Below are 57,671 nucleotides of genomic sequence, written 5' to 3' on the forward strand. Positions count from 1 at the left end.
CTTTGATCAAGGCTTACACCTAGTAACAGGTATTAGAAACAATATGAAAAATGTATTAATGACACTAAGAGATAAAATATTGCTTCGCAAAAGATCAGTTATAGAAACTATCAATGATCAACTTAAAAACATCGCTCAAGCTGAACATTCCAGACACAGAAGTTTTGGAAATTTCATCACTAATTTAGTGGCTAGTCTAATAGCATACTCCTTTCAAGAAAAGAAACCAAGTATCAAATTTGAAACACAAAAATCTGAACAATTGACTCTTTTCTGTTAAATCCTTACGTCGAACTCAGGTTAAAAGAAAAGGAACTTCCTTCCTTAGAAATCAATTAATTTACAGTTTTTTAAATTAAGGACTTAAGGTTGTCATTTAGGTTTGGGTGATAATGCGAGATAAATAGTATTAAATTCTCTTTATAGAGGTTTCTTGAATGGGAAAGAGGGTTTGTTATAAAGCTTTTAAATATGTTTTAATACAAGCTTTAAAAGTTGTCTTCTTAATGTATTTATAGGATTTGTTTATTGAAAATAATATAAAATATGTAAAAAAGAAAAACCTGAGATTCTCTTTCGAGTCTCAGGTTTTTTATAAATTACATTTATTTTTTGGTGATTAAATGTGTATTTTAGTCTTCATTAAATTTATTAGCAGTAATGTTGTCTTGATCTCCACCATTAGTGTAACCACCACTGGTAAGGTCTAATGCTAAGTTGTAAGAAGGTACATTAATACCTTTAGACGTTTTAACTGTATTGAAGTTTAGTACAGATTGACTTTCTTCATATAAAGCATTTTTAGTAAAAGTACCATATTTCTTACCATCTACGATAGTTTCTCTCCAGTCTATACCGTAAGCAATTTTAAGAAAATACTCCCCTTCAGGGATGTTTCTGATAAACTGTGTGGTATTAGAGTTGATGTAAGTTACACGTACTAGTTCATCGTCAGCTTTGGTTTTACCCATTTTGTACATCTTAACTACTACTTCTGTGTTTTTTCCAACTTTTATTTTTAAGTAGTTGTCTAACTTGTAGTCAAACTTACCTTTAAAGTTAAATGATGTTGGAGTAGCACCAGATTTATATGTTTTTTTCTCCCAGCTAGAATATTTGTCTTCTCTAGATACTTCAATAGAAGTAGATCTAGGAGAACTAGTATTGGAAGCTGTGCTAGTGTTTTTAGAAGATGATCCGTAAGAAGGAGTTGTAGATTCTATCGGTGTAGATGCTAAATCACCACCTCTGGCAGCTCTTTTGTTAGCTTCTTCGACAGCTCTTCTTGTTTCTTCAGTATCGGCTAAAGCTCTTCTTGCAGCGGCATCTTTAGATTTAGATGCAGCTTCAGCGTCTGCAATTGCTTTTGCTGCTACTGCTTCAGCTTCTCTTTTTAAGCGTTCTGCATTAGCAATTGCTTTTCTTGCCGCTTCTTCTGCAGCTCTTTTTGCCGCTTCAGCTTGGGCGATTGCTTGTGCCGCAGCTTGTTTAGCAGCTTCTCTTTTTGCTGCTGCTTCTTTTTCAGCTCTTTCTGCATCTGCAATTCGGCTGTCTTCGGTTAGGTATTTTGTAATCACAAAACCGTTCATACTTTTGTACTGTATAGCACTCCAGTCTCCATAGTTGGAACTCATTACGTATACCTGAGTTCCTTGAGGAACTTCGGCAATGGTGTTAAATTGTAGGCCGGGACCACTTCTAACTTCTAATTTATTAGAAGACATTAAGTATTGCCCATCTTGAGCATGAGCAGACGAGAAGGTAATCACCAAAAGCACAATAAATGTAAAAATAGACTTCATATCGCTTGTTTTTAAGTAGATTGGGTTATAATTCTTGTTATTTTCTTAGTTTAAATTTATAAAAAAATATAATTTTTATTAAAATTTGGTCTTAAAAAAAGTTTTTTATTCTAATTCTGCTTTTTGAAACATTTAAATAAATGACTTAAAAAGCACTTTTTTTAAGAGTGATTTAATTATTTAATCTCTTTGTTTTCAGTTGTTTGAAGTGCTTTTGCTGTACTAAAGCTTCAGCGTTTTTCATTAAATTACTGAAAAGAAAACCATTAAATCAGACTCAAAAGTAATGTTTTAATATGAAAAACACAACTTGTTTTCATTTTATTTATCTAAAAATATTGATTTATTTTCTTCAATTTGTGTTTTTTAACGATTTTTTTTGCTGTTATAACCGATTTAATTTAAGTTTTTAAAGTACTGAGTCGGTTTTGTAAGTTAAGGGTTACAAGGCTGGGGGATGGTGCGAAGATACGTGTATATTATGTTTAATGTATTTCTTTTATGAGATTAGGAAATTTAGCTTGAAATCTTTTTAATCTTGGTTTAGATATGTTTTGTATGTATGGGTTGTTTGGGTTGCGCTTTTCATAATCTTGATGGTACGCTTCTCCTTTCCAGAATTTTTGAAAAGGTAATATCTCTGCGGCAATTCTTTTATTTAATTTTTTAGATAGAGTTTCTTTCTTTTCTTCTATTATTTTTCTTTGTTTTTCATTTTGATAGAAAATAATAGATCTGTATTGTGATCCGTTATCTGGCCCTTGTCCATCAATTTGTGTAGGATTTTGAGATCCAAAGTATATGTCTACTAAAGTAGAAAAAGATATGATTTTTGGGTCATAGGTAATTTCTACGGCTTCTGCATGACCTGTTCTTCCTGTGTTACTTGTTTGGTATGTGGGGTTTTGGGTGTGTCCGCCAGAATAGCCAGAAACAGATTCTTTAACACCTTTTACGCTTTCGTAAATAGCTTCTACGCACCAAAAACACCCGCTGGCAAAATAGGCTCTTTCTAAGTTATTTATTGATTTTACTTGTACAGGAGTGATGTTTTTAATTTTTGCTTGTTTCTGGTCTTTGTTATTGGATTGACTATTGCTTTGGCAGCTAGAAAACAATAAAATTACGCTCCATAATATATATAATGTATTCTTCATAATGGTTTATGTTTATGTGTTTGGTCTCTTTTTTTATAATAAACTTTCATATTGTGTGTTGAAAATAATTAAAAAAGGTATGGCTGTCCAAACGGACAGCCATACCTTTTTTAATTATTTATCTTGTTTTAAGATCTTATCCATTCATAGAAATAAGAAACTCATCGTTGTTTTTAGTTTGTTTAAAACGATCATTGATGAATTCCATTGCTTCTACTGGGTTCATGTCTGCAAGGTATTTACGCATTACCCACATTCTTTGAATTGTGGTATCGTCAAGTAGTAGGTCATCACGACGTGTGCTTGAGGATGTAAGGTCGATAGCTGGAAAAATACGACGATTTGAAATTTTACGATCTAATTGAAGTTCCATGTTACCAGTACCTTTGAATTCTTCAAAGATTACCTCGTCCATTTTCGATCCCGTTTCCGTTAAAGCTGTTGCTATTATAGTAAGAGAACCTCCGTTTTCAATATTACGGGCTGCTCCAAAAAAACGTTTTGGTTTATGTAAGGCGTTAGCATCTACACCACCACTCAATATTTTTCCAGAGGCAGGTTGCACGGTATTGTATGCTCTTGCTAAACGGGTTATAGAGTCTAATAGGATCACAACATCATGACCACATTCTACTAGTCTTTTTGCTTTTTCAAGAACAATATTAGCAACTTTTACATGTTCGTTAGCTTCTTTGTCAAAAGTTGAGGCAACAACTTCTCCTTTTACATTTCGTTGCATATCGGTAACCTCTTCTGGTCTTTCATCGATTAGAAGGATCATTTGGTATACTTCTGGATGGTTTGCTGCAATTGCATTAGCAACATCCTTAAGTAGCATGGTTTTTCCTGTTTTAGGTTGTGATACAATCATACCACGTTGTCCTTTACCGATAGGAGCGAACAGGTCCATGATTCTTGTGGATATTGTACTTTGTCTTTCGGCAATATTGAATTTTTCCTGAGGAAATAATGGAGTTAGGTGTTCAAAAGAGACTCTGTCTCGAACCACTTGTGGGTCAAGACCATTAATTTTGTTTACTTTAATAAGCGGAAAGTATTTTTCTCCTTCTTTAGGAGGTCTTACTTGTCCTAATACGGTGTCTCCGGTTTTTAACCCGAAAAGACGGATTTGCGATTGTGATACATATATATCATCTGGAGAAGAAAGGTAATTATAGTCACTAGACCTTAAAAAGCCATAACCATCTTGCATGATGTCAAGAACGCCTTCGCTTTCGATTATAGCATCAAATTCGAAATCAGGTTCTTTGTACCTATTTCTATTGTCTCTGTTTCCGTGATCTCTATTCCCGTTATCCCTGTTTCCGTTGTCGCCACGATTTCCGCTATCTTTTTTATTAGGGTTGTTGTTGGTGTTTCTGGATTTATTTTGTTGAGGCTTGTCGTTACCTCTATTTCGGTTATCTTTTTTATCTTCTTTGTTGTGAAGAGGTTTAGTTTTGTCGCTATTTTCATTGCTCTTAGCTACATTTTCCTCCTTTGTTACAACGGGTTCGGGTACCTCTTTTTTGCGTTCTTGAGGTGCTTTTGCTTCCTTTTTTGTAGGGATTGTAGCTCCTTCTGGTTTTGCGGCACGAGGTCTTCTTGGGCGGATATTAGGTTTTGGTTTTTCAGAAGGTGTTTTTTCTGAAGAATCTTCTTTAATCACTTCTTTTACCTTATTAGGATTTGCTGCTTGGTAATCTAATATTTGGTATACTAAGTCTAATTTTTTTAATGTACGATATTTAGGTACATTAAGGTTTTTTGCAATATCTTGCAATTCAGGAAGCTTTTTTGCTTTTAATTCAGAAATCTCTAACATTTAAATTTGTTATATAATTTACGTTTAGGTATAAATTTTCAAAAGAAGAATTCTAGGAAAATTTTATTTTGAAGGTAAGCAACCTTATTTGAGAAGGTTACATGTTTTGTGATGCAATTATACAACTTTATTTTTAATTATTTACACATATTTGTAAAAAGAAACTCTTATTTTTGCTTTTTCACAAGGAAAAAATATAATGTTACAAAGAATTCAAACCGTATATTTAATTTTGACTGCTGTAGTATCGGCAGGAGTGAGTATGTACTTGCCTTATGGGTTAGATAAAAATGCAGTAGCTCTTTATGTAAAAACAGAACCATTTCTTTTAGGAATGTTTTTGGGATCTGCAGTATTATCTTTAATTTCGGTTTTTTTATTTAAAAATAGAAAGCTTCAATTTGTATTGGGGCGTATCAATATCTTATTAAACTTTATTTTACTAGGAGTATTTGTTTATTGGTCACTAACGGTATCTGGAGAGACTTATGTTTCTGAGAAAGGTATTGGGATGATCATTCCTGTTATTTCTATCGTTTTATTAGTAATGGCCAATAAGGCTATTAAAAAGGATGAGAATCTTGTAAAATCAGTAGATCGATTACGATAAACCTAAAATCTTAGTAGTATTAGTGCGTTAAAACCCGGAGTATGCCAACTCCGGGTTTTATTTTTAATTCATATTTTGAGAGTTTGCTTCTTTGAAAGTTGCCTTGAAATGAAAGTCTCACGATAATTGACTTGTAATACGATTTACGGATGAGAATTGCGTATAAATAATTGCAAAGGTTTTTCGCTAGATTGATGAATCAAATTAAAGAATAGTCATAGCTATTGTTTCATTTTATGAAGAAAATATAGTAGAAAAAGAATGCGATTATATGCGAGATTTTTATTCGTAAATCGTATAATTAGTAGATTTTGTTATTTTTTTCCTAACTCAATGACCTCAAGGTTTTCGATTTTTCCAGAATCTAAAGTAAATCGTAACATTGTTCTTACTTTATGAAACCCATGTGTTCCTGCTGCTCCTGGATTCATATGTAATACTCCATTTTTTTTATCCGGAATAACTTTGAGAATATGTGAATGTCCACAAATAAATAATTGTGGAGGGTTGGCTTTAATCTCGTCTCTGGTATTTATATTGTATTTTGGGGGGTATCCTCCAATGTGGGTTATCCAGACGGAAACTCCTTCACATACAAATCTTAGATTTAAAGGATAGGTTACTCTTGCTTTATCATCATCGATATTTCCATACACAGCGCGAATAGGTTTTATTGCTTCGATAGCATCGGTTACTTTAAGGTCTCCAATATCTCCTGCGTGCCATACTTCATCAGCTTCTTTTACATAATGTAAAATACGTTGATCTATGTAGCTGTGGGTGTCACTAAGTAAAAGTATTTTTTTCAAAATTGAAATAATAATAACGAGTTATATAATGAATGATAAAGAAAACTGAATACAAATTATAACTTCGATCTATATTTTATAAAGTATATTTGCGCTTAGTTTTATGCAAAAGTAAAGTATTGTACTGAAAAAGTGATGGAATAAGGGGAGCTTGATGTAATAAAATATTTATAGCAAAACTTCCTTTTTTTTAGTGTATTAGAATATATAATGAGATATTTTTTAGAACTTTCATATAATGGTACGCCATATCATGGTTGGCAGAAACAGCCTAATGCAATTTCGGTTCAAGAGGTTCTTGAAGAATCTTTATCTACGGTATTAAGAAATAGCATAGTTGTAATAGGGGCGGGCAGAACAGATACTGGTGTTCATGCAAAGCAAATTATGGCTCATTTTGATTATGAACTCTCTTTAAATACAGAAGAGCTTCAATATAAGCTTAATGCTATTTTGCCATCTGAAATTGCAATTAAAAAAGTGTATCCTGTGCAAGAAAATGCTCATGCTCGTTTTGATGCAATTAGTAGATCATATGAATATCATATATGTTTTGTTAAAGATCCTTTTAGTATTTGTAAATCATACTATTTTAAGAAGTCATTAGATGTAGAGGCAATGAATGAAGGAGCTAAGATACTGTTAAACTACATTAATTTTAAATGTTTCAGTAAATCTAAAACCGATGTAAAAACGTATAATTGTACTATTACAAACGCCGTTTGGGAAAAGAATGGTGATCAATTAATTTTTAAGATTTCTGCAAATCGTTTTTTAAGAAATATGGTAAGAGCAATTGTAGGAACACTTATTGAAATAGGAGAACATAAGTTAAATAACGAGGGATTAGTGGCGATTCTTAAAAGCGAGGACCGAAGTAAAGCAGGATACTCTGTTCCTGCTCACGGACTTTATTTGACAGCTATAGAATATCCTGAAATAATATATATAAAATAGATGGCAGAAAAGAGCGGTAATGCTTTTGATTTTAAGCTTTTTAGAAGATTGATTGGGTATACTAACCCCTATAAGTTCATTTTTTATTTTGTCTGTTTTTCAGCTATATTATTGTCTGCATTTTCTGTTTTAAGACCTTATTTGTTGCAACAAGCGATAGATAAAACTATTATTCCTAAGGATAATGAACTTTTGGTTTTCTTTATAAGTTCAATGTTGGGTGTTTTGCTTTTGGAAGTTATCTCACAATTTTTATTTATCTATTTTGCCAATTTACTCGGACAAGAAGTTATTCGGGATATTAGAATAAAGCTATTTAAGCACATGCTAGGTTTTAAAAAACAATATTATGATAAATCGGCAGTAGGTAGATTAGTGACTAGAGCAGTCAGTGATATTGAAACGATAGCAAGTATTTTTAGTCAGGGATTATTTATGATTATTAGTGATTTGCTGAAAATGGTAGTCATTTTGGGGTATATGTTATACCAAAGTTGGCAACTTACCTTGTTAGTTCTGATTGTATTGCCATTTGTTTTGTACGCTACAAGAGTTTTTCAGAAAAAAATGAAGATTGCTTTTGAAGAAGTTAGAACCCAAGTGTCTAATTTAAATTCTTTTGTTCAGGAGCGTATTACAGGTATGAAGATTGTTCAATTGTTTACAAGAGAAGAAACAGAATATGCTACTTTTAAAGAAATTAATGAAAAGCATAAAAAAGGTTGGATAAAAACGGTTTGGTATAATTCTATATTTTTTCCAATTGCAGAAATGTCTAGTTCTATAGCTATAGGATTAATAGTTTGGTTTGGGGGACTTAAGGCAGCACAAGGCGATGTGATTACATTGGGGGTAGTTATTGCTTTTATAGAGTTATCACAAATGCTTTTTAGACCTTTACGACAAATAGCGGATAAGTTTAACTCTTTGCAAATGGGTATGGTTGCTGCTAATCGGGTATTTGCTATTTTGGATATAGATTCTAAAATTGAGAATAAAGGAGATATATTATTAGAGAATGTAAAAGGTAAAATAACTTTCGATAATGTGCGATTTAGTTATATTGAAGATGAAGAAATTCTAAAAGGAGTTTCATTTACGGTTAATGCAGGAGAGACAGTAGCGATAGTTGGAGCTACAGGTGCAGGAAAATCTACAATTATTAATTTATTGAATAGGTTTTATGAAATAGATAGCGGAGTGATTTCTGTAGATGATGTTGATATCGAGTCTATTGATCTAAAATCGCTACGAAATCACATAGCTGTTGTGCTTCAGGATGTATTTTTATTTGCAGATACTATTCTTAATAATATAACATTAAATAACCCCGATATTCCTGAAGAAAAAGTACATCAAGTAGCAAAAGAAATAGGGATTCACGATTTTATAAATAGCCTTCCTAATGGATATCATTATAATGTAAAAGAAAGAGGTGCTATGCTTTCCTCTGGGCAGCGACAATTAATCTCTTTTTTAAGAGCTTATGTAACCAATCCAGGAATTTTGGTACTGGATGAAGCAACATCTTCCATAGATTCTTATAGCGAAGAATTAATACAAGATGCAACCAATAAGATTACTAGAGGTAGAACATCTATAGTTATTGCACATAGATTAGCAACTATTAGGAATGCCGATAAGATTATTGTAATGGATCAGGGTAAAATTGTAGAACAAGGTAGTCATAACGAATTACTGGAAATTACAAATGGATATTATAAAAATCTTTACGAAGTACAATTTACTGATGTGATGGAATAAACAGTTTGTTATTCTTATTTGGATGGAATCGAGATTGTACCCGACATGATCATCAGTGCAGTAGCTAGTATGATTGTAATAATGTACAATATGGATACATATATAAGAAATAGAAGTGTTTTGATCATAATTTTCTTTACACTAATCTGATAAAGCTTCTTTAAAACGTATGCCATATAAAAAATATATACAGGAAATTGTATCAACATAATAATTATAAAGTCGTTCACTATAAACATTAGCGGTAATAATACTAATGCCATTGTTCCTACTATATGGGAGTAGGCGTATAAATAGATTACAAAATGCTCTGTTAGATTATATTTTTTATAATTCAAAAAAACCAATCGGGATAATATAGCTAGTAACGGAATCAATAAAAAACTTATGATAGATTGATGCTGAAAAGTAGAATCAAATAGGGAACTCTGCATCTTTGCTTGTTGTTCAGAAAAATTGCCAAACTTTATGATTTCCTTGAGTCTGTCCTTTACTAAAAAAGCATAGAACCCTGTAATAGTTATAGAGATAGCAAAATACCCAAAAGCATTTACATAACGCTTTCTTAGTCCATGTATATATCCATCGATAACTTCGTCAGGTTTGGTAAATAAATGAATAAATGTTTTGATAAAAGAGTTATCCAAATTAAAAAAACGATCCACAAACTCAGAAACAAGATTCTTAAAAGTTATTCGATTGGTGATTTTTTTAACCCCACAACTAGGGCAAAAATTATAAGTTTCTATTTGGTTTCCGCAATTCTTGCAGTTAGTAATAGTGATTAAATCACTCATTAAGCTAAATCCTTTTTAATTTTCTCTATAAGTTCTTCTTCTGTTTTAAAGATAACGAATTCTCCATTTTTGATATAAGATAATCTGCCAGTCTCTTCGCTTACTACTAAAGCTAGTGCATCTGTTTTTTCACTAATCCCTACAGCTGCTCGATGTCGTAAACCAAAACGTAAAGGAATGTTGTTATCATTTGTAACTGGTAAAATAGCTCTGGTGGCTACAATATGGTTATCTTCAATAATCATAGCCCCATCATGAAGCGGACTGTTTTTGTAAAAGATACTCTCAATAATTGGGCTATTTATACGAATGTCCATAGAGTCTCCAGATGTTTTTACAAAATCTAAAGATGTAGTTCTTTTAATTATAATTAGCGCTCCAGTATGAGTTTTCCTCATTTCGATACAGGCATTTATAATTGCCTTTATGTTAGTAATGGTATCTTCAGGATTGTCTCGAATAAATTTTAATTGCCTTAAAAATTGACGCCTCCTCCCAAAATTAGTAGAGCCAATCATTAATAGGAATTTTCGTATTTCTTGTTGAAAAACGACGATTAAAGCAAACATTCCAACTCCAATGAATTCTCCTAAGACACTACTAAGCATCTCCATAGCCAGAAACTGAGTAAGTTTCCAAACTAAATAAATAATAACGATACCTATAAAGATGTTAATTGCAGCAGTCCCTTTAACTAATTTATAGATGGAATACAATAAAAAGGCAACGAGTACAATATCAAGTATGTCTAGTATTCTAAGATTGATTAAGTCCAAATGCCTAATGTTTTTGTAAAAATAGAAAAATTAGTGAAATTTTGATGTTTAATTGATATTAGTTCTCTATCCCTTAAAATATAAACTAAAACAACGATTAATCTACTTGATTATATGTATTAACTAAAGTAATGCATTCCATTGCTTCTTTAACATCATGCACTCTTAGGATAGATGCCCCATTGAGTAAAGCAATAGTATTTAAAGCTGTAGTTCCGTTTAAAGCTTCTTGAGGGGTATTGTTTAGTATTTTGTAGACCATTGATTTTCTAGAAAGTCCTGCTAGAATAGGTAGGTTATGAGATTCCAGAAGAATTAAGTATTTTAAGATTTCAAAATTTTGCAATGTGTTTTTAGCAAATCCAAATCCGGGATCTATAATAATGTCATTTATACCACATTTTTTGGCATCGGCTACTTTCTTTGCAAAAAAGGTGTTAATTTCTATAATTAGTTTATCATATTGATCTAATGTTTTCATAGTTTTTGGAGTCCCTTTCATATGCATCATGATATAAGGTACTTTTAGTTCGCCTATGGTTGGTAACATTTTATCGTCTAGATCTCCTGAAGAAATATCGTTTATTAATGTTGCCCCAGTTTCAATACATAATTTTGCGATTTCACTTCTAAAGGTATCTATAGATACTAAAATTTCAGGAAACTTATCGAGTAATAAAGATACTATAGGTAGGATTCTTTTTTTCTCTTCTTCAATAGAAATATGATCTGCTCCAGGTCTTGAAGAATATGCTCCTATGTCTATAAAAGTAGCGCCATCTTTAAGCATGAGTTCTGTTTGTTTTAAAATCTCATTTTCGTTTTTATATTTACCTCCGTCATAAAAAGAGTCTGGAGTTAGATTTAGTATACCCATTACTTTTGGAGTAGATAAATTAATTAAAGAACCGTTACAATTGATAGTCATTACTTAGAGTATTTTTTAAGTCAAATTTAAGATCCATTATACAGTGTTATTATTTTCTTTTTTTTAATAAATAATAAAGAGTTTTAAAACTCTAATAGAATTAATTTTTGGCTTCCATTTTTTTAATTCCCATATTAAAGCGAAATTTACGCAAAATCCAACAATTTTATGCAAGATACGTCTATACAATATGATGCGGTAATTACTATATGTCGGGACTTATTTATCAACAAAATGAAAGACTATGGTAGTGCATGGCGAATATTAAGATTACCATCATTAACCGATCAGATTTTTATTAAAGCACAACGTATTCGTGGTTTGCAAGAAAATGAGATTCGTAAGGTAGATGAAGGAGAGGTTTCAGAATTTATAGGTATTATTAATTATAGTATTATGGCATTGATACAACTTGAAAAAGGAGTTGCGACACAGCCTGATTTGTCTCCAGAAGAAATTACAGAATTATATAATAAACATATCGATATAACGAAAACGCTAATGATGAATAAAAATCATGATTATGGAGAAGCTTGGCGTGATATGCGTGTAAGTTCGCTTACAGATTTAATTATTCAGAAATTACTTAGAGTAAAACAAATTGAAGATAATAAAGGAGAAACTCTGGTAAGTGAAGGGATAGATGCAAACTATCAGGATATGATTAATTATGCAGTATTTGCTATGATTCATCTTGGAGAAGCAAATAAGTAGAAGCATAAAATACTGTTAAACTAAAAGTAACAATATTTAAACCATGTTATCTTGTGCAAATTAAAATTATAATAAGAGTATTAAATGAGTATTAATAATTGAAAAGGTATTAATCAAAAAGCTAAATGGCGAGTTTAGTACTTCTTATATTGAACCAAGTAGAAGTATAACAATTAAAAACATTAAAATAGAACAGATGAAAATATTAGTTACTTTCTGTAGGATATTTGTTGCTGCACTTTTTTTATTTTCGGGATTTATTAAATTAAATGATCCACTTGGCTTTTCATATAAACTTCAGGAATACTTCGGGGAAGGGGTGCTTAATTTAGAATTTCTTATTCCATATGCATTACTCATAGCTGTTTTTTTAGTGATTTTTGAAATTATACTTGGGATTACATTAATACTAGGGTATCTCCCCAAATTTACAGTTTGGTCTCTTTTGTTAATGATAGTATTTTTTACTTTTCTAACATTTTATTCTGCATATTTTAATAAAGTTACAGATTGTGGGTGTTTTGGTGATGCTTTGCCATTAACACCATGGGAGTCTTTTACCAAAGATTTAATTCTGCTAGCTTTAATTTTAGTATTGTTTTTTGGAAGAAAGTTTATTACACCCGTACACCCAATAGCAGTACATAAATGGGTTGTTTTTGTTTCTTTTACTCTATGTTTAGGTTTTGCATATTATGTTTTAATGTATTTACCCGTGTTTGATTTTAGAGCATATAAAGAAGGAACAGATATGTTAAAAGGTATGGAGGTTCCTGAAGGAGCGCCAAAAGCTGAGTTTGCGTATCATTGGAAGTTTGATATTAATGGAGAAGAAAAAATCATAACAACCAGCGGGGATTATCCTAAGGTAGAAGGAGAATTTATAAACGTAGAAACCGAAGAGTTGAAAGAAGGGTATGAGCCTGCTATTCATGATTTTGCAATCGAAAAAGATGGTAATGATTATACAGTAGAACTTCTTAAAAAGGAAAAACTTCTAATGATAGTTGCGTATAACTTATCTAAAAGTGAGGATGAAGGTTTTACTGCTATTAAAGAAGTAACAGACAAAGCAAAATCTCAAGGATTTACAGTAATAGGACTTACAGCTTCTGGAAGTAAAGATATTTCTGATGTAAGAGCTAAGTATGATTTGGATTTTTATTTTTTCTCAACAGATGAAACAGCATTAAAAACTGTAATACGATCTAATCCAGGAATTTTAAAATTAAAATATGGGGTTATTCAACAAAAATTACACTGGAATGATGCTGATAAATTATCATTTTAATGGGTAAATGTTAATATAATAGTAAAATGAGCAGTTACCTTATTAGTAAAATCGGATATACTTTACTTACTTTATTAGGGGTGGTGACTGTAATTTTTTTATTATTTACATTGTTGCCTGGGGATCCTGCGCAGATGATGCTTGGACAAAATGAAACAGAAGAACAATTAAATAATGTTAGAAAAAAATATGGTTTTGACAAGCCAGTTTCTTCTCAATATCTACATTATTTAAATGACCTTTCTCCACTTTCATTTCATAGTTTGAAACCCGATGATTTTTCATATTATGATTCTAAAAAGTATACAGCGGTTACTTTGTTTAAAACAAGTACTGTTGTATCCGTACTTAAATTTCCATACCTAAGAGAATCCTTTCAGAAAAACGGAAAAAAAGTTAGTGAAGTAATAAAAGAGACTTTGCCAAACACAGCAATTCTTGCGGTCTTTGCAATATGTATTGCAATATTTTTAGGGGTGTTTCTAGGTGTTTTAAGTGCTTTGACAAAAGACAGATGGCCGGATAAACTAATTCAATTGGTAAGTATCTTAGGTATGAGTATACCTTCTTTTTTTAGTGCAATTATTTTTGCATGGTTATTTGGTTATATATTACAAGAGTATACTAATCTAAATATGACAGGTAGTTTATATGAAGTTGATGATTTTGGAGAAGGTAAATATGTGCAATGGAAAAACCTTATTCTTCCAGCAATTGTATTAGGGATACGCCCACTGGCAGTAGTTACTCAATTAATGCGTAATTCATTATTAGAAGTTATGAGCCAGGATTACATTAGAACCGCAAAAGCAAAAGGACTTTCTATGTCTCAGATGATAAGAAAGCATGCGTTAAAAAACTCATTAAACCCTGTGGTTACTGCAATATCAGGGTGGTTTGCCTCTATGTTGGCAGGTGCCGTATTTGTAGAATATATTTTTGGATGGAACGGATTAGGAAAAGAGATTGTAAATGCATTAAATACGTTAGATTTGCCAATAATAATGGGTTCTGTATTAGTAATAGCAACCATGTTTATACTAATTAATATATTTGTTGATATCATCTATGGATGGTTGGATCCTAAAATAAGAAGCTAATTACTTCTAAATCAATGTAACCACACATTTAACCACATATAAAATTTGAATTAATGAGAAAAAAAATTGTAGCCGGAAACTGGAAAATGAATAAAAATCTGGCAGAAACCAAAACCTTACTTTTAGAATTAAAAACCAAACTAACCGCTTCTCAAACAGAAATTATTGTAGCACCTACATATACCAATTTAGGTAGTGCTGTAGAAATTTTAGAAGATTCTTCTATCACTGTTGCTGCGCAAAATATGCACCAAGCAGAAAACGGCGCTTATACAGGCGAAATCTCTGCAGATATGCTTAAAAGTATAGGAGTAGAGACTGTTATCTTAGGACATAGTGAACGTAGAGCATATTTTGGAGAGACAGACGAATTATTGGCAAGTAAAGTAAATACAGCATTACAGCATGATATGACAATTATTTTCTGTTTTGGAGAAGAATTAGAAGACCGTAAAAAAAATAATCATTTTTCGGTCGTAGAAAATCAGTTAAAAAAAGGAGTTTTTCATATAGCACAAGAAAACTGGAAAAATGTAATTTTGGCATATGAGCCAGTTTGGGCTATAGGAACAGGAGAAACCGCATCGCCAGAACAAGCGCAAGAAATGCATGCCTTTATTAGAAAAACTATAGCAAATACTTTTAGCGAAAAAGTAGCAGATAAAGTTTCTATTTTATATGGAGGAAGTGTAAAACCTAATAATGCCGAAGAAATTTTTGCTAATCCAGATGTAGATGGAGGGTTAATAGGAGGTGCAGCATTAGATGCAGAAAACTTTGCAGTAATTGCTAATGCAATCTAACAAAAATAGTGAATGAAAAAAGTAACAAAGCATCTCATCATCATGTTGAGGTGCTTTGTCTTATATATTTAAGAATAAAAATAGTAGTATGTCGAATACAAAATACATTGGATATTATTTTAAAGTCTCGCCAATTCAACCAGCAACCGAAATATTAATAGCAGAACTAGGGTATATTGGATTTGAAAGCTTTGTAGAAACGGAAAATGGAGTAAATGCATTTATTCAAAAAGACGAATGGAATGAAGATATTCTGGAAGAAGTATATGTATTAAGTTCTGGAGAATTTGATATACAGTATACTGTAGAAGAAATAGAGCAAATAAACTGGAATATAGAATGGGAGAAAAATTTTAATCCCATAATAGTAGATGATGTTTGTAGTGTTAGAGCACCGTTTCACGAAAAACCAAATACAGAATATGATATTGTTATAGAGCCTAAAATGTCTTTTGGAACTGGGCATCATGAAACAACGCATATGATGATTCAGCACCTTTTAAAAGAAGATTTAAAAGATAAAACTGTTTTAGATATGGGATGTGGAACGGGTATTTTAGCAATTTTAGCAGAAATGAGAGGCGCTGCATCCATAGACGCAATCGATATAGATAATTGGTGTTACTTAAATACTGTCGAAAATATAGAACGTAATGATTGTACAAAAATTACAGCTTATGAAGGAGATGTGTCTTTGTTAAAAGAAAGAAAATATAATGTAGTTATAGCAAACATTAACCGTAATATACTACTTGATGATATTCAAGCTTATGCAAAATCTTTAAAGCCTAACGGGATTTTATTTGTAAGTGGATTTTATAAAGAAGATCTGAGTATGATTACAGAAGAATGTAAAAAAAATGATTTGAAAATTAGAGAGCATATTAGTAGAAATAATTGGATAGCAGTATCTTATGCTTTATAATTATATGTTAAATAGTTTGTGTAACCCTCTAAGTTATTATATTTGTATTAAAAAAATTACTCCCCATGAATACTCAAGAAAAAGTTTTAGAAGAGGTTCTTGAAAAACCTGTTGAAAAAAATAATAATGAGATTGTTTTATATAATGATGATGTAAACACATTTGATCACGTTATAGAAACCTTGATTTATTCTTGTGACCATACAGCATTACAAGCAGAGCAGTGCGCTATGCTAGTACATTACAAAGGAAAATGTACAGTAAAGACAGGTGTTTATAAAGAACTAGTACCAAGATGTTCTAAATTATTAGAAGCTGGACTTAGTGCAGAAATTGTATAATTTCTAATTTTTTTATAAAAATAACAGCCCTTTTAGGGCTTTTTTTATTAAAAATTAAATTCTTACAAAATATACTAGTAAATAACATGTATTTAATGAAAAAGAAATAAATTTATGATTTGTAAGAAAAAACTTTCTTTTTTATTTCTTTTTATTTCTTTTCACTCATCTTATATTCCTTTTTCTCTTCTTCCGTTAACACTTTTTTTACATCTATAAGATAATTAGATGTTGTGCATTTGATCGGTTTTTTTGTTGCTTAAAAAATAGTGTTTTAGTGTTTTTATTAAATTAATCATACGGTTTAACCGTATTTTTAAAGAATCACATAAAAAAGCGACTTAATATTTAAAAAAAATATCATATCTTCGAACCGATAAATTAAAAAAGTTCAAAGCTTTTTAAATTATTTATAACTGAAATATAAGTTCTTAACACAATTTATAATTTGGTTTAGTAACTACACAAACTCGACTTATTAAAATGAAAAAAATCAAATTTTTAGCACTTTGTGCTATTGCAGCAGGATTCATAACATCTTGCCAAAAAGAAGAAGTTTCTAATGAAACACCACAAGAAGTAGCTGTAACTCCAACAAAAGACCAACTTGCAAAGTTGAATAATATGGGAGTAAACACTAGTGATGTTAAAATAGAAAAGATAACTTTTCCTGATGGAAGTTCAGATAACTTTTTAGTTTCAGGAGATATTACAATTCCAGTTTCTGGTTTAGAAAAATTTAACGATTTAGAAGCTGTTGCAAATGGTAATAAGCAATACAGAACTAATAATCTTGTATCTAGTGGTAATAGAAACATTAGTGTAATAGGTTATACAGGTTCTGGTAATGCATTAACTAGTAAAATGCGTACTGGTTTACAGTGGGCAGTTAACAATTATAATGCGTTAAATTCTTCATTAAATTTTACTCTTACTTTTTCTGCTAGTACAAATGCGGATATGGTAGTTTATAATAATGGTGCCTCTGGTGGAGGAGGGTCTGCAGGTTTTCCTAGTGGAGGAAGAGCTTACAAGTGGATTCAAATTAACCAAGGAACAGATGCTTATAATACTAATGTTATAGAGCATGTAATGACTCATGAAATAGGACACTGTATAGGGTTCCGTCATCAAGATTGGAGATCACGTCAGAGTTGTGGTCAAAACTCTAATGAAGGTACTGCTGGAGTAGGAGCTGTATTGATTGCAGGTACTCCATCTTCTGATAGAGCAGATTCTATAATGCTTGCTTGTTTTAGTTCAAGTGATGACGGAGAATTTACTAGTACTGATAGAACAGCTATTAATACTTTGTATTAATAATTAATTAACTTTTACAAGCTTTGAACTTTTTATTAAAGCCATCCTTTATTAGATAAGGATGGCTTTTTTGTTTTCAAATTATTTAATTCACATTGTGGAGTTTAATTCTCTGAGACTTGCCTCAAAAACAAAATATATTTTCAGAAACATACCTCGTGAGCTTGCTCCAATGTTATTGATTAAAAATAATTTCTGTCCTTCCATTTACATCCTTAGTTAACATTCTAGTTCTTGATAAGTTTTTATAATTAGGAATCTCTCCTTTTGTAATAATAAATTTATCTTAGAAAAGTAGATGTGTTTAAAATTATCTATTAAAACCTATTCTGTAATTAAGATAGTTTCTGTTGCTATTTCTTTTCAGTGTTTTGACATTCAAAAAAGTAATAGTATAGTATGATAAACTTGTTTTTTATATAGATTAAATTAGTAATATCTCGATAATTTATTTATTATAAAATGAATAATATATAGAGGTATAAAAGAAACATTAATTTAGTTAAATAAAAGTTAAACTATTAAATATCAATAGTAATACTATTATTTTTGCGATAAAATATTTTAAATGAAATATCTGCTTCAGGACTTGAAGGTTAAAATAAATGATAAGATTTATATTAAGGATCCAGAGACTTCGGTATTAGGTAAAAAAATTATAGAATATAGTATTCTTATGATTTATGAAACTGGAATTGAGAGCTTTACGTTTAAGAAATTAGGAGAGAAGATAGGCTCTAATGAAAGTTCTATTTATAGATATTTTGAAAACAAACACAAACTATTATTATATCTTACTTCATGGTATTGGGGATGGTTAGAATACCAATTGGTTTTTGCTACAAATAGTATTTCTATACCATCTAAAAAACTAGAAAAAGCAATAGAAATAATTACTAGATCTATACAAGAGGATTCTTCTTTTACACATATTAATGAAGTACTTTTAAATAAAATAATAATTAATGAATACTCTAGGCCTTATTTAACCAAAGAAGTGGATAAAGAAAATAAAGAAAGTTGCTTTTCTATTTATAAACGATTAGTAGTGAGATTGCAGGATATCATTAAAGAAGTAGATAGCACATATCCATATCCTTCTAGTTTATCCAGTACAGTTATTGAAGGAGCATTACATCATCACTTTTTAAAAGAACATTTTCCGTCCCTAACTAATTGTAATGAAAAAATAACCCCTACAAAATATTTTATTGATCTTGTATTTAACTCTTTAAAGAAATAGTTTATGTCCAAAAACGTTTTAACAGCTTGGCAAAGATTAATAGGGCTTCTTAAACTAGATAAAAAAGATATCCTTCAAACATTTTATTATGCCATATTTGCTGGATTGGTAAATTTATCATTGCCTTTAGGAATACAAGCTATTATTAATTTAATACAAGGAGCGCAGATTAGTACCTCTTGGATTATTTTAGTAATCTTGGTTACTGTTGGAGTATTATTTGTAGGATTACTTCAATTAATGCAAGTTCGAATTATAGAAAATGTGCAACAAAAAATATTTACTAGAGCTTCTTTCGAATTTTCATATAGGTTTCCGAAAATCAAAATGAGCGAATTACGAAATTATTATCCGCCAGAGCTGGCAAATCGTTTTTTCGATACGCTAACAGCTCAAAAAGGACTTGCTAAAATTTTGGTAGATTTTCCAGCAGCTTTGTTGCAAATTATTTTTGGACTAATGCTATTATCGTTTTATCATCCATTTTTTATTATTTATGGATTATTACTACTACTTTTAGTATATGTAGTTTTTAAATACACCGCAAAAAAAGGTTTAGAAACTAGTCTTAAGGAATCTAAAAGTAAATATAAAGTAGCACACTGGATTCAAGAGGTTGCCAGATCTATTGTTAGTTTTAAACTTTCAGGAAAAACGAGTCTTGCATTACAAAAAAACGATGCATTAGTTACAGAGTACTTATCCGCTAGAGAAAGTCATTTTAAGATTTTGATGATCCAATTTATACAAATGATAGGATTTAAAGTTTTGGTAACAGCAGGGCTTTTGCTAATAGGAGGAATATTAGTTATTAATCAAGAAATGAATATTGGACAGTTTGTAGCTGCAGAGATTATCATTTTATTAGTAATAGGATCAGTAGAAAAACTAATAACTGGTTTAGAATCTTTTTATGATGTTTTGACTTCTATAGAAAAACTAGGACAGGTCGTAGATAAAGAATTAGAACCACAAGATGGAGAAAAACCTTTTAAGAAAGACCAAGGTTTTACAGTAGAGTTAGATCATGTTTCCTATAGCATTCCAGAAGGGAAAAGAAAAATATTAGAAGATATATCTCTTACTATAAACGAAAAATCAACTACCTTAATACAAGGACCTAATGGCTCTGGTAAATCGACCTTACTTCGATTAATAGCTGGACTTATAGAGCCAGATAGCGGAAGTATATATATAAACAATATAGACCTTAAAGGTATTCATTTAAACTATTATAGATCTTATTTAGGACAATCTTTGACAGAAGAATCCCCTTTTGAAGGAAGTATTTTAGAAAATATAACCTTTGGGGATAAAGAAATTTCTAACGAGGAAGTGTATTGGGCATTAGAAAAAGTAGGGCTCATACAATTTGTGAAAGAACAATCACAAGGATTAAATACTATTCTTTATCCAGAAGGAAAACAAATGGCACATACCGTATCTAAAAAAATTGTTTTAGCTAGAAGTATTGTTAGAAAACCTAAACTATTACTTTTAAAAGATCCTTTAGATCAATTTGGAGATATAGAGGTAAATAGAATTATGGATTTTCTTACAGATCCTTCTAACCCTTGGGCATTAGTAGTTGTAAGCCAAAATAAACAATGGATAAATCGCTGCGAAAGGATTATTAATATTGAGAAAGGTAAAATTATAAGTGAAAAATCATAAACTATGTTGAATATATCTCATAATACATTAAATAAGAAAGTAGATCTTTCTCATTATAATGCAATTCAAAAAGTTTTTCACAAAAGGCATTATAAATATTTTAACCGCTTTTTAAAAGTATTTGCAGTCTTGATGGTTATTATATTGTTTCTACCCTGGACTCAGAATATTTCAGGAGCGGGGTTTTTAACTACATTAAAACCAGATCAACGACCACAAACAATTCAATCCCCAATTCCAGGTAGAATCGAGAAGTGGTATGTAAAAGAAGGAGATTTTGTAAATAAAGGAGATACTATTCTTTTCATTTCAGAAATTAAGAATGAATACTTTGACCCTAATTTGGTTGCAAGAACAGGACAACAAATCGAGGCAAAAACTATGTCGGTAAACTCTTATGAAGGAAAAGTAAAAGCTATAGAGAATCAGATAAATGCTCTGATGAATGAAAGAACTTTAAAATTACAACAAGCAAAAAACAAGCTCCTACAATCTAAATTAAAAGTACAAAGTGATAGTATAGATTTTGAGGCAGCAAAAACTAATATTAGTATTGCAGAACGACAATATGAGCGTATTGTACAATTAGAAAAAGAAGGACTGAAATCTCTTACCGATATAGAAGAAAAAAGGTTGAAATTACAGGAAACTCAAGCAAAATTACTTTCTCAGGAAAATAAATTGTTAGCAAGTAAAAATGAAATAATCAATGCGCAGGTAGAAATCAATCGAGTACAGGCAGAATATACCGATAAGATATCAAAATCACAAAGTGATAAGTTTACAGCACAGTCAAACCAGTTTGATGCTAAAGCACAAGTTACCAAATTAGAAAATGAATATACAAATTACGAAATGCGTAATGATATGTATTATATTAAAGCTCCACAAAGCGGGTTTATTAATAAAACACTACGATCTGGTGTTGGCGAAACCTTTAAAGAAGGAGATCCATTAGTAAATATTATGCCATCAGAATACGATTTGGCAGTAGAAACTTATGTAAAACCTATTGATATTCCTCTAATTCATGTAGGAGAAAAGATACGTGTCCAATTTGACGGATGGCCCGCAATCGTATTTAGCGGATGGCCCAATGTCTCTTACGGAACCTATGGAGGTAAAATTGTAGCAATAGAAACTTTTATAAGCGATAACGGTAAATATAGAATTTTAATAGCCCCAGATCCAGATGATCATGAATGGCCAAAAATACAAGTAGGCTCTGGGGCAGCAACCATGGCTCTATTAGAAGATGTACCGATCTGGTTTGAAATTTGGAGACAATTAAATGGCTTTCCTCCAAATTATTATCAACCTATCACTACTAAAAAAGCGAAATCTGAAAAGAAATAAAATGAAAAATTTGGTCATATCATGTTTGTTTTTTTGGATAGCATCGATTCATGCACAACAAAAAGATACCATTGTACTAAACTTTAAAGAGTATTTAGGGTATGTAAAAAAATACCATCCAATAGCAAAACAAGCAGAACTAAATATTAATATAGGACAAGCAACTCTTATGAAAGCCAGAGGAAGTTTTGACCCTAAAATAGAAATAGATTATGATCGTAAACAGTTTAAAGGCACAGAATATTATGATTTATTAAATGCTACATTTAAAATTCCCACTTGGTATGGAATAGAATTTAAAGGAGGCTTCGAACAAAATGAAGGAGAGTATATAAACCCTCAAAATACAGTTCCAGAAGATGGGCTTTTTAATGCAGGAATTTCTGTATCTGTAGCAAAAGGGCTATTAATAAATGATAGAATGGCAACTTTGCGAAAAGCTAAATTCTTTAGAGAGCAAACAAAAGCAGATAGAGACCTTTTTGTAAACCAGATTTTATACGATGCCTCTGTAGCATATTTTGACTGGTTACAAGTATATCAAGAAAAAGAGATATATACTAATTTTTTAAATAATGCAAAAATACGTTTTGAAGGCGTTAAACAGAGCGCTTTAGCAGGGGATAAAGCAGCTATAGATACCGTAGAAGCAAAAATCTCTTTTCAAAATAGAAAACTTAGTTTAGAGCAGGCAAAGGTAAAGCTGGCAAAAAAGTCTTTAGTGCTGTCTAATTTTTTATGGTTAGAAGATACACCTGTAGAATTACAATCCAATGTTGTTCCAGAGGGTAATATCGAAGATAATATAGATAATGCTCTCGAAATTAATGGCAATCAATTACATACTTTTACATTAGAGAACCATCCTAAACTTAAATCTTTAAACTATAAAATAGAAGGCTTGGAAGTAGATAGAAGATTAAAAGCAAATAAACTACTACCTACTATCGATCTAAAATATAATTTTTTAAGTACAACTCCAGAAGAAACAGAGACGTTTAATACCGTAAATTATAAAGGAGGCATTAATTTTAGTTTCCCCTTGTTTTTAAGAAAAGAAAGAGGAAATCTAAAATTAGCAAAGTATAAATTACAAGATGCTAAATTTGATTTGGTAACTACAGAGCTAAAGATTAAAAATAAAATTAAGGCTATTTATGTAGAATTAGAATCCTTTAAAAATCAAAATACGCTTATTAAAGATATAGTATCCGATTATAATAAATTGCTTAATGCCGAAGAACGTAAGTTTAGTTTTGGAGAAAGCTCTTTATTTTTAATCAATTCGAGAGAAAAAAGCCTTATTGAAGCAAGGCTTAAAGAAATAGAAGTCCAAAATAAATTTTTAAATACAAAAGCCAAACTTTTTAATAGCTTGGCTGTTAATCCTGCAGATCTTTAATCCACATTGTGGAGTTTTATTTTCCGAGGATTACCTCGGAAAATAAAATATGTTTTCGGTAGTATACCTCGTGAGCTTGTCCCGAGGTTATTGGTTTTTTAGCTAGTTGTTTATTGTAATTCCAGAATTGCTCGTTCTAAAATTTCATCTTTAGTTAGATCATTCCAATCAAAAAGCACTTTAATATCTGGCGGAACTCCATTTTCATAATCAGGACTTTTATCTAGAGTTAATGCTTGGGTAATCGAAAATCGATATGTCCACCCATTAGGCAGTTGACCTCCGTTTGGTAAACCAAGTCCTCCGCCTGTGGTATCTCCCATAAGTATCATATTAGGAAGCGCTTTTGTAGCAAGTGAAAAGAAAGATCCTGCACTATAGGTTCCTCTGTCTACTAATACGACTACTTTGTTTTTATATCTCATTCCGTTATATGGAGAAACATATACAGGCTTAGCATCTGAAAAATCATTGTGTTGTGGACCAGTTTTTATTCTGGAATAGTTGACTAGTGTTTTACTTTCCACAAAACGGCTTAGTATTGCAAATATATCGGCTACAGACCCACCACCATTTTCTCGTAAGTCTAAAATCAACCCTTTTGTATTTTTATATCTTTCTAAAACAAAATTCAGATTATTAGCATCTACAGTTCCTGGGAAAATTGGAAAACGGATATACCCTATTTTTTTATTATCCAAATAATCATGAGAGAATGGCCCAGAAATATAATAGTCTCTGGCTAAATAGTTATCCTCAATAATACGCCAGTCAAAATTATCCTGCCCTAAGTAGCTAACTTTAAATGTCGAAACATTAAAATTAGAGATAAGATTGGTATGATCGTCTTTTAATTCGGTAAGCATTCCGCCTAAAACTTCAAACAAAGAATCTTGGCTCATACCATCATATATTTTGGCAGAGTATTTTGATTTTATAGTATTCCAATCAATATTTTTTATATCAAAATAAGAATATTTTTCATTGCATTCATTCCATAAATACTCAAAGTTTTCTTTTGGACTTGTAGAAGCTAAGTCTTCTTCAAAAATTGCTTTTTCACAAGAAACAAGGGATAAACCCGCTATTACTATGTAGTATAACTTTTTCATTATTTATTATTTGTATTGAATAAAAGGGAAAGTTTAAAAGTGTGGGTAGCCATTTCAAATTTGTCTAAATTACCACCAGTTTTATATGCATCCCAAGCATAAGAAAACCGAAGAGCATTTTTGTTTTTTAAGGACACAGTATAGTCTAAGGAGCTATTCATTCTAAATCCTGAAAAAACTTTGAACTGATAATCATCAAAAAACACAGGAGCATTTAAAAGACTTGATTGTCCTGCATATACATAGCCATTTCGGTAAAAACTATTAATCAAACCAACATTTAATCTAAATGCTAAGTTTCTGGTTTTTTCTTTCAATTTATATTTAATAAATAAAAATTTTTTATTTTTTTCTTCCTTAGTACTTATGTCTTTTTCGATTTTAACAGAACCAAAAAGAGTAGGAATTAATTCGAACCCTAATGTGTTATTTAGTAAAGCTTCATTAGTTCTAAAATTACCAGTAGTATTCAATAATCCACCAACTTTTACATTTAATTTTGGAGAGCTTAGTGACTTTAACTGGTATAGTCTGGAGTAAAATAAAGATGCACTTTTAACGGTACTAATTTGTGAATGCTTATTAAAATTATTGTGATACTCCCCAAAAGAATAAGATACTCCAATTTCAGATTCTCTTTCTAAATTAGATTTAGAGTAGGATAGGGAGATATATTTAGCGGTTCCTTTGTAAAAAAGCGGAGAGGTTGCAAAATCTCTAAAGGTAGAGCCTCCTAGTCCAGCACTAACACCTATGTATGCAGGTATATTTTTTCGCCACTCTTTTCTAGAAAGGATAGATGTTTCTGTTTGCGAAGTACCTGCCAAGGAAACAAGCAGTAGTAACAGAGTAGTGATTCTATTTTTTTTAGTCATTTATAAATTGTTTTACTTTTGATTGTTTAGATAATCCAACTAACCTATAGACAAATGTAAAACTATAAGGTTGCATCTCTTTTGAAAAAGGGAGATTAAATTGATCTCAGGGTTCGAGTACCTCCCCCTTCGGGATATAACAAATCGTGAGCTGAGGCGCTCGAAGCTCACCCCTCGGGGATTGGAGGACTGAGGCTCTCGAAGTCCAACCTTCTGGGTAAATTGCAATGTGAGCTGAGGTTCTCGAATTTGTGAGCTGAGGTTCTCGAAGCTCACTAGTCTAGGCGCGTGGTGTTTTATCTCGGGCACAGACATAAGAAGTCCAGCCGCGGAGTGTTTTATCTCGGGCGCGAGGTGTTTTACCTTGGGCGCGGGTATAGGTTACCCAAGCGCGGAGTACTTTTGATGGGGCGCGGAGGCAGAAACCCAAGGCGCGTGGGGTAGTCACTAGGGCGCGGAGTACTTTTGGTCGAGCGCGGAGGTCGAAACCCAAGGCGCGTGGCGCGCCCCAGACTACATGCGGCCTGGCTGTAAATAAAACTATTAGGATGGAGGCGAAAACAAAAGGTATGACACGTTAAATCACTCTTTTTAGGATACAGATTCTATAAATCTCTTTATATCGATACCTTGTAACTTCTTTTCCGTTTCCGGAAGTATTTCCATATTATCCCATAGGCCTGTGCATAAGGTTGTAGCATATTCCTGGGGTAGTTCTTTTGCCAGCATTAACCGGCTTGCCGTTTGGTAGTCATACGCAAAGGTTTTATATCGAACAGAAAAACCTTTAGAATCGTCTAAAATAGCATACCATACTCTTGTTTTACCTTCATTGGCAGGCATACCGATCACTCCCGGGTTTATCCAGATTTTTTCTTCTTTTTGGTCATAAAACGGTAATCCACAATGCCCTGCAATGATTACGTTACTAGTACTGGCATTAAATGAAGATTGTTTTGCTTGCCAAGGGGTGGATTTAAAAATGAATTCAGAAATATGAGTATAGCTGCCATGCACTAAGGTTACATTTTTGTTAGCGAATTCAAAACTAATATGATCTGGTAAGGATTTCATCCATGTTATAGAAGCTTTGGATAATTGGGTTTGTGCAAAGGCATACCAGGTTTTAGAAAATCCATCACATCTGGACCCTGCTTTAAAATCACATCCACATTCGATTGCTCCTGTGCGCAACTGCTCTTCTACATTACCTATAATCGATTGTGCCCCCCACTGTATAAATCGCTGTACGGTTTCTTCGGGTTGTGCACAATATCCTACAATGTCTCCTGTACAGAAACAGTTTTCGGGAGCGATTTTTTCTTCTTCGGCAATAGTAATTAAAGCCTCTAATGCTTGCAGGTTGCTATAAATGCCACCAAAGATCAAGGTCTTGCCGTTACGTTTTCCTAAGGGTATCGTTTTCTTATCCATATTGGTATAAAATATACTATAAAACAACTTAATATCCCCCAAATGTTTACCCATAGGAGTTCTGCATATTTTCCTGTGGTATATATAAATTGCGCAGGGAACATTTCAAAAACTAATAAAAAACCAAATAATAGTCCGCAACCTACCGATAAAAAAAAGCTGATTTTTGGAGCATTGATTTTCCAGAACAAAAATATGGGGGTTAACCCAATTACCATAGTGCCGCTAATGGTGGTTGCGGATAAAATTTCGGTATCCAAAAACACTGGTAAAGTACCTAGTAAAGCTACAGCAATCATTACCCAACGACCAAAGGATACTTTAGAACTACATTGCAGATCTATAGCAAACAGTTTTGCAGAAGAGGCAAATGTAGAGTCTAATGTAGAGGCGGCAGAGGTAATCATTATAAAGTTGATGACCAATAATATTACGGTTCCAAAAGCTTTGCTTACTGCTACTGCTGCTTGCCCCTGAAACCCTTGTTGTTGTGCAAAAATCCCAACGATACTAAAGAGCAGGATACAAAATGCTCCAAGAACAGAAGCCCATAAAAAACTTTGAAGCGTAATTTTTGGAGAGCTAATAAACCCGCGATCTGTTAAAACAGGGTCATGAAAGGGGTAGCTAAAAGACTGTAGTATAGCAGCAAGTAATAAATTGCCTCCCATTGCCATAGTCCATTCCCCAGAAATCACAACTTGTTCTACAGAAAAACTTTCTACGCTAAAAATATTCCATAGAATGATAAAAAGTAATACCGTAAACAATCCCATTTGTATTACATCGGTAAAAATACTACTACTTAGGCCTCCTTTTAACGCATAGGACAGGGTTAATAGAGTAAACACCACGATGGCACTATAATAGGCTGTACTACCTATTTCTCCAAAGTAGGATCCAATTACCATGGTATTAGACCATACTTCGTTAAATAAACGTATACCAATTAAAACAGAAAAAAGAAGTACTGCTTTATGACCAAAGCGAGAGCTTAAAAAATGATGAATACTATCGAACTTGCCTTTTGTTCTTAATTGATATAGTATTACCCCTGCAACTGCAAAAGAAAGATAGTATGCAGCATACGCTACGCCACCTACCAATCCAAAACTAAGACCCAGGTTTGCGGCATTGGTAATACTCTTGGCAAATATCCAGGAAATTATCAGGCTGCCGGTAAGCATCCAAAAGGTTGGTTGCTTTTTATGTGTGCTGGCTTTATAAAATTGGTCTTTGGTTTTCGCCAATGGCGACCACCAAAAAAATAATACGCCAGATAGTAGGATTAATCCCCATTGCCAGATTTGTATTTCTTCCATTTTTGATTGTTATCGTTTATTGGTTCCACCAAACAGGAAAATTGATGCTGTTTGCATTTGTGGTTTGTGCTGCGGTAGTATAATTAGTGGTGTTTAAAGTAGCTTCTTCTGCAGGATATGGTAATCTAATTGGTATAATTCCGTTATTTAAACTTGCGCCAACGGGTTGTAATGCAGGGTAGCCAGTACGGCGATATTCTATCCATCCTTCATACCCATTAATAGTATTCGCAATCCATTTTTGGGTTATAATTTGTTCTAGAGCTATGGTGTTATCATACGCTGCTGTTGTATTTAGATAGGCATTAGGGAGGGTAGTTTGCCAATATTCAAAAGCTTGTGTTACGCCAGTTTCATATAATGTTTTTGCATCTTTGGTAATAAATCCTTTTAAGGCAGCTTCGGCAAGTAAAAAGCTGGTTTCCCATGCAGTCATGTAATTAGCATCCAGATCTCCTGTATTTTCTCTAAATATCTTTCCTGCAAGAGAATAATTAGACAAAGAGATCGTGGTTTGTGATGCGTCAATCCCATTAATTAATCCGTTATATTGATTATCTGTAGCATTTTCGAACGGTCTGAATAAAACGGAAACTCTGGGGTCGTTTAATCTGGTTAATATGTCTTCGATAGTTTCAGACATCACAAAATTATTGAAATCTCCTGCTCGTAATCTTGCTAATCTAAAGTTGTTAGGTTCTGCATCTGTAAATTCAAAAACGGCATTTTCGGTATTCGTAGTAATGTAGTTGCCTTCTGTAACAATAGCTTGCAATTGGGTGGTAATATCTTGTTTTGCAGAGATTCGCATTAGCGCTTTAATACGTAAAGAGTTAGCAAATCTAATCCAGTATTCTAAATTTCCATCATATAGTATATCTCCTTCCAGAGCAAAAGTACCTGAATATTTTTGTATCGCTTCGATACCTTTTTGTAGGTTATCCAGAATTCCGCCTTGTGCTAAATATATATCTTTTTGCAGATCATATTTTGGGGTAACGGTGTTGGTGTTTCCAGTAAAAGCTTCACTATAAGGAACGTCTCCAAAAAGATCGGTAAGTCCCATGGTCATATAGGCTTTTAATATTAGAGACGGGCCTTCATAAACCGCAAAAGTTTCTATTTCTTGAGATTTCTTTAAAATGATTTCATTATCTCTAAGATTGGTATAAAAAATAGCCCAAGGGTTTCCTCCTAACTGTGGGGAGTTTAATGCATGACGATCAAACAGGTTAAAATCTAAAGCGGTAAGATGCTGCCCTAACAGATTTCCTGCAACAAAACCTTCATAAGACATCTGCTCGGCATAATCATAAATTACTTGTCGCAATAATAATGCGGGTTGTACATCTACCGGGGCATTAGGATTGGTGTTAATATCTTCAAAATCTTTGGCGCATCCTGCGATCAGGATCGTGAAAATAAATAGGTATATATAGTTTTTCATTGCTTTTCTATTAAAAATTAACTCCTAATTTTAATCCAAAACTTCTGGTGGTTGCATAAGATAAATCTTCTACACCACTAACTAATCCTTGTCCTTGAACCGCTAATTGCTCTGGATCAAAATGGGGGATCTCACTTATGGCAAAAATATTTTTACCAATAAGAGAGATAGTAAAATCTGCTCCTTCTTTTAAAAATCCTAATGTGTTTTTATCGAGGTGAAAAGAATATCCAATCGAAAATTGCCTAAGTTTAAGATAAGAGGCATCGTATACATTGTTTTCCTCATGATTACGATCATAAAACTGGCGATAATAACTTTCTGGGGAAACTGCGGTAGTATTGGGTACATATACAGGGTTATCTGCGGTGCCTGTATTTACCACTCCCTGTGCTATAATGCCTGCATCGGGCCTGTAAGCGGTTTCTTCTAATTGTCCTCCAACAGCCGCAAGGGATAGGGTGCGGGATACTAATTCGCCACCTTGTCGCCAATCGAATAAAAAGCTGAGGTCCCAGTTTTTGTAGGTAAATTGATTGTGAAACCCAAGTACAAAATCCGGATTAGAATTACCAAGCTTTTTAAGACTGTTATCGGCAATAAAACGCCCTTCTGGGGTAAGTACAAAATCGCCATTTTCATTACGTAAATACCCGGTGCCATAAAAATCGCCAATACGACCACCTTTTTCTACCTGAAACCATACCGTTTGATCTGGGTTATCATATACTCGGGAGTATGCCAATGTGATTCTTCCTTCTTGCTGTGGCAAAGATTCTATGGTAGATACATTTCTGCTAAAGTTAACGGTAGCGTTCCATGTAAAATTTTCATTTTGTACAGGGATGGTATTTAGTACAATTTCGACTCCCTGGGAGCGTACTTCTCCGCCATTTACTACTTGCTGGTTAAATCCTGAAGATATAGGAATAGGCAAGGATAGTATCTGATCTTTGGTTAAGGAGTTGTAATAGGTAAAGTCAACATTTAATCGATCTTTAAAAAAGCGGATATCGGTTCCAAATTCATACGAGGTGGTTTGCTCTGGTTTTAAATCAGGGTTAGGAATAAAATTTTGATTGGTAAATGTAGGTTGGGAGTTTACTGGTGTTTGGGATACAAAAGCACCAGAGGTTTGGTATGGATTGGTATCGTTTCCTACCTGTGCAATACTTGCTCTTATTTTTGCAAACGAAATCATTTTTGGTAGTTTTACTACGTTACTTACTACAAAGCTACCAGATGCCGAAGGGTAGAAAAAAGAGGTGTTATCTGCCGAAAAAGGAGTTGCCAAAGCACTAGACCAATCATTTCTGCCTGTAATATCTAAAAAGAGAACATTTTTATATCCTACTTTTAAGAGCCCATATAAACTATTAATACGTTTTTTGGATATAAACCCAAAGCTTTCTATAGGCGAAGCCGCATTATTAAAACTAAAAATACCAGGTTGCGCTAATTGTGTGGTTTGCGTTTGTGTAGTGGTTGCTTTTTGATCTAATCGGTTACCTCCCAAAGATATATCGATGTTAAAATCACTTACTTTTTTGGTGTAATTAAGTAAAAAATCGGTGTTTATTTCGCGATAAGTAACATCATGCTCTGCATACGCCCCATTTCTAAATCTATTCGTGCTAAAATTTCGTAAAAATTGTCGTTTCTCGTTAGAATAGTCCATTCCTGTGCGTACTGTTGCCTTTAGATTGGTAGCCAGCTCTTGTTGTATGGATATGGTGCCAAAAACACGATCCCGATGAAAGCTATTTCGGTTTTCGTTAAGTATAAAAAACGGGTTGTCAAAAAAAGTATAGTTAAAGGAATATTGCTGAATATCTTCTAAACCAGGTTGCCAGTAGTTTCGCAGATTATCGATGTTTAAAGATCGAGGACCCCATGCTACTAACGAATAGTTTACATTTTCTGATCCATACCCATTAGATGGGCGGTTATCACTGGTACTATTTACATAATTAATGCTGCTGGTTACTTTTGTTTTTGGAGTAGGTAAAAAACCTAATCGTGCTGCTACTGTTTTTCTATCCAGATTTACCCCGGGGATTATAGATTCGCTTCTTAGATCGGTAAAGGACAGGCGGTAATTTCCTTGATCAAAGCTTGAAGATAAAGCTATAGAGTTAATGGTGGTTACTCCTGTTTGGTAAAAATCTTTTACATTATTAGGGTTAGAGGTAAAAGGAGTAGGGGTAATTGGCAATGCACTGTATAGTGAAGTATCTCCACCACGAACAACAGTACCATCTGGTAAAGTAACGGGGCTATCAAACTGGGCAATTAGAGTTCCTTGGTCTAATCTGGGACCCCAACTGTAGGAGATATTATCGTTGATTCCTGCACCAAGCCCGTTTACATACGCAAACTGACCAGAGTTTCCTTGCCCGTATTGGTTTTGAAATTGCGGTAATTGAAAAGCACTATCGATAAATACACTAGAGCTACTACTTATTCCTAATCCTTTGCTATTAGCTCCGTTTTTGGTGTTTATAATAATAACCCCGTTAGAAGCTCTTGTACCATACAATGCTGCTGCGCTAGGACCTTTTAATACAGAAACGGTTTCGATATCATCGGGATTAACCTCCATCGCACCATTACCAAAATCAACCTCTTGAAATCCTGCTGCTGTTTCGTTTGTAAAATTAAAAACAGTGCTGTTGTTTATAGGCGTACCATCTACTACAAATAATGGGTTGTTGTTTGTAAATGATTGTTCTCCTCTAATTACAATTTTAGAAGAAGACCCAACCCCTGTAGCTCCTCCGGGAGTGATAGTTACTCCAGCTAGTTTTCCTGCCAGATTATCTAAAAAATTTACAGATTTTACCTCGGTGATATCTTTTTCGCTTATTTTTTGTATCGCATACCCTAGCTCTTTGGAGTCTCGTTTTTGGTTAAGCGCAGTAACAATAACCTCGTCCAGACCTGTAGAGCTTTCTTCCATACTAACATCCATACTACTTTGGTTATTTATGAGTACTTCAACTGTTTTAAAACCTAAAGAAGAGAAAACAAGAGAGGTATCTTTGTTATCTATTGAGATAGAATAATCCCCATTAACATTAGAGGTAGTTCCTTGATTGGTGTTTTTTATTGCAATATTCACAAATGGTATAGGAGTACCATCGATTGCTGCGGTTACGGTTCCTGTAACTACATTTTGGGCATTAATAAAAGACACTATAAATAGTGTAAGCCCTAGTAAAAAGTGCTTCATAAATATATTTAGATAGAATTATTTTTAATTGGATACAGTGTAAATTATATCAAATCGGGAGATCCTTTATTAAAGGTAGTCTTAAAGATATAGATAGAAATAAAGATGTTTTTGTAATTAATTTTTTTAGAAAAACTAGTTAGTAGTCGTATAAGTATACTTTTTAATGTTTGGGACAGGTTTTTGGTATTATAAAAAAAATATTTTAAGTCCTGAAACCCATCTATATCCCTAAGTTTTTGTTGTACCTCAATTTTTTGTCCTTTAGAGGATGTAGTAGAAATAATTGTTCTGGCTAGTTTTTTGGTTTGCCAAGGGAGTTTTAAAAATGTTTGTTTTTCAAAATTTTGTTTATGTAGCCCCATTAAATAGATACCACCATCTGTGGATGGACCAATAACTACATCATTTTCTAAAAGTTTATTACAAGCATCAATAAGGTGAGAAGCTTTTAAATTAGGACTATCATTACCAATAGTAATAATTTTTTGATACCCTTTGTTAAAAAGATCTTCGATAGCATTCGTAAAACGTTCTCCAAAGGTGTTGCCGTGTTGTTCTTTTTCAGAATAGATAGTAAAGGGAAGACCAGTTTTACGAACCTTATCTATAGTTTGCGAATTGAAATAGTTAAATAATTGTTCTCCGTTTGCAATGCGTTTATGCTTCAATTCTTCTTTAGAGGAATTGGCAAATACAAGAATGGCTATTTCTTTTTGTTTGTAGAACAATTTGCTTATAAAATAATTTTGATAGTAAGTAAAGTCGTACTATTTGGCGATTAATTACAAAATAAAGCAATTTATTTTTTAGGCTACATAGATATTATTTGGAATTTTCTTGGGTAACAGAATATAATTTTAGGAACTATACTTAGTAAACTTACTTATAGAGGTGTTGGTTTTTAAATGGATGTTTTGCTATTCCTGTATTTATTTACAGAATAATAAATGAAACTTTAATCAAGATAGATGGATTTTTTTAATGAATTAATATCAAGAGTAGTATCCTTTTCTGTAGAATCCTATGGTTGTAATGCTAATGATGTATATAATTTTTTTGAAGAAAATAAATTATTCCAATTATCGATATTAACCTCTTCTAGAAGTTTGTATGAGGATGCCAAAAAAAGCAAAACAGAAAAGATTAAAGTATCGCTAGATAATTATTTTTCGAGAGCACATCTTAACCCTGTTCCTTTTGGGACTTTTACTAGTATTGGTGTTTTAAAATGGAGTGATAAGCGTATACTTACCAAATCAGAAACACTGCTTCTCAAGGTAGATTTTGATAATTTATTGATTTCAGAAAAGCTAGCAGCTACAATGAGCAGGGATTGGAAAAAATTTGTCTATTACACAAATCCATCGATCCATTTTTTAAGTAAGAGTAAGATAAGTTTTTATAAGTTCGAGAAAAAAACGATAGGAGATATTGAGACAAAATATGTAGAAATAGATTATGATGAGAATATTAAATGGCTTGTAGAAAGGTTCGAAAACGGTGCCCAAATTGTTGAGGTAGTGAGAGATTTGGAAAAAGATGGGTTTGAGAAAACCGAGATTCACGCCTTTTTATTAGATAGTATTGAAGCGGGGCTTGTTATTAATGAAATGATTTTTTATCCATACCGAAATCTATCTGAAGTAGAAGGAGTTTATTCAAAATTGGTAAATAATAATTTGCATAGCATAAAAACCACTAAAGATTTTGATAACTTTTCTCAATCCTATAGTAAAGAACAAGATGCTTTACTCTTAAAACAAGAAAGTAGTAATAAATATTCTCACTCTATAACTGCTTTTGAAAAAGATATAGGGCAATTAGAAGTAGCGTTACAGGAAAAGATATTAAAATTCATAAATTTTACAGTAACCTATAATAAGAAATATACCCCAATCAATACATCCTTATTAAAATTTGGGAATAAATTTTACCATAGTTATAAGGATGTTTTTATTCCTTTAAGTAAAGTTTTTAACCCGTATTCTGGATTACAATATAGTTCTACTAATTTAGAAAATGATATAAGGCTACATCAGGATATATTGAGTAAAATGTTGGTATCTAATAAAGATAAAGTTTTTTTGTCTAAAACAGTTACCAATAATGCTCAAGTAGATATGTCAAATTTACCATCTACTTTTAGTGTTGTTTTTGAGTTATTGACTTGTAAAAAAACAAAGAAAAAGATTACTTATTTTAAGTACATGGGAGGGACGTCTGCTATAAACTTGCTATCTAGATTTGATCAAGTCTCAGATAGAATATGTGTCGATATTGCAGATTATGAAAAAGAAATATTTAAAGAGCAACTAATAGCAGAAGTAAATATAATATCTAAACCAAGAGCGACCAATGTGGTTGCAAGTAGGCAATATTATGACTATAATATTCCTCTTAATACTATATATAATAAAGATTCTAATCCTATTTTTTTATCGGATATTTTTATTCGGTTTAACGGAATAAGATTTATACTGGTTTCTGAAAAATATAAGAAAGAGATCATACCAAGGATAACCTCTTCTGTAAATACAACATTATCAGAATCAAATGTTTATAAGTTTTTGGCGGATTTGCAATCTCAACAAAGAGAAATTCATAGTGTTAATTTCAATTTCAATTATTATGAAAACATGTTTTTGCCCTTTGTTCCAAGGATTTACTTAGAAGACGATATTTTACTATATCCCGCTCAGATTTTATTGTCGGATGATAATTTTGATTTCCAAGGGTTTAAGGAGTATTTACTAAGTCGATTAGAAGAATATTCGTTTTCAAAGCAAATTTCATTTATAGAGGATAAAGGAGATATAACCATTAATACAGAGAACGAGGATCACTTACATATTTTATTTAAAAAAATTAAAAAAGTAAGCCCAATTTATGTGTGTGAATGTTTATATGAATCTTTTATTCCAGAAGTACATAATAAATTAAATCACTATCCTCACGAAATCATTGCCAGTATAAAAAACACCAGTTTTAAGGCAGATAGATCAGATTTTAAAATTGTAAAAGAAGATGTTACGGTAGGGCATAAAGCACCAATTTTAAGTGATTGGTTGTATTTTGATTTGTATTGTAACCCCTATGCAGAAAATGATTTAGTAAATGTTATATACCATACTATAGTTGTAGAAAACTCTATAAGCCAATTCTTTTTTGTAAGGTATGATCATCCAGACACTCATTTAAGAATTAGATTTAAAACAGAATCAACTCCTGTTATAGAAGATATTTTTTCGAAAATTAACAATTTAAAACAGGAAAATATAATCCGAAATTATCATGTTTTGCCTTATGAACAAGAAATGTACAGGTTTGGAGGTGAAAAATTAATGGGTGTAACAGAACATATATTTAGCTTAGATAGTAAGCATACAGTTCTTACTGTTTTGAATAATGAATTAAAGCAGAACGATATTTATATGTTTTCGATTTTGAAAATAGAATATTATTTAAGGTTTTTTGACTTTACTATAGAAGAAATGATTTCGTTTTGCGAAAAAAATATAGAAGCTTTCTCCAGTAGATTTAATCTGGACTCTAAATTAAGAAAATCACTAAACAAAATTTACACCGAAATAAGAAGAGATATAGATGATTTAAAACCAAACGATTTTCTTGAAGGTATAGAAATTGAAACAGAAATAAAAAATACATTACGAAACAGTGAATTAATTAAAGATAACTATGTTATGGATTTGATTCATATGAGTTTAAATAGGGTTTTTAATGAAAAACAAAGATTAAATGAATTCAAATCTTATTATTTAGCAAAATCTTATTTTAACCAAGTTAAGTTTACTCAAAAAGCAATAAAAAAACAAACTCTATTTAGAGGATAAGGAATTTATTTTGACTCTTAATTTGCTTTTTTTGGCAGTTAGGGTTGAGGTGAATATTTTGTAAACCATTTAAATAAAATAAAAAATGAAAAAATTGGAATTAAAAAATTTAAAAGTTAAAACTCTTACAAGAGATCAAGAATCCGCAATTAATGGTGGTTTTTTATCTATCGGATTAAGATGTAGTTTAAGAAATGGATGTAGAAGATTATTTGGACCTAGGAATAATCATGATAATGAAAGTATTTCTCCAAATGAAAATTAATTAATTTACTTTTGAAAGGGTACAAAAAAGGGAGTGTTTAAATCTTAAACACTCCTTTTTTTAGTTAGAGGTGTCGTGATAGACTTTTTTTTTTGATTTTATAGAGGAAGTTCACTTTTTTACTATACAAGCCTACAACCTTTCATCTAGCAGTTCAAAGATTATAAGCTTCTTTTGTGTTTTATGTAAGTTATTTATAGCTGTTCTTTTCAATTGGCACTAAAAATAGTTTCTATACAAACTATTTTTAGTATATTTGCATTAAATAATAATAAAACAAAGGGTTTTAAGTGTTGTTTCAGTAAAACAAATTTCTTTTAAAAAATGTGCACACAGAATTTTTTTCAGTTTCCTTAAGGATTATAAAGATCTGTTTTTACAAACTAGGCTACTAAATGAAGTGTTTAAATAAGTTTTATCTAGTTTAAGTGTTTTTTTAAAGAAAGAAGCGACATCGATTAATGAGTGTGAAGGTTTTATGCAAAGTATTAGTGGGTAATCCATGTGTTATAGCACTATCTCAATTCGCTATAAATTCGAAGTATAAGTGGTCTTAGATATACACTAAATCCATAAAGAAATTTAAAACATGATTCAAAAAGCAGGAATACCAGGAGTAAATAATGATTCTGGGAGAGTAAGAAAAGAAATTAGTTATTGGGAAAGTCAAAATAAGAAAAGAAAATGCACTGAATTTTCGGAAATGTCTTATTGGGAAGTTGTCAGTAATTCTAATGCTTTATAATTTTTTTACTCTAGAAAGTATCTGTACTATTTTTTTCTTTTATTAAAAATTACATTGTTCATTCTTAAAAAAAGTTTTTGCTATCTAGCAAAATATTGCACCTAATCTTACTTGTCTTAATTTATTGAGAAATAAACTTTTCGGTTATTATATAAAATCAATAACCTTGGCGGCAAGTCTCGGAGAATTAAACTCCACAATATGGGTTAAATAAAGAAATTATTTTTGTGAAATTCTCTATTTTGAAATAAAAGAATGAGATGCTTAAAAATAAATAATAGAAAGAGGGGCAAAATCATTAGATAGGCACTTACGGGATGTAATAAAAAGATCTCATATCATAACTTATGAAGAATTATAGTTTTCTATTATGAAATAGATTGATTTGACTCTATAAGCCTTCTCGAAATCACATACATGTTTGATTTGATAAGAGAGTTAGATAAGTTAAAGAGGAGGGAATTAGATGTTTGATAATTTTTTCAACAAGTAATAATATATTAAGAACATATTTAAAATAAATAAAAAAACTAAGGTTATGCTAAAAATAGAAGTGAAAGATGGAGAGAATATCGATAGGGCTATAAAACGATATAAAAGAAAATATAGAAATGTAAAACAGCTACAAGAAATTAGAGAGCGAAAGCATTATATTAAAAAATCCACAAAAAGGAGAGAGCAAATAAAAAAAGCAGAATACAAGGAACAATATATAAGAGAGCATAGTGAACTGTAGTAATATGGCTTACAAAATAGATCAAAATTTAGAACCTTAAAAACAACAACATTGAATTTCTTATTTAGGGGTTTAATTCTCCGAGGCTTGCCTCAAAAACAAAATATATTTTCGGAAGTATATCTTGTGAGCTTGCTCCGAGGTTATTGATTTCTCTGAAAATTACTTTGAAAACAAAATGTGTTTTTAGAAGAATACCTCATGAGATTGTTCTTAGGTTGTTGATTAACCACAATAAAAATTAGTTTATGAAAATTATTAATATTAAGAGAAAGACAAAAAGAGAGAAACGTTATAGCAGACAAATGGGAGAACTTACTACCAGAGTTACTTACATCAAGAAATACTTTCTAGGCTTACCTGTTAAAACCCTACATAAATATAGAGAAACTTACTATGGTGAAGTGAAAAATTGTGATGATTGTATATTGTTTGTGTGACTTAAACTATATTCAATACTGATGTATTGCATAAACTTTTTTGGGCTACACCTGCTCAATCGGTAAAAAGGTGCTGAAAGTAGAATGGACTTAAATGAACTTTTTTGGCAATGTCATTTAAAGAAGGTTTTTCTTTAAAATTTGCTTTGATATAATCTATCGCTTCTGCAATTCGATTATAGTTGATGTATCCCTATTCAGTCATTGCTTTGAAATTTATGTTACAAAAGTATGTTACTTTTGTAGGTCATAAAACCCGATTCTTGCTGAAGATACTTTTTTGAGGGAAACTTTAATTTACGTCAATACGGACTCGTAAAATAATGATTAGGGATTGAAATACACTTATTATTCAGTTTCCTTTTTACAGATCGCTTTTGCTTATTTTATTTAAATCTCCTCCAATCCAGTTCAACTAATATTTCAAAGTCTCCTTGTCGTATTTTAGGTGTTTGAAACGATAAAGTTCCATCTGTTAATTGGAATGTTCTATAATGTTTTCCATTTTTCCAATTGGGTAATAAAGACGTAATAATTTCAACGTAGATTTTATCATTTTCTAATTTCCATTTTCCAGCATATGACAAATACGTTTCAATTGCACTTATTTTTTCTTCAGAAGATGACATTTGTAATGATTCAATTTCAAAATCATTTCTGTTATCTGTCATTACAGATACAGACATAAATCCGTCATTGCTGAAAATTAAAATTCCAATAGGGTTTTTTCCATATGGAAAAATAGATTTTTTAACCGTCAAGTTTTTTAATTCAAAATTATTCAGTTTCCAACTTCCGATTATTTGCTCTTTAGTATTTCTCATTAATTTCGTTTTCGAATTGGCTACAACGTAACATGTCTGTATGATTAGTTGCGGCTTCAGTACCTGGCAAAGCAAATAAATACCAAATAGAAAGTCTTTGTCTTGACAGCAGGAAGGCGTGATGACTTTTTCAAAAGGTTAGAACCTAGTAATTAGTGCTAGGACTAGTTATAATTTTTTAAGTTCATAAGTATATTTTTCTAGTTCAGGTTCATTATTCGTTCTTGCTATTTGAATAGCTTTTTTATACCATTTCTTTGTTTCTTTAATTTTCCCAATTGACTTATAATAATTTCCTTTTTCAAAATGCAAAATTGAAGCATCTGGGAATTTTAAAAGCCCTGCTTCTAAAATTTCTAAAGCATCCTCTAATTTATTATTCGTAAGAAAAAATGTTGTAAATCTATAGAACCAAGTAGCATTACTAAAATTATTCGCAATGAATGTTTTTCCATCAAATTCTTTAACTAACTCATCAAAAATTTCGAAATCATTCTCTCTATAGGATAGCATAAAGAGATAGCGTTTGGTATCGTTATGAACATCACCTGCAATTTGATATCTGTTCCCTCGATTGTTATAATGCTCTCTTAATGCAGTTATGCCACCGAAGTCGCTAAATTCTTTCAATGTATAAAATCGGATTGGTTCATAGTCACTAAAAAATAGTTTTAATCCTTCATTTATAGTTATTAATGGAGTTGTATAATGATTCTCGTCATTAGAAAGATTGTATTTCCATTGAATATTTTTTGTTGAATGTACTTTAAAAATGGAATCTAGAGAAAACATTGATTCTGTTGCCCAATTTTCAACAGTTCCTAGAACTGAATATAGTTTTAGATTTTGTTTAGGATTACTTTTTAACCGTTTATTTACCGTTTCCAATCGTTCTTTTGATATATGAGTGGGGCTTGATAAAAGAAAACCTTTAAACAAAGAGGGATTATTTGCAAAAATCTCAATACCAAGACCTGCTGCCATTTCCCATCCAAAATAAATGCGTTCATCGAGTGTCCTATATTTAGCATCAATTTCAGGAATCAGTTCTTTGTTCAAGAATTCGATAAATTTAGAGGATTCTTTATAAAATAAATTTCGTCTTTTTTGAGAGTCTGTATTAATTCCAACAATAATAAACTCTGGAACAATATTTTCCCAAGTGAGGTTTTGCTGAAATGCAATTCCGTTCAAAAAGTATCGTTGTGCATCTAATACATAAAGGATAGGGTATTTGTTTGAATTGTTTTGGTAATTTGTAGGGAGGTATATTTGAATTTCTCGCGCTTCTTGTAGAATATCAGATTTTAGAATTATTGAATTACCAAAAGCTTTTGATTGGTTTATATTTTGACTATAAATTTGGTTTATTGTTAAAAATAAAATTATTAGGATGTAAATTCTTTGCATATATTTTTAATTAAAGGTAACGATTTTTGGTATGCTTACAATAGCGTGCTTAAGTACCTAATCTAGCAAATAAAAACTGAATAGGAAATCTGTGAAGATTTTTGTAAGTAGATTATAGTCAATTAATTAATTGTGCTCGTTGTTAGTTACTTGCTTTTATATTCCACCTAAAAATTCCTTTTTCTGTTATCTTTGCGCCAAGTCTATTGTAGAATTCAATTGCTCTTACATTATCTTTTTCCACCTCCCATTTAATCAAACTTATATTTTTTTCTTTGCAAATATCTTTTGCGTGATTCATTAACTATAAGCCAACTTTTTGGTACCTATATTCTTTCCAAACAAATAAATCATCTAATTTCATGTATTCTCCACCATTCCATATTGAATAATTCCAAGTATATGAAGGATAGCCAGCAATCTGACCATTAAATTCCGCTATTATGGCCCCAAATTTTGGATTATTATTAAAACCGGAATTCAGCATTTCCTGCTTGTCTGTTAGAACATATTCTTCTTGATTGTGAAATCTTGCAATTCCCATAATCAAATCAAATAATGTATCAACATCATCCTTTGTTGTGTTTCTAGTTTTAATCATCGTTGACTTTTTGATATTCAAAATCGGATGGAACTTATATAAGTCCACACAATGAAAAAGATTTGTAAAGGGATTCTAAACCACAAATAATTAACACCATGTCCATCAAATGTTCCTTTTTGGTAATTTATAGTATTTATAGAAGAATAAATATTGGCAGGTAGCATTAGCAGAAGAAAAATAACAAGTGTCCATCCAGATATATCTTTTAGTTTTGGAATTAGAAGACCTATTGCTAATAAGATTTCAAACAGTCCTGTTAGGTAAACAAAATTTTCTTTAAAAGGAATAATATTAGGTATCATCATTGACATTCCCTTTGTAAAAATAAAATGCCCTATTGCTGTAAATACAAGCATAATTGACATTGCAATTCGCGCTGATAGCGCAAAATCATATTCTTTTTTAACAAGTTTTAAAATAAAAAATGAAATTGCAAAACTTACTATTAGTACTATTAATGGTTTCATCGTTTTTCTGAATTATTAAAATACAAAGGTCAGAAAAGAACAAATAAAAATAATGAACCCAAGTTAAGTAATACGTTTTCTTATTCTACTCAATGCTTGTGGAGTAACTCCGATATAAGAAGCAATATATTTTAATGGGATTTGTTGTAATAAATTTGGTCTGTCAGAGAATAAGTCCAAATAGCGTTCTTCTGCTGTTCTACTTAATAAGGAAAGTTCTCTTTTCGATTTTATTAAAAACATATTTTCAGCCATTTTTCGACCAATAATATTTCCGTTGTTTGTTTTTTCATAGACTTCTTGCAGGTCTTTGTTTGAAATTTTCCACAAGATTGTTTCTGTTAACGTTTCAATTTGATATTCAGAGGGACTTTGCGTTAAAAGAGAATCATAGGCTGTAACAAATTCATTGTCAAATAAAAAACCGAAAGTTAAATCAGATTCTACTCTTGGAATATAAAGTCGGATGATTCCTTTTGAAATAAAGGATAAATAATTTTCAACTTTACCGATTTGTAATAACGTAGTATTTTTTTTTAATTTTACTTCTTGAAGTTTTGAAGAGAAAAAATCCCAGTCAGAATTGTTCATTGGAGAAATAGTATCAATAAACTTCCTAATTTCGTGCATTTATGTGTTTTTTTAGCTTGTGGCTAACCCGTTATATCCTCACAAATATATTTCTTTAACTGCTTTATTCTTTCGTATATCAACACTTTTTTATTGATACCCTTTAACCAACTAGTTTTCAATGTTACACACAATGTGTAGCTTCAGAAGGGTTCCCTTTATGAAATCCAGATGGTAAAACTCCTCGTAATTAATTATATTCAATGGCAGTATTTTTTATTTGACTGGTTCTCTAAGAATTGTTTTGAGCTTATGGGGTACTATTTTATTGAAGTCTGATAAGTATATTTCGTGATGCAATCCATTTCTTTTTAAATTGTTTGTTTTCATATACTCCTGAATTTGTTTCAACGTTTCAGGTTCGTTTGCAAATGGGCCCACATGTAGCATTTGAACCACCTTTCCTTCTTCCATTTCGTAAAACTCAATATCTGTAGCTAATTGAATTTGCTTTTTAGTTACAACAGTTTGTATTGCCGATATCAATTGTTCTCTGGTAACAAATTCAGGCATTCTAATCATTATTCTATAATTCCATTCGCTTCGTGGTACTTTTAAAGATGCTTCCTCCATTGAAAGACCTTTGTGTTTGTTCTCGTCAAAACTCCATTGTCCCTGAAGTTTGGCTACTACAAAATCATTATTTAACGCTTTGCATAAAAATTTTACGGCATAAGCTGTTGCGTACAAAGCTTGTACCTTGTGTGAAAATACCTTACCTGATGGATCGCCTATTCCTGTTATTGATAAAAACTGTGCTTTCTCAATTATCAATAATTCAGGTTTATTTTTAGCGTTATAATACGCTTTGTATTGCTTTTTTAAATCTAATTTTTCCATTTTTATTTGTTTAGATTACAAAGTAAAGCATGAAGACTGTCAACCCTATGTCATTCAAATAAGTGATTTATTTTAAAATCAAACAATTCTCCTATCCTAATTTATCTAAACCTTTTAAGGCTTGTCTCTTCCTACAAAACGTTCTTTTCCCAATAAAAAGTTCACAGCCCTAACAATGTTCTTATCAATACTCTCTTCTGTTTTCAGATAGGATATGTACCGCACTATTTCTTTTCTTAGTGAAGGTGTTATTTGTTCAAACTTACGCTTGGCTTCTTTATTTTGATTGAGCGCTGCTATCAATTTGGGATGTGGGGCTATTGTTCTGTCCGATGGGTCGTACTCAATGGTTACTTCTATAGTTTCCCCAATACGTTTGGGAGAGTTTTTAAGCATGGTTGTATTGATGTAAAGTCGCCACAGACCGCTGTATTTGACTAAAGTTTGCTGATAAGCTAACTTATTTACTGTTCCTTTAATTGAAATAAAGCCTTTGTCTTTGCCAGCTTGAATGAAGATTTTAGACAAAATTGATTTAGGCACTTGGACATAAGGATTGATTCCTATTATTTCTATGATTGCATTAAAGGAAAAGCTTTTCATTTTAATAATTACTGATGATCGTTAAATTTATTATCCACCCAGTTTGTATTATTAGCTTTCTTTTGTTGGGTTAGCCAATATTCTTCAATGGTAAACTGATGGGGTTCAAACTTTTCTGGTAAACTTATAATAGTTTTCATTCTGTCGATTCTAAAATTCCGAAACTCATTTCTTAATCTACACCAGGCTATCACTATCCAATCTTCAGAAAAGCTATGATAAATAGCAAAAGGTTCTATTTCACGTAGAATTGGCTGGGTGTCGGACTCTTTTTGATATGTTATTTTTAATACATTAAAATTGGTTAGGGCACGTTGCATTACAGATAGAAAATTGCTTGTTTTTTCGTTTTGCCAATTCCTTCCTATGACTGTTCTATTGGCTAGAAAATCAGCTTTTATTTTCTCATCATTTCTTAATACCGCTTTTACTTTACTAATGGCATTGTTGAATTCTTTGATTAGAGATTCATCCTTGGTTTTTGCCATCATTTTTTCAGCAAAAATTAAGGCATTAGCTTCTGATTCGGTAAACATGACTGGTGGAATTTTATACCCATCCATTAACGTGAACCCTTTACCTTCAACAGATATAATGGGAACATTGGCTTTTTCAAGAGCGACTATATCTCTATAAACTGTTCTTTTACTAATATTGAATTCCTCAGACAGTTGTTCTATGGACACATATAAATTAGACTGTAATTTTAAATGAATGGCAGTTAACCGAGAAAGTCTTGAAATGTTATCTGTGTACGCCATGCCTGTAGAATTTAAATATTAACTGTGAATTTAGGTTTTACAAGTGAAATCTCATCAGACAGAGTTTCAATTTTAAAACCATTCTCACGGACTATTTTTATTATAGTATTATTGTCTAAAATCTTAACACCAGTATCTATCCTTAAAATACAATCACAGTCTTCTAGGTCAAAATTAACCCTGTAATTTGAAAACAAAGTTTTGATTTGTTTCACTATCTGTTTTGCTTGTTGCCTCTTTTGTACGTTTGTTTTATATATTTCTATCATTTTTATAACCATTGCATTATTATTCTACAAAGAAAACTACCAAGTGTGACAACCCTTTGACAGTTGACTTTTAATCAAGTGAATAATTTGTATTTTCTTTTCCTATTATAAAAACACTACCTGCTGGATCCATAATCCAATGATTTTCTTCAGGTATTTGCTCTAACTCATCACAAGTATTAATTCCATTTGATTTCAAATATTCTGTTGCTTTCTCAACATCTGGTGTTTTAAGCTCTAGCCATGTTTCTGAATGCGTGTAATTGTCCACACAGTCCAACCAAATTATATTATTCCCAAATTTAACTTCGTAAGTTTTTGAAACCGTAGGGTTTTTAATTGCTTTTTCAGTCACTTCCAATTTCAATATATTTCTATAAAAACTGACGGTCTGCTGATACTTTGATTTAGGGATTTTGATGGCGATATTAATTCCTCCTGTAAATTTGATGTCATTCATTTGCGTATTATTTCTTTTGCTATAATTAGTCTGCAGTTTATTTCAATTTTTTATTTTAATTTCCATTTTCTGACTATTTCCGAATTGAAGCCATCTTTATCTTTCGGATTAGGTAGACCTTTTTCAGTAGTTATTAAATCATATAGACTTTTCTTGATATAGTTGCTCCAAGCATCTTCGCATATTTGATAACACTCATATTCAGGCACAAGTCCTTTATGTGTGAATTTGACTTTGGTTTGGCTATCGTTTGTTGAAATCTCAAAAGCCAATTGCGTATTGATCCATTCGCTTTTATCTTTTGTAAAGCTAAACTGATTATCTATAATATGATAAACCAATTTTCTATTAGGAACCATTTCTATAAGTTTGATTTTGCATAAATGAACATCCTTATAATGATAGAAAAATTCTTCATTGAGTTGGTTTGTTTTACCTTCTATGTCCTCTGACCACCATCCTTTAAAATTTTGGATGGCTTTGAATACTATCTCCGGTGATTGCTCGACTAAAATTGTAGCCGAATAATTTTGATTGTCCATAATTTCCTCATTTTTTATTTTTTAATACAATTTCTAAGTTTTTTAGTTTACTATTCCAAAATTTATCAAAGTAGTTTAGCCAAGTTTTGAGCTCATTAAACCCTTCTTGATTTAAAAAGCAATGTCGTTCCCTGCCTATTTCTTGAATAGAGATAAAACCTGCCATCTCCAATATTTTAATATGCTTTGACACCGCTGGTCTGCTCATTTCGAAATTTTCTGCTAATGAATTAATATTCTGTGTGTCTTTGACAAGCATTCCTAATATCTGTCTTCGACTTGGATCTGCAATTGCTTGAAAGGCATCAAGAGTTGGTATTGACATTTTATTCCGATTTTATATGGTTGAACATTTTTTGAATATTTTTGTCCCAACCATCAAACATTGCGGTAAGGATTGAACCATTCTCTTCTTTAAATCCACTGTGAACAAGCCTTAATTCAGTTCCATTATCTTTGCTTTCCAAGGTCCACTCAACAATGGTATCAAATGTTACTTTATTTTTACTCGAGCCGCCCTTCCAGCTATAAACAAGTTTTTTAAGAGGAGTAATCTCTAAAACTTTACAATAAAAAATTCCATCAAGTGCCAAGCCTGGTACCGGATTTGTTGTAAACTTAAACTCATGTCCTACAATTGGCTCAAAATCATTAGGCATTAGCCATTTTTCGATTAGCTCTGCTTTTGTCAAATATTCCCAAATAACTTCTACTGATTGGTTATAAAACCACTTGTGCTTAATTTCTGTTTTCATAAATAAGTAACTTTAAGGTTACGCAAATTTATATGTAACTTTTAAGTTACGCAAATATTATAACTGTTTTTTATAGGCTAATTGAAATTCCTTTATGCATTGTTTTTAATTTTGTCCAAGATTTTTACAATAATTGGCACGTCAAGACCATTCTTTAAAATTTGCTTTGATATAATCAATTGCTTCATCAGTACGATTATAGTTGGTGTTTTCCTGTTTAGCTTGTATTTTGAGTTTTATAGTGCAAAAGTATGTTGCTTTTGCAGGTGATAAAACCCGATTCTCGCTGAACATATAAATTTAGAAGATAATTTTAATTTACGTCAAAGTGTCTCTTTAGTCAGCAATAAGTATATCATTAAATGGGAAAAGAAAAGAATAATTATAAAAGCCTTTAGGGCACAGTTCAAGGAAGTAAAAAATATAGAATTCTTCTTCTTTAGATGGACTACAACATTTAGTCTTTATCCAGTAAATAGTTTGGTGATTTAATTTTCCTGTAGTTGCATGCTATATTTCAAGCAGATATAGTCGTATTATCTATATCTATTTTCTTTATAAAATCCTATAATCAAATAAATATACTATCAAAGTTAAATAACTCCATAGGATTTAGACTAATTTCAGAATTACAAAAAGTTGTTTAAGGTAAAACCATTTATAGTATGTGGTCTTATGCTTTTTGATAATTAATAAAAGCTTAATAATAACATTAACTTAAGATAATTAATAAAAGAGGCTATTCGTAAAGATGGATTTTACTTTTATACCCTGAAAAGAATACCCCCTAATTATGATCTTAAATATTCCAAAAATACTTTTACAGAAAAACATACCCTTATTCTTATTATTAATTTGTTTCTCTCATTTCATAGCTGAAAGTCACGAAAATTATAATGATTCAGATTCTTTAATATTGAAAAACTCTATTCAAAAAGGATTGTTAAAGAATAATAGTATCAAAATTAATGTTAATAAATTGGAAAAAGAAGCCCATGTTTATAATAAAACACAAATATATTCCCCTGATTTCAGTTTTGGTAGCATAACAAAAGAATTTCCGCTATTTGTAGCGGCTGAAAATGCAAGAACTGAAGCCCAATCAGTATTTGAAAAAATTGAAAACTCAGAAAATTGGATCTCTTCATTTTCAGCGGATAACGGTTTGGTGTTACCTGTAGGAATAAAAGAAGTTGTAAATGAGGTAGAATATCAATTGGCCTTTGCAGAGGCTCAATTCGGCATGGAGACTATCTTTAAAATTTTTGCAAAAGTTGTACTACCGCAATCTGATAAAGATGGAAAACCTATCGAATTATTTTTTGGAGCAAATAATATAAAGCTATCCAAGCAAGGAGGGCTTATAGGTAACGGCAGTGCCGCAGGAAATGCTAATCTTGTATTATTAGGAGATGTGCAAATCCCCTTTCATACAGAAAATTGGTCGTTAACCTTAAATGGTTCTGATAACTATACCAATTTGAATCTGCAAAAAACATCTTATGTATCCATAGACTGTAAAGGTGTAACCGATATGAGTATTGATGGTGAGGTTTATATTTCAAGAAATTTATTAGAGCCTTTACAAAATAACGGAGAACCAGTATTAGATAATACCGAAAGAGTAAAGGCGTCTTTTACAGCAACAGCAACTTCTTGGAATGACCTGATTGTTAGTGTTGAATTGCCTCCTTTTTCTATTGCAAATCAAGCGGATAGATTTATGTTTACTAGTAATGAAGCTGTTTTTGATTTCAGCGATAGTAGAAATCCAGAGAACATAAATTTCCCTCAATATTATAAGGATAGCGGTATATTACTACCAGACGAAAATACATGGAGAGGTATTTGTATAAAATCATTACAGGTTGGATTACCCAAGGTATTTAAAACACATCATAGTATCACTAGTAAAGATAGGGTATATTTCAAAGCTACGGATTTATTGATCGATAATTATGGTGTTTCAGGAGATTTCTCTGCAAAAGATGTAATTTCTATCGATGATGGAATTACATCAGCACCAATTGGATGGCCTATATCTGTGTCTGCTATCAATCTTGTATTACAAAATAATAGTATTATCAAGTCTAAATTTTCTGGCGGTATACGCCTTCCTATTTTTGACAAAATAGGTTCTTCATATAATGATGATAATGGGGTTTTAAAAGACGATAAAAACACATCTCTTTTGCAATATGAAGGAATGATTTCTGATGAGGAATACAGTACTGCGATAACAACATTAGAAGAAATAGGTGTCCCCGCTTTTTTGGCTACAATAAAAATGAGAGCAGGATCTTATATAAAAATGCCTGTCGTAAACAATAATTTTAGACCAGAAACCAACTTTAATGGGATGATGACTACTATCATCTCTTCTTCAAAACAACGAGAAGCAGTAGACGGTGCCAAACATTCCTATACTACAGATGCAGGAGAAACAGAAGAAGGAACAAACACTATTCGATTTAAAGGGCTAACCTTTGAAGGCTTAAAAATGAAAACCAAAGACACTTTGTTTACTATTGATTATTTAGGATATACTGAGGGAGTATCTTTTAAAAAAGGAGGTTTTTCTGTTTCGTTAGACGCAATTACTTACAAAAATAATCCAGAAAAAAAAGAAGGTAGGATAGGATTTAACATAAGTCTTGGCCTTGAAAAAGAAAAAAATATGCTCTTTCTAGCAACAACTAGGTTCGATATCATTTCAGAAACTAAAATCGAAAATAATACAATAAAATTGGTATATAAAGATTTTAAATGGTCAAAAATAGCATTCAATGCTAAATATGCTCTCTTGGGACTTAAAGGAATTTTAAGAATGACTTATGATGATCCTGTTTATGGTAATGCTTATGCTGGTGATGGAGAATTTAAATTAGATTTTAGTAAAAGAGAAAAAAATAAGGATAAAGAAAACGGTGCTACTAATTTTTTTAGAGGAAAATTTAAAACGATTATGGCAGACGATATGTCTTTTTATTATTTTGATGGTTCTGCCGAATTTCCAACAGGTTTTCCTATTGGTCCATCTGGATTTCATGTAAATGGTTTTGGTTTTGGTTATTTTGATAATATGAACCGAAAAATGGATCCTAGCTCAGCCAGTGCAAAAGGTTCTCCCTCTGGATTTTCATATGCTCCTGCCGAAGGGCGATATGGATTTAAATGCATGGTATTTGGTTATTTTGCAAATAGATCACTTTTTAGGCTTGGTGCTGGTCTTGAGTTTAATATTAATAAAAGTGGGGGATTAAATAGCTTGTCTTTTATAGGACAAGCTAGAGGGTTAAATAAAATGAAAGATAGTGGCTTTCCCTTTAAAAATAAGCTTGTAAAACAATTAGCAAACTACGAAAAATTAGCAAAGCCTAAAAAACCAGTAAATAGTGAAAAAGATATCGAAGGGAGAATTAAAAGTGAGGTTAGAGACACTAGGTCATTGTCAGAAAGAGCCTCTCAAGAAGCGGCAGGCACCGATGTAACCGATTCGCAATCCTTGCCCGATGTAGATGGTGTAGACGCTTATTTATTTGGTCAATTTGATTTTGAGAATCAAGCAATTAGTATGCATTTAGAGGTTTATGCCGATATAGCAAAAGGAATTATTATAGGTAGAGGTAAGGGGACCAAAGCAGGAGAAGGCATCTTACAAATAAATAAAGATACTTGGTATCTACACTTTGGGAATCCTATTAACCAAATGGGGCTTTCTACTGGATTTGGAGATTTTAGAATTGATTATGGAGGGTATGTCATGTTGGGCGAAAATCTTCCTAAAGCTACGCCTCCTCCTTATCGAGTAGCTACTATTTTAGGAGATAAGTTAGGAGTTTTAAAAAGCAAACGAAATAACCATAGTCTCTCTACGGGTACTGGAGCTGCTTTTGGTGCGGGATTAGAATTTGATACAGGTAATTTATTATTTGGACCGTTATATGCTCGTTTTACTGCAGGAATAGGATTTGATGTCTTACTAAAAAAGTACGATAATGTAATGACTTGTAACGGGATATCACCTATAGGAAGTAATGGGTTTTATGCCACAGGACAATTTTATACCTATATGCAAGGTGAACTAGGTATAGGAATTGATTTATTTGGAGGGTACAGAAGGTTTCCTATCATCAAAGGAGGGGGTGCTTTTCTAGGAAAGACAGGAGGTCCTAATCCTACCTGGTTTCAAGCTAGATTTGCCGCCAACTACAATTTATTAGGAGGCTTGATAAAGGGAAGAATTAATGAAGATATTACTATTGGAGACGTATGTAATCCAGTTCCTGATAATGCATTAGGGGTAGAAATAATTTCAGATTTTAGTCCATCAAATAACGATTCGAATGTAGATGTGTTTACATCTCCACAGTTAGCTCTCACTATGGCGGCAAATACCCCTATCCAGATACCTGATGTAAATAAAGAAACTAAGACATATAAAATAGAAGTTAAAACATTTAGTATTACCGACAGTAAAGGAAAAAAAATAGACGGAAAACATAAGTGGAACCCTGAAAATGACAGAATCACCTTCGAATCTACTGATATTCTTCCTCCCAACCAGGAACTTACAGCAAAAGTAGAAGTTGTTTTTGAAGAAAAAATAGATGGGGTTTTTAGAACATTCAAAGTAAATGGAGAAGAGTTTATTGAAAAGAGAACTCATACGTTTACTACAGGCGATGCTCCTAGCTATATTCCATTAAGTAACATACAATACTCATATCCAGTAATTAATCAAAAATTATTTTACCGTAATGAACACCCGACTGGATATGTAAAACTAAAAAAAGGACAAGATTACTTATTTGAAAATGCACAATGGAAAACTCAGGTAAAATATACTGATTCCTTAAACAATACTAACAAAAAGACAAGTCTTCAATACCATAGTACCAATAACGAACTATCATACAATATCCCTAAGGTTGATAAGGAGAAAACCTATACTATAAAGATGGTGAGTACACCAATTAGAAGCACAAATAAAACTAAAGACACTTCTGATCATGATATTGCCCAAAATGATACAACTACCGGAAGCACTATTACTATTAAAAAAAATAAAGCAGAAACTGTAATTAAGGATGGTGAAATTGAACGACTGAGCTATAGTTTTAGCTCTAGTAAGTATACTACTTTTAAAAACAAAATGAAATCAATTACTACTCACCAAAACTTTATTGGCAAGGTATATATTGATGCTATCTATTTGTCTTCGACTATAGCTTCTCACGATGAAGGATTCGATATTGTAGAATTAGAAGGGAGTACCTATTCTGAGAATAAGCCACTTGTAGCTGTTAACGCAACACTAGAGGATGATTATTTTAAACAAGATATAGCTCCTATGCTATATACTAATTATCCTATAGCTGGTAAATATACCTTCAGACGTAATACGGCTTTGCTTGGTACAGCACCTTCAAAAGCAATTTCTGTACGAACCAATTATATAGCAAGCCTTAAAAAAGATACAGATACAGAGTGGCGTTTAAAAAGTTTTCCATATAAATATATGCTTCCAAAAGCATATAGAGATGATTTTGAGGATATCATGACCCATATCAGTGATGATTATTACAAAGGTATTTTAACCTCAGGCGATGATGCCTTACAATTTCTTGATAATAGATTTGGATTTATGAGAGAGGGTACCTATCGCACACGCCTTAGTTATGTGCTGCCTGGCGGAATTAGAAAATCATATTCTTTATTTGATTTTAAATATTAACTCAATGGTTTTTGAAATGAAAAAAGTAATAATTTATATAGTGTTTATTTTCTTTTTAGGAATCCCAACACTACTATTCTCTCAAGAAGAGATTACTAGTAGTATAAAAGTACTATCTAGAAATAATGGAACATATGTTAATCTGAGATGGGCACCTAATACTGCATCGGCATGGTTAAAATTAAATAAATCAGGCTATGAAATCGAGCGTATTACTATAAAGAAAAACAGAAAACTAATGCCTCCTTCTTATGAGAAAAAAATACTTGCAACCATAAAACCAAAACCACTAGAAGAATGGGAAACTATAGCTGATAAAAATGATTATGCACTAATGATTGCACAGCTACTGTATGGTAAGAGTACAATTACAACAGCGACAAATCCAATAGCGAATATACTAGCTCTTAAGAAAGATATAGATCAAAAATATGGATATGTAGTATTGGCTGCAGATATGAATTTTGAAGCTGCTACAATGGCAGGTTTGGGATATACCGATACCGATGTCGAACAAAATACGGTATACTTATATCGTATCAAAAGCTTAGTGCCTAAATCAGAGATAGAAACAGGTTTAAAATTAGTAGATCTAGAAAAAAAAGATCGATTACCTGCTCCCATTGATTTGATTGCTTTGCCAGAAGATAAAAAAATCACACTTGCTTGGGATGGCGAAATCTTTAAATCTATATTCACTGCTTACCATATAGAAAAATCAGAAGACAGTATACACTTTAAACGTACAGGAGGAGACATTCCTTTTATTAATTTTAATCAAGAAGGATCCTCAAACAAACAAATGATATATAATGATAGTATTGTAGAAAACTACAAACCGTATTACTATCGTGTGGTCGGAGTATCTGCTTTTGGCGAAAAAAGCCCTCCATCAAAAATCATATCGGCAATAGGAATCAAAAAACTAACTGCTACCCCAAAGATTGTATCACATATAGTAGAATCTCCTGATGCTGTTATTTTGAACTGGGAATTTGACAAAGAAGCCGAAAAACAAATTAAAGAGTATACTATCGATTGGGCTCCCAAAGATGAAGGCCCGTATACCAGAATCAAGACTGCTATCCCTGTGCAAAATCGATCAACAAAAATTAAAAAGGTAGAAGCATCAAATTATTATAAAATAAATGCTATTGGTAAAAGCCATCAAAAAACAACTTCGCTTAGACATTTTGTGCAACCTGTTGATTCTATCCCTCCCAATCCACCAATAGGGCTTATAGGCACTATCGATTCTCTGGGAATTGTACAATTATCTTGGCAAGCCAATATCGAAAAAGACATCCAGGGGTATATTGTATATAAAGCAAACCTAGATAACGAGGCTGTTATACCTGCTACAACAGAGCTCATAACTGGGCATACGTTTACAGATACTGTAGAGATAAAATCATTAAACTCAAAAGTCTATTATCAACTTGTTGCTTTAGATAAACGATACAACATATCGGATCGTTCAGAAAAAATTGAGCTAACAAAACCAGATATTATCCCACCTATCCCACCTATATTTAAAGATTATAAAGTTACAGATAAGGGAGTCTCATTATATTGGATCAACAGCAGTAGTCACGATGTAGCCGTACATCAATTATATAGAAAAAACCTTTCTAAAGAAAAAAACACTTGGCAGCAACTCTTCATGACCGATACGATTACTCAATACACAGATAATACAGTAGTATCTGGGGTACAGTATAAATATGCAATTTTTGCAGAAGACAACGCCAAACTACAGTCAGAACCCTCGACACCACTTACTATTACTGCTAGGATGTCACACAGCACTACTAAGGTTATAAAAGGATTTAACGCTATTGCTGATCGAGAAATCAAGAATATAACAGTATCATGGCGTAAAATGCCTGATCAAGTAACAGAAATATTAGTTTATCGATCAAAAAATGAAGATCAACCTATGTTATGGAGGCAAATACCTCCTAGTATTAACAAATTAGTAGATACAAGGATAAATCCCGATAATACGTATACCTATACACTCAAAACCATCTTTGGTAAAGGAACAATATCTCAGGCTGAAACGGTACAAGTCATTTACTAGCAAATAACATACTATCATGAAAAAAATAATTATACTACTGTTACTTATAACAGTAATAATCCCAAATGCATTTGGACAAGAAGGGATTACCTTAACAAAAGATAACAAAGCATATTATCGCCTTACTGTTTCTGGAAACAGGTCACATGATAATGGTCCTTTGGGGGTTGACTGTGATTATGGCATTAAAGAAATTCGATTTCTGGACAAGAATAATAAAACAGTTAAAACAATAGATGCCGATGGAAAACATGGAGTGTTTAGTTATGATACAGAAAACCAACAATTCACAAAAAATCAATTTCCTGTAAAAATTCATATTGATAATGATTTTAATGATAGATTGTTGTGTAAAGGCTGGCTTTTTTATGATGGGCTTGATAGTTGGTTTACTGATAGATTTAGAGATGAAAGTATGGATGTTATAAAAGTCGAATACGGAAATGCGTGTTACCCTCAAGGATATTCTGGATTTTGGAAACCAGATCATAAATATTATGGAGGTATCTTTTACATGACTGAATCCAAGGTTTATATGCATGATCTTAAAGTGAAATCTAATACAGTAGTACAAATAAAAACTCCAAAAGAACCATTGTACTTAGCTAGTGATGAGTATATAACGATAGCTCTTCCTGATAATTTATTAGATGGTTATTCATATTATTGGAGGTATCAAGTGGGAAGTGGTCGTTATAACAATATCCCATCAAAATACATCACTGCAAAAAATGGTAAAAAAGTATTGCGCATAAAAGGAAAGGAATTTCTAAATGAAACGGCATATGGCAAAAGAGTACGACTAGAATTAGTTACTCAATGTAAAACATCAAACCCTGTGTCCTTTACCTATTATCCATCTGCTCCTCGAGTAACAAAAATAGAAACCACCAATCCTATTTGTTATAAAGGGGATGGAGAGGTTAAAATAGTTTTTAATAGAAATCTAAAGACTATAGTACAAGAAAAGTTAACTGTTAATCTTAAAGATAATCTAGGTATTAAATATTCTAGTGGAGTTCTTACATCATTCAAAAAAGAAAGTACTGATACTTACAGTTATACATTTAAAGGAGTAAAAGAAGGAAACTATACAATAGAATTCGCAGGAGGAAACATGAAAATTGGAGGACAGATAATAAGTACCGTAATTAGAGATCCCAAAGATCCTGTAAATATTGTAGATCCTTCACAAATCGTTTTTAGTATTAGTAGTAAAAACTCTAGCTGTAATGATAATGATAACGACCCCAATAACAATAATGACGGAGAAATCACAATCAATGTAGAAGGAGGTAGCGATGGTATTTATCAATATTCGATTCAAAAAGTAGGTGATACAAGCTCCTTGCGTTGGTATGATTTCAAAAAGAATAATAGTCATATCATAAAAAATGTACAACCAGAACAATACGAAGTTCGAGTACAAAAAAAAACAGGAAACATCTATTGTGCTGGATATCATAAAGATAATATTTTAGAAAAAATTGCCACTCTCACCATTACAGAACCTACTGCTACGCTACAAGTAGAGAATGTATTTCATAAAGAACCTACTGCATTTGGTTTTGAAGATGGAAAAATTAGATATAAAATTTCTGGAGGAACTCCTTTTGATAATGGAACCTATAATTATGAATGGAAAAATTCTAAAGGTAATATCCTTACTTCTACCCATACCGAAGTGTTATTGGATAATAAAGGTTATGTAATCACATTACATTCTATTGGGGCTGATACGTATACATTACAAGTTACCGATAAAAATTATAAAGAGGCAACATATAAGACAGGGTGTTTCGAAGAAAATATAGTATTCAAATTAGAACAACCCAACGCTCTTAAAGTAATTTTTGAAGTTACAAACCCGATTTCATGTAACATTTCTAATGAATATAGTGACGGAAAAGATCTTGAAAAACCTTTTAATACCCCCGATCAGTTTCAAGATGGAGAACTCATAGTACATGTTACAGGTGGGGTTCGCTATAGTACAAGCGGAATTATAGATGCTAATACTCCTAGTAATGAAAAAGGAAATAAGCTTCCTTATTATTATCATTGGAAAAAGAAGATAAATAATATATGGGAAAACATATCAATAAATGATAGTATTATCAAACATCAAAGTTTTGGAGATTATGCATTGAATGTTACTGATAAAAATGGAATTGTATTAGGGACGTATAGCTCTTCAAAAAATAGTAAAGATGAATTACAATATAGTCTCGTAACGGCTATCGATAGTCTTTTCTATCTAACACAACCAGAAAAATTAGAAATTACTTTTGAAAAAACAAAGATAAGTTGTGCTAGTGGAGCAGATGCTACTGCCAAGGCCATTATAAAAGGAGGAACACCACCGTATACATATTACTGGAGCAATGGGGCGAATACAGCTTTCACAGATCATCTAATCGCAGGAAAACACTCGATCTATGTAACAGATAGCAAGGGATGTGTTATAGAAGATGTAGTTACTATCGAGCAACCTAATGGATTAGTAATCGAGCCTGTATATGTTGCATATCCTACTTGTTATCAAGGAGATGACGGGCATGTGCAAGTAGCAATTAAAGGAGGTACTCCACCATATACGTATTCTTGGAATACTGGTAATATTACTACAG

51 protein-coding genes (1 of these 51 running past the window's edge) are annotated in these 57,671 nt (G+C 31.8%); 23 read left to right on the top strand and 28 right to left on the bottom strand.

Going from position 1 to position 57,671, the window contains the following annotated elements; all coding sequences use genetic code 11:
• The coding region (locus tag H527_RS0112995; protein WP_027413116.1) for a transposase at positions 1 to 280 on the top strand (280 nt) is incomplete at its 5' end.
• 352 nt (positions 281 to 632) lie between these two features.
• On the opposite strand, the gene H527_RS0113000 is transcribed toward H527_RS0112995, so the two are convergent.
• The 3 genes from H527_RS0113000 to rho form a co-directional block, all read right to left on the bottom strand.
• Entirely contained in the window at positions 633 to 1,802 is a 1,170-nt protein-coding gene (locus H527_RS0113000; protein ID WP_027413117.1) for an SH3 domain-containing protein, read from the bottom strand.
• 485 nt (positions 1,803 to 2,287) lie between these two features.
• On the bottom strand, positions 2,288 to 2,959 hold the full coding sequence (gene msrA, locus H527_RS0113005) for a peptide-methionine (S)-S-oxide reductase MsrA (RefSeq protein ID WP_027413118.1): 672 nt from the start codon (positions 2,957 to 2,959) through the stop codon (positions 2,288 to 2,290).
• A 136-nt stretch (positions 2,960 to 3,095) separates the two neighbouring features.
• Positions 3,096 to 4,784: a transcription termination factor Rho gene (gene rho / locus H527_RS0113010; protein ID WP_027413119.1), complete on the bottom strand. Its 1,689-nt coding sequence runs from the start codon at positions 4,782 to 4,784 to the stop codon at positions 3,096 to 3,098.
• A gap of 199 nt (positions 4,785 to 4,983) precedes the next feature.
• Between rho and H527_RS0113015 the strand changes: the two genes are divergently transcribed.
• Positions 4,984 to 5,394 (top strand): DUF4293 domain-containing protein, encoded by a 411-nt coding sequence (locus H527_RS0113015; protein ID WP_027413120.1) that lies wholly within the window; start codon positions 4,984 to 4,986, stop codon positions 5,392 to 5,394.
• A gap of 314 nt (positions 5,395 to 5,708) precedes the next feature.
• On the opposite strand, the gene H527_RS0113020 is transcribed toward H527_RS0113015, so the two are convergent.
• Positions 5,709 to 6,203 (bottom strand): metallophosphoesterase family protein, encoded by a 495-nt coding sequence (locus tag H527_RS0113020; RefSeq protein ID WP_027413121.1) that lies wholly within the window; start codon positions 6,201 to 6,203, stop codon positions 5,709 to 5,711.
• Between the two features lie 210 nt (positions 6,204 to 6,413).
• Here H527_RS0113020 and truA point away from each other — a divergent pair, with 210 nt between their 5' ends.
• Together truA and H527_RS0113030 are read left to right on the top strand one after the other, a co-directional pair.
• Positions 6,414 to 7,160: a tRNA pseudouridine(38-40) synthase TruA gene (gene truA / locus H527_RS0113025; protein WP_027413122.1), complete on the top strand. Its 747-nt coding sequence runs from the start codon at positions 6,414 to 6,416 to the stop codon at positions 7,158 to 7,160.
• A complete protein-coding gene (locus H527_RS0113030; protein ID WP_027413123.1) occupies positions 7,161 to 8,924 on the top strand; it encodes an ABC transporter ATP-binding protein in 1,764 nt (587 codons plus the stop codon).
• Between the two features lie 14 nt (positions 8,925 to 8,938).
• On the opposite strand, the gene H527_RS22095 is transcribed toward H527_RS0113030, so the two are convergent.
• From H527_RS22095 to folP, 3 genes are all read right to left on the bottom strand, one after another.
• The gene (locus H527_RS22095; RefSeq protein ID WP_051316756.1) at positions 8,939 to 9,721 is read right to left on the bottom strand and encodes a DUF3667 domain-containing protein; all 783 of its coding nucleotides are present in this window, start codon (positions 9,719 to 9,721) and stop codon (positions 8,939 to 8,941) included.
• Entirely contained in the window at positions 9,721 to 10,497 is a 777-nt protein-coding gene (locus H527_RS0113040; RefSeq protein ID WP_027413124.1) for a diadenylate cyclase, read from the bottom strand. Before H527_RS0113040 ends, H527_RS22095 begins: the two co-directional genes overlap by 1 nt.
• Positions 10,498 to 10,594: 97 nt before the next feature.
• On the bottom strand, positions 10,595 to 11,425 hold the full coding sequence (folP, locus tag H527_RS0113045; protein WP_027413125.1) for a dihydropteroate synthase: 831 nt from the start codon (positions 11,423 to 11,425) through the stop codon (positions 10,595 to 10,597).
• A 168-nt stretch (positions 11,426 to 11,593) separates the two neighbouring features.
• On the opposite strand from folP, the gene H527_RS0113050 reads away from it, so the two are divergent.
• The 11 genes from H527_RS0113050 to H527_RS0113100 all read left to right on the top strand — a co-directional run bounded on the left by H527_RS0113050 (position 11,594) and on the right by H527_RS0113100 (position 23,594).
• Positions 11,594 to 12,139, top strand: a complete 546-nt coding sequence (locus H527_RS0113050) for a DUF1599 domain-containing protein (protein ID WP_027413126.1) — start codon at positions 11,594 to 11,596, stop codon at positions 12,137 to 12,139.
• A 196-nt stretch (positions 12,140 to 12,335) separates the two neighbouring features.
• Complete coding sequence (locus tag H527_RS0113055; RefSeq protein ID WP_027413127.1) at positions 12,336 to 13,430, top strand: BT_3928 family protein; 1,095 nt, start codon at positions 12,336 to 12,338, stop codon at positions 13,428 to 13,430.
• 26 nt (positions 13,431 to 13,456) lie between these two features.
• Positions 13,457 to 14,530, top strand: coding sequence for an ABC transporter permease (locus H527_RS0113060; protein WP_027413128.1), 1,074 nt, complete (start codon positions 13,457 to 13,459; stop codon positions 14,528 to 14,530).
• Positions 14,531 to 14,583: 53 nt separating this feature from the next.
• Positions 14,584 to 15,333, top strand: coding sequence for a triose-phosphate isomerase (gene tpiA, locus H527_RS0113065; RefSeq protein WP_027413129.1), 750 nt, complete (start codon positions 14,584 to 14,586; stop codon positions 15,331 to 15,333).
• Positions 15,334 to 15,421: 88 nt separating this feature from the next.
• Complete coding sequence (prmA, locus tag H527_RS0113070) at positions 15,422 to 16,258, top strand: 50S ribosomal protein L11 methyltransferase (RefSeq protein ID WP_027413130.1); 837 nt, start codon at positions 15,422 to 15,424, stop codon at positions 16,256 to 16,258.
• A 65-nt stretch (positions 16,259 to 16,323) separates the two neighbouring features.
• Positions 16,324 to 16,599, top strand: a complete 276-nt coding sequence (locus tag H527_RS0113075) for an ATP-dependent Clp protease adaptor ClpS (protein WP_027413131.1) — start codon at positions 16,324 to 16,326, stop codon at positions 16,597 to 16,599.
• Positions 16,600 to 17,082: 483 nt separating this feature from the next.
• Entirely contained in the window at positions 17,083 to 17,919 is an 837-nt protein-coding gene (locus tag H527_RS0113080) for a M57 family metalloprotease (protein WP_027413132.1), read from the top strand.
• 568 nt (positions 17,920 to 18,487) lie between these two features.
• Positions 18,488 to 19,162, top strand: coding sequence for a TetR/AcrR family transcriptional regulator (locus tag H527_RS0113085; protein ID WP_027413133.1), 675 nt, complete (start codon positions 18,488 to 18,490; stop codon positions 19,160 to 19,162).
• A gap of 3 nt (positions 19,163 to 19,165) precedes the next feature.
• Positions 19,166 to 20,836, top strand: coding sequence for a peptidase domain-containing ABC transporter (locus tag H527_RS0113090; RefSeq protein WP_027413134.1), 1,671 nt, complete (start codon positions 19,166 to 19,168; stop codon positions 20,834 to 20,836).
• A 3-nt stretch (positions 20,837 to 20,839) separates the two neighbouring features.
• The gene (locus H527_RS0113095) at positions 20,840 to 22,192 is read left to right on the top strand and encodes an HlyD family secretion protein (protein ID WP_027413135.1); all 1,353 of its coding nucleotides are present in this window, start codon (positions 20,840 to 20,842) and stop codon (positions 22,190 to 22,192) included.
• Between the two features lies 1 nt (position 22,193).
• Positions 22,194 to 23,594 carry a TolC family protein gene (locus tag H527_RS0113100; RefSeq protein WP_027413136.1) on the top strand — a complete coding sequence of 467 codons (1,401 nt, stop codon included), beginning with the start codon at positions 22,194 to 22,196 and terminating at the stop codon, positions 23,592 to 23,594.
• Between the two features lie 110 nt (positions 23,595 to 23,704).
• Here H527_RS0113100 and H527_RS0113105 read toward each other — a convergent pair whose 3' ends face one another.
• From H527_RS0113105 to H527_RS0113135, 7 genes are all read right to left on the bottom strand, one after another.
• Positions 23,705 to 24,706 carry a S41 family peptidase gene (locus tag H527_RS0113105; protein WP_027413137.1) on the bottom strand — a complete coding sequence of 334 codons (1,002 nt, stop codon included), beginning with the start codon at positions 24,704 to 24,706 and terminating at the stop codon, positions 23,705 to 23,707.
• Positions 24,706 to 25,581, bottom strand: a complete 876-nt coding sequence (locus H527_RS0113110) for a hypothetical protein (protein ID WP_027413138.1) — start codon at positions 25,579 to 25,581, stop codon at positions 24,706 to 24,708. Before H527_RS0113110 ends, H527_RS0113105 begins: the two co-directional genes overlap by 1 nt.
• 591 nt (positions 25,582 to 26,172) lie before the next feature.
• Positions 26,173 to 27,015, bottom strand: coding sequence for a metallophosphoesterase family protein (locus H527_RS0113115; protein WP_027413139.1), 843 nt, complete (start codon positions 27,013 to 27,015; stop codon positions 26,173 to 26,175).
• On the bottom strand, positions 26,991 to 28,337 hold the full coding sequence (locus tag H527_RS0113120) for an SLC5/6 family protein (protein ID WP_027413140.1): 1,347 nt from the start codon (positions 28,335 to 28,337) through the stop codon (positions 26,991 to 26,993). Before H527_RS0113120 ends, H527_RS0113115 begins: the two co-directional genes overlap by 25 nt.
• A gap of 16 nt (positions 28,338 to 28,353) precedes the next feature.
• Entirely contained in the window at positions 28,354 to 29,784 is a 1,431-nt protein-coding gene (locus H527_RS0113125) for a SusD/RagB family nutrient-binding outer membrane lipoprotein (RefSeq protein ID WP_027413141.1), read from the bottom strand.
• Positions 29,785 to 29,794: 10 nt separating this feature from the next.
• Complete coding sequence (locus H527_RS0113130; protein WP_027413142.1) at positions 29,795 to 33,016, bottom strand: SusC/RagA family TonB-linked outer membrane protein; 3,222 nt, start codon at positions 33,014 to 33,016, stop codon at positions 29,795 to 29,797.
• A gap of 44 nt (positions 33,017 to 33,060) precedes the next feature.
• Positions 33,061 to 33,747, bottom strand: coding sequence for a TIGR04282 family arsenosugar biosynthesis glycosyltransferase (locus tag H527_RS0113135; RefSeq protein WP_035088151.1), 687 nt, complete (start codon positions 33,745 to 33,747; stop codon positions 33,061 to 33,063).
• Between the two features lie 240 nt (positions 33,748 to 33,987).
• On the opposite strand from H527_RS0113135, the gene H527_RS0113140 reads away from it, so the two are divergent.
• The 5 genes from H527_RS0113140 to H527_RS24620 all read left to right on the top strand — a co-directional run bounded on the left by H527_RS0113140 (position 33,988) and on the right by H527_RS24620 (position 39,056).
• Positions 33,988 to 36,870, top strand: coding sequence for a lantibiotic dehydratase (locus H527_RS0113140; RefSeq protein ID WP_027413144.1), 2,883 nt, complete (start codon positions 33,988 to 33,990; stop codon positions 36,868 to 36,870).
• A gap of 85 nt (positions 36,871 to 36,955) precedes the next feature.
• Positions 36,956 to 37,135, top strand: a complete 180-nt coding sequence (locus H527_RS0113145; RefSeq protein WP_027413145.1) for a hypothetical protein — start codon at positions 36,956 to 36,958, stop codon at positions 37,133 to 37,135.
• Between the two features lie 589 nt (positions 37,136 to 37,724).
• Complete coding sequence (locus H527_RS23980; protein WP_155837890.1) at positions 37,725 to 37,880, top strand: hypothetical protein; 156 nt, start codon at positions 37,725 to 37,727, stop codon at positions 37,878 to 37,880.
• 538 nt (positions 37,881 to 38,418) lie between these two features.
• Positions 38,419 to 38,616, top strand: a complete 198-nt coding sequence (rpsU, locus tag H527_RS0113155; protein ID WP_027413146.1) for a 30S ribosomal protein S21 — start codon at positions 38,419 to 38,421, stop codon at positions 38,614 to 38,616.
• Positions 38,617 to 38,864: 248 nt separating this feature from the next.
• Positions 38,865 to 39,056, top strand: coding sequence for a hypothetical protein (locus tag H527_RS24620; protein WP_027413147.1), 192 nt, complete (start codon positions 38,865 to 38,867; stop codon positions 39,054 to 39,056).
• A 386-nt stretch (positions 39,057 to 39,442) separates the two neighbouring features.
• Here H527_RS24620 and H527_RS0113165 read toward each other — a convergent pair whose 3' ends face one another.
• The 14 genes from H527_RS0113165 to H527_RS22120 all read right to left on the bottom strand — a co-directional run bounded on the left by H527_RS0113165 (position 39,443) and on the right by H527_RS22120 (position 47,221).
• On the bottom strand, positions 39,443 to 39,880 hold the full coding sequence (locus tag H527_RS0113165) for a lipocalin-like domain-containing protein (RefSeq protein WP_027413148.1): 438 nt from the start codon (positions 39,878 to 39,880) through the stop codon (positions 39,443 to 39,445).
• 168 nt (positions 39,881 to 40,048) lie between these two features.
• Complete coding sequence (locus H527_RS22100) at positions 40,049 to 41,290, bottom strand: alpha/beta hydrolase-fold protein (RefSeq protein ID WP_051316757.1); 1,242 nt, start codon at positions 41,288 to 41,290, stop codon at positions 40,049 to 40,051.
• Positions 41,291 to 41,432: 142 nt separating this feature from the next.
• The gene (locus H527_RS24425; protein WP_211235736.1) at positions 41,433 to 41,591 is read right to left on the bottom strand and encodes a GNAT family N-acetyltransferase; all 159 of its coding nucleotides are present in this window, start codon (positions 41,589 to 41,591) and stop codon (positions 41,433 to 41,435) included.
• A gap of 3 nt (positions 41,592 to 41,594) precedes the next feature.
• Positions 41,595 to 41,891: a GNAT family N-acetyltransferase gene (locus tag H527_RS24430; RefSeq protein ID WP_211235737.1), complete on the bottom strand. Its 297-nt coding sequence runs from the start codon at positions 41,889 to 41,891 to the stop codon at positions 41,595 to 41,597.
• Positions 41,892 to 41,908: 17 nt separating this feature from the next.
• The gene (locus H527_RS0113180) at positions 41,909 to 42,361 is read right to left on the bottom strand and encodes a DoxX family protein (RefSeq protein WP_027413149.1); all 453 of its coding nucleotides are present in this window, start codon (positions 42,359 to 42,361) and stop codon (positions 41,909 to 41,911) included.
• A 63-nt stretch (positions 42,362 to 42,424) separates the two neighbouring features.
• Positions 42,425 to 42,991: a Crp/Fnr family transcriptional regulator gene (locus H527_RS0113185; protein WP_027413150.1), complete on the bottom strand. Its 567-nt coding sequence runs from the start codon at positions 42,989 to 42,991 to the stop codon at positions 42,425 to 42,427.
• A 216-nt stretch (positions 42,992 to 43,207) separates the two neighbouring features.
• Complete coding sequence (locus H527_RS0113190; protein WP_027413151.1) at positions 43,208 to 43,831, bottom strand: GyrI-like domain-containing protein; 624 nt, start codon at positions 43,829 to 43,831, stop codon at positions 43,208 to 43,210.
• 114 nt (positions 43,832 to 43,945) lie between these two features.
• Positions 43,946 to 44,434 carry a YdeI/OmpD-associated family protein gene (locus H527_RS0113195; RefSeq protein ID WP_027413152.1) on the bottom strand — a complete coding sequence of 163 codons (489 nt, stop codon included), beginning with the start codon at positions 44,432 to 44,434 and terminating at the stop codon, positions 43,946 to 43,948.
• 8 nt (positions 44,435 to 44,442) lie between these two features.
• Positions 44,443 to 45,195: a helix-turn-helix transcriptional regulator gene (locus tag H527_RS22110; RefSeq protein ID WP_051316758.1), complete on the bottom strand. Its 753-nt coding sequence runs from the start codon at positions 45,193 to 45,195 to the stop codon at positions 44,443 to 44,445.
• Between the two features lie 11 nt (positions 45,196 to 45,206).
• Positions 45,207 to 45,464 carry a hypothetical protein gene (locus tag H527_RS22115; protein WP_189457534.1) on the bottom strand — a complete coding sequence of 86 codons (258 nt, stop codon included), beginning with the start codon at positions 45,462 to 45,464 and terminating at the stop codon, positions 45,207 to 45,209.
• A gap of 70 nt (positions 45,465 to 45,534) precedes the next feature.
• Positions 45,535 to 45,924, bottom strand: coding sequence for a VOC family protein (locus tag H527_RS0113210; RefSeq protein WP_027413153.1), 390 nt, complete (start codon positions 45,922 to 45,924; stop codon positions 45,535 to 45,537).
• A 50-nt stretch (positions 45,925 to 45,974) separates the two neighbouring features.
• Complete coding sequence (locus H527_RS0113215; RefSeq protein WP_027413154.1) at positions 45,975 to 46,466, bottom strand: SRPBCC family protein; 492 nt, start codon at positions 46,464 to 46,466, stop codon at positions 45,975 to 45,977.
• Between the two features lie 7 nt (positions 46,467 to 46,473).
• The gene (locus H527_RS0113220) at positions 46,474 to 46,791 is read right to left on the bottom strand and encodes an ArsR/SmtB family transcription factor (RefSeq protein WP_027413155.1); all 318 of its coding nucleotides are present in this window, start codon (positions 46,789 to 46,791) and stop codon (positions 46,474 to 46,476) included.
• Position 46,792: 1 nt separating this feature from the next.
• Complete coding sequence (locus H527_RS22120; RefSeq protein WP_051316760.1) at positions 46,793 to 47,221, bottom strand: SRPBCC family protein; 429 nt, start codon at positions 47,219 to 47,221, stop codon at positions 46,793 to 46,795.
• A 793-nt stretch (positions 47,222 to 48,014) separates the two neighbouring features.
• Here H527_RS22120 and H527_RS0113235 point away from each other — a divergent pair.
• The 3 genes in view from H527_RS0113235 to H527_RS0113245 are tightly spaced (at most 16 nt apart) and all read left to right on the top strand, a layout consistent with a single transcriptional unit that may run on beyond the window.
• Positions 48,015 to 52,958, top strand: coding sequence for a hypothetical protein (locus tag H527_RS0113235; RefSeq protein WP_027413156.1), 4,944 nt, complete (start codon positions 48,015 to 48,017; stop codon positions 52,956 to 52,958).
• Positions 52,959 to 52,974: 16 nt separating this feature from the next.
• Positions 52,975 to 55,041, top strand: a complete 2,067-nt coding sequence (locus H527_RS22125) for a fibronectin type III domain-containing protein (RefSeq protein ID WP_155837892.1) — start codon at positions 52,975 to 52,977, stop codon at positions 55,039 to 55,041.
• 16 nt (positions 55,042 to 55,057) lie between these two features.
• A protein-coding gene (locus H527_RS0113245) for a T9SS type A sorting domain-containing protein (protein ID WP_027413157.1) crosses the window boundary here: on the top strand, positions 55,058 to 57,671 show its 5' portion. Its footprint extends 863 nt past the window's final position; 2,614 of the gene's 3,477 nt are visible here — the first part of the coding sequence; the start codon lies at positions 55,058 to 55,060; its stop codon lies off the right edge, out of view.

The organism is Aquimarina muelleri DSM 19832 (genome assembly GCF_000430665.1).
Classification (GTDB): Bacteria; Bacteroidota; Bacteroidia; order Flavobacteriales; family Flavobacteriaceae; genus Aquimarina; species Aquimarina muelleri.

Bases quoted from the DNA above. Each gene is read 5' to 3' on its own strand.
- H527_RS0113115 (WP_027413139.1), bottom strand. From the start codon at position 27,015: ATGGATAAGAAAACGATACCCTTAGGAAAACGTAACGGCAAGACCTTG.
- rpsU (WP_027413146.1), top strand. From the start codon at position 38,419: ATGCTAAAAATAGAAGTGAAAGATGGAGAGAATATCGATAGGGCTATA.
- H527_RS0113145 (WP_027413145.1), top strand. From the start codon at position 36,956: ATGAAAAAATTGGAATTAAAAAATTTAAAAGTTAAAACTCTTACAAGA.
- H527_RS0113190 (WP_027413151.1), bottom strand. From the start codon at position 43,831: ATGGAAAAATTAGATTTAAAAAAGCAATACAAAGCGTATTATAACGCT.
- H527_RS0113075 (WP_027413131.1), top strand. From the start codon at position 16,324: ATGAATACTCAAGAAAAAGTTTTAGAAGAGGTTCTTGAAAAACCTGTT.
- H527_RS0113120 (WP_027413140.1), bottom strand. From the start codon at position 28,337: ATGGAAGAAATACAAATCTGGCAATGGGGATTAATCCTACTATCTGGC.
- H527_RS0113220 (WP_027413155.1), bottom strand. From the start codon at position 46,791: ATGTCAATACCAACTCTTGATGCCTTTCAAGCAATTGCAGATCCAAGT.
- truA (WP_027413122.1), top strand. From the start codon at position 6,414: ATGAGATATTTTTTAGAACTTTCATATAATGGTACGCCATATCATGGT.
- H527_RS24620 (WP_027413147.1), top strand. From the start codon at position 38,865: ATGAAAATTATTAATATTAAGAGAAAGACAAAAAGAGAGAAACGTTAT.
- H527_RS0113100 (WP_027413136.1), top strand. From the start codon at position 22,194: ATGAAAAATTTGGTCATATCATGTTTGTTTTTTTGGATAGCATCGATT.
- H527_RS0113215 (WP_027413154.1), bottom strand. From the start codon at position 46,466: ATGGACAATCAAAATTATTCGGCTACAATTTTAGTCGAGCAATCACCG.
- H527_RS22095 (WP_051316756.1), bottom strand. From the start codon at position 9,721: ATGAGTGATTTAATCACTATTACTAACTGCAAGAATTGCGGAAACCAA.
- H527_RS23980 (WP_155837890.1), top strand. From the start codon at position 37,725: ATGATTCAAAAAGCAGGAATACCAGGAGTAAATAATGATTCTGGGAGA.
- H527_RS0113140 (WP_027413144.1), top strand. From the start codon at position 33,988: ATGGATTTTTTTAATGAATTAATATCAAGAGTAGTATCCTTTTCTGTA.
- H527_RS22120 (WP_051316760.1), bottom strand. From the start codon at position 47,221: ATGAAAACAGAAATTAAGCACAAGTGGTTTTATAACCAATCAGTAGAA.
- H527_RS0113090 (WP_027413134.1), top strand. From the start codon at position 19,166: ATGTCCAAAAACGTTTTAACAGCTTGGCAAAGATTAATAGGGCTTCTT.
- H527_RS0113085 (WP_027413133.1), top strand. From the start codon at position 18,488: ATGAAATATCTGCTTCAGGACTTGAAGGTTAAAATAAATGATAAGATT.
- H527_RS0113185 (WP_027413150.1), bottom strand. From the start codon at position 42,991: ATGCACGAAATTAGGAAGTTTATTGATACTATTTCTCCAATGAACAAT.
- H527_RS0113180 (WP_027413149.1), bottom strand. From the start codon at position 42,361: ATGAAACCATTAATAGTACTAATAGTAAGTTTTGCAATTTCATTTTTT.
- H527_RS0113055 (WP_027413127.1), top strand. From the start codon at position 12,336: ATGAAAATATTAGTTACTTTCTGTAGGATATTTGTTGCTGCACTTTTT.
- msrA (WP_027413118.1), bottom strand. From the start codon at position 2,959: ATGAAGAATACATTATATATATTATGGAGCGTAATTTTATTGTTTTCT.
- H527_RS0113060 (WP_027413128.1), top strand. From the start codon at position 13,457: ATGAGCAGTTACCTTATTAGTAAAATCGGATATACTTTACTTACTTTA.
- H527_RS22110 (WP_051316758.1), bottom strand. From the start codon at position 45,195: ATGGCGTACACAGATAACATTTCAAGACTTTCTCGGTTAACTGCCATT.
- H527_RS24425 (WP_211235736.1), bottom strand. From the start codon at position 41,591: ATGAATCACGCAAAAGATATTTGCAAAGAAAAAAATATAAGTTTGATT.
- H527_RS0113000 (WP_027413117.1), bottom strand. From the start codon at position 1,802: ATGAAGTCTATTTTTACATTTATTGTGCTTTTGGTGATTACCTTCTCG.
- H527_RS0113105 (WP_027413137.1), bottom strand. From the start codon at position 24,706: ATGAAAAAGTTATACTACATAGTAATAGCGGGTTTATCCCTTGTTTCT.
- H527_RS0113015 (WP_027413120.1), top strand. From the start codon at position 4,984: ATGTTACAAAGAATTCAAACCGTATATTTAATTTTGACTGCTGTAGTA.
- H527_RS0113130 (WP_027413142.1), bottom strand. From the start codon at position 33,016: ATGAAGCACTTTTTACTAGGGCTTACACTATTTATAGTGTCTTTTATT.
- H527_RS0113235 (WP_027413156.1), top strand. From the start codon at position 48,015: ATGATCTTAAATATTCCAAAAATACTTTTACAGAAAAACATACCCTTA.
- H527_RS0113125 (WP_027413141.1), bottom strand. From the start codon at position 29,784: ATGAAAAACTATATATACCTATTTATTTTCACGATCCTGATCGCAGGA.
- H527_RS0113110 (WP_027413138.1), bottom strand. From the start codon at position 25,581: ATGACTAAAAAAAATAGAATCACTACTCTGTTACTACTGCTTGTTTCC.
- H527_RS0113030 (WP_027413123.1), top strand. From the start codon at position 7,161: ATGGCAGAAAAGAGCGGTAATGCTTTTGATTTTAAGCTTTTTAGAAGA.
- H527_RS0113080 (WP_027413132.1), top strand. From the start codon at position 17,083: ATGAAAAAAATCAAATTTTTAGCACTTTGTGCTATTGCAGCAGGATTC.
- H527_RS0113165 (WP_027413148.1), bottom strand. From the start codon at position 39,880: ATGAGAAATACTAAAGAGCAAATAATCGGAAGTTGGAAACTGAATAAT.
- H527_RS0113095 (WP_027413135.1), top strand. From the start codon at position 20,840: ATGTTGAATATATCTCATAATACATTAAATAAGAAAGTAGATCTTTCT.
- H527_RS22100 (WP_051316757.1), bottom strand. From the start codon at position 41,290: ATGCAAAGAATTTACATCCTAATAATTTTATTTTTAACAATAAACCAA.
- tpiA (WP_027413129.1), top strand. From the start codon at position 14,584: ATGAGAAAAAAAATTGTAGCCGGAAACTGGAAAATGAATAAAAATCTG.
- H527_RS22125 (WP_155837892.1), top strand. From the start codon at position 52,975: ATGAAAAAAGTAATAATTTATATAGTGTTTATTTTCTTTTTAGGAATC.
- H527_RS0113195 (WP_027413152.1), bottom strand. From the start codon at position 44,434: ATGAAAAGCTTTTCCTTTAATGCAATCATAGAAATAATAGGAATCAAT.
- H527_RS0113050 (WP_027413126.1), top strand. From the start codon at position 11,594: ATGCAAGATACGTCTATACAATATGATGCGGTAATTACTATATGTCGG.
- rho (WP_027413119.1), bottom strand. From the start codon at position 4,784: ATGTTAGAGATTTCTGAATTAAAAGCAAAAAAGCTTCCTGAATTGCAA.
- prmA (WP_027413130.1), top strand. From the start codon at position 15,422: ATGTCGAATACAAAATACATTGGATATTATTTTAAAGTCTCGCCAATT.
- H527_RS0113210 (WP_027413153.1), bottom strand. From the start codon at position 45,924: ATGAATGACATCAAATTTACAGGAGGAATTAATATCGCCATCAAAATC.
- H527_RS24430 (WP_211235737.1), bottom strand. From the start codon at position 41,891: ATGATTAAAACTAGAAACACAACAAAGGATGATGTTGATACATTATTT.
- folP (WP_027413125.1), bottom strand. From the start codon at position 11,425: ATGACTATCAATTGTAACGGTTCTTTAATTAATTTATCTACTCCAAAA.
- H527_RS22115 (WP_189457534.1), bottom strand. From the start codon at position 45,464: ATGATAGAAATATATAAAACAAACGTACAAAAGAGGCAACAAGCAAAA.